At 72.0% G+C, this 55,618-nt stretch carries 54 protein-coding genes, 2 tRNA genes and 1 riboswitch (1 of these 57 running past the window's edge); of the genes, 28 read left to right on the top strand and 28 right to left on the bottom strand.

Features of this window, described 5'->3' with window-relative positions:
- The 9 genes from ACIGXO_RS16935 to ACIGXO_RS16895 all read right to left on the bottom strand — a co-directional run.
- Window positions 1-415, bottom strand: the 5' portion of a protein-coding gene (locus ACIGXO_RS16935; RefSeq protein WP_399787120.1) for an ABC transporter permease subunit. The gene continues 389 nt to the left of window position 1, outside the view; the window shows 415 of its 804 coding nt (coding positions 1-415); it begins with the start codon at window positions 413-415; the stop codon falls past the left edge of the window.
- A gap of 104 nt (window positions 416-519) precedes the next feature.
- Entirely contained in the window at window positions 520-1,497 is a 978-nt protein-coding gene (locus ACIGXO_RS16930; RefSeq protein WP_399786623.1) for an ABC transporter permease, read from the bottom strand.
- Window positions 1,494-3,086: an ABC transporter substrate-binding protein gene (locus ACIGXO_RS16925; protein WP_399786620.1), complete on the bottom strand. Its 1,593-nt coding sequence runs from the start codon at window positions 3,084-3,086 to the stop codon at window positions 1,494-1,496. The genes ACIGXO_RS16930 and ACIGXO_RS16925 overlap by 4 nt, the downstream gene beginning before the upstream one ends.
- Before the next feature lie 48 nt (window positions 3,087-3,134).
- Window positions 3,135-3,926 (bottom strand): class I SAM-dependent DNA methyltransferase, encoded by a 792-nt coding sequence (locus tag ACIGXO_RS16920; protein WP_399786617.1) that lies wholly within the window; start codon window positions 3,924-3,926, stop codon window positions 3,135-3,137.
- Between the two features lie 20 nt (window positions 3,927-3,946).
- Window positions 3,947-5,215, bottom strand: a complete 1,269-nt coding sequence (locus tag ACIGXO_RS16915) for an MFS transporter (protein WP_399786614.1) — start codon at window positions 5,213-5,215, stop codon at window positions 3,947-3,949.
- Window positions 5,212-6,312: a dipeptide epimerase gene (locus ACIGXO_RS16910; protein WP_399786611.1), complete on the bottom strand. Its 1,101-nt coding sequence runs from the start codon at window positions 6,310-6,312 to the stop codon at window positions 5,212-5,214. The genes ACIGXO_RS16915 and ACIGXO_RS16910 overlap by 4 nt, the downstream gene beginning before the upstream one ends.
- Window positions 6,309-7,394 (bottom strand): PLP-dependent cysteine synthase family protein, encoded by a 1,086-nt coding sequence (locus ACIGXO_RS16905; protein ID WP_399786608.1) that lies wholly within the window; start codon window positions 7,392-7,394, stop codon window positions 6,309-6,311. Before ACIGXO_RS16905 ends, ACIGXO_RS16910 begins: the two co-directional genes overlap by 4 nt.
- Window positions 7,391-8,269 carry a Rossmann-like domain-containing protein gene (locus ACIGXO_RS16900; RefSeq protein WP_399786605.1) on the bottom strand — a complete coding sequence of 293 codons (879 nt, stop codon included), beginning with the start codon at window positions 8,267-8,269 and terminating at the stop codon, window positions 7,391-7,393. The genes ACIGXO_RS16905 and ACIGXO_RS16900 overlap by 4 nt, the downstream gene beginning before the upstream one ends.
- Window positions 8,266-9,522 carry an ATP-grasp domain-containing protein gene (locus ACIGXO_RS16895; protein WP_399786602.1) on the bottom strand — a complete coding sequence of 419 codons (1,257 nt, stop codon included), beginning with the start codon at window positions 9,520-9,522 and terminating at the stop codon, window positions 8,266-8,268. The genes ACIGXO_RS16900 and ACIGXO_RS16895 overlap by 4 nt, the downstream gene beginning before the upstream one ends.
- 157 nt (window positions 9,523-9,679) lie before the next feature.
- On the opposite strand from ACIGXO_RS16895, the gene ACIGXO_RS16890 reads away from it, so the two are divergent.
- The 4 genes from ACIGXO_RS16890 to ACIGXO_RS16875 all read left to right on the top strand — a co-directional run bounded on the left by ACIGXO_RS16890 (window position 9,680) and on the right by ACIGXO_RS16875 (window position 14,197).
- Window positions 9,680-11,173: an alpha/beta fold hydrolase gene (locus tag ACIGXO_RS16890; RefSeq protein WP_399786599.1), complete on the top strand. Its 1,494-nt coding sequence runs from the start codon at window positions 9,680-9,682 to the stop codon at window positions 11,171-11,173.
- 115 nt (window positions 11,174-11,288) lie between these two features.
- On the top strand, window positions 11,289-11,771 hold the full coding sequence (locus ACIGXO_RS16885) for a GNAT family N-acetyltransferase (protein ID WP_399787117.1): 483 nt from the start codon (window positions 11,289-11,291) through the stop codon (window positions 11,769-11,771).
- A 161-nt stretch (window positions 11,772-11,932) separates the two neighbouring features.
- A complete protein-coding gene (locus ACIGXO_RS16880) occupies window positions 11,933-12,970 on the top strand; it encodes an ATP-binding protein (RefSeq protein ID WP_399786596.1) in 1,038 nt (345 codons plus the stop codon).
- 120 nt (window positions 12,971-13,090) lie between these two features.
- Window positions 13,091-14,197 (top strand): PP2C family protein-serine/threonine phosphatase, encoded by a 1,107-nt coding sequence (locus ACIGXO_RS16875; protein WP_399786593.1) that lies wholly within the window; start codon window positions 13,091-13,093, stop codon window positions 14,195-14,197.
- Window position 14,198: 1 nt separating this feature from the next.
- Here the strand turns inward: ACIGXO_RS16875 and ACIGXO_RS16870 are convergent, their stop codons facing one another.
- Window positions 14,199-15,761, bottom strand: coding sequence for a PTS ascorbate transporter subunit IIC (locus tag ACIGXO_RS16870; RefSeq protein ID WP_399786590.1), 1,563 nt, complete (start codon window positions 15,759-15,761; stop codon window positions 14,199-14,201).
- Between the two features lie 18 nt (window positions 15,762-15,779).
- Window positions 15,780-16,553 carry a PTS sugar transporter subunit IIA gene (locus tag ACIGXO_RS16865; protein WP_399786587.1) on the bottom strand — a complete coding sequence of 258 codons (774 nt, stop codon included), beginning with the start codon at window positions 16,551-16,553 and terminating at the stop codon, window positions 15,780-15,782.
- Window positions 16,554-16,623: 70 nt separating this feature from the next.
- Here ACIGXO_RS16865 and ACIGXO_RS16860 point away from each other — a divergent pair, with 70 nt between their 5' ends.
- Entirely contained in the window at window positions 16,624-17,211 is a 588-nt protein-coding gene (locus ACIGXO_RS16860; RefSeq protein WP_399786584.1) for an HhH-GPD-type base excision DNA repair protein, read from the top strand.
- Window positions 17,212-17,274: 63 nt separating this feature from the next.
- On the opposite strand, the gene ACIGXO_RS16855 is transcribed toward ACIGXO_RS16860, so the two are convergent.
- A complete protein-coding gene (locus tag ACIGXO_RS16855; protein WP_399787114.1) occupies window positions 17,275-18,390 on the bottom strand; it encodes a HoxN/HupN/NixA family nickel/cobalt transporter in 1,116 nt (371 codons plus the stop codon).
- 31 nt (window positions 18,391-18,421) lie between these two features.
- Window positions 18,422-18,641, bottom strand: a riboswitch (cobalamin riboswitch).
- Window positions 18,638-19,531, bottom strand: a complete 894-nt coding sequence (locus ACIGXO_RS16850; protein ID WP_399786581.1) for a helix-turn-helix domain-containing protein — start codon at window positions 19,529-19,531, stop codon at window positions 18,638-18,640. It overlaps the preceding riboswitch by 4 nt.
- Window positions 19,532-19,660: 129 nt before the next feature.
- On the opposite strand from ACIGXO_RS16850, the gene ACIGXO_RS16845 reads away from it, so the two are divergent.
- From ACIGXO_RS16845 to ACIGXO_RS16830, 4 genes are all read left to right on the top strand, one after another.
- The gene (locus ACIGXO_RS16845) at window positions 19,661-20,710 is read left to right on the top strand and encodes an NAD(P)-dependent alcohol dehydrogenase (protein WP_399786578.1); all 1,050 of its coding nucleotides are present in this window, start codon (window positions 19,661-19,663) and stop codon (window positions 20,708-20,710) included.
- A 198-nt stretch (window positions 20,711-20,908) separates the two neighbouring features.
- The gene (locus ACIGXO_RS16840) at window positions 20,909-21,439 is read left to right on the top strand and encodes a DUF4232 domain-containing protein (RefSeq protein WP_399786575.1); all 531 of its coding nucleotides are present in this window, start codon (window positions 20,909-20,911) and stop codon (window positions 21,437-21,439) included.
- Between the two features lie 194 nt (window positions 21,440-21,633).
- On the top strand, window positions 21,634-21,930 hold the full coding sequence (locus ACIGXO_RS16835; protein WP_004943146.1) for a type II toxin-antitoxin system VapB family antitoxin: 297 nt from the start codon (window positions 21,634-21,636) through the stop codon (window positions 21,928-21,930).
- A gap of 181 nt (window positions 21,931-22,111) precedes the next feature.
- Window positions 22,112-22,756 (top strand): LytR C-terminal domain-containing protein, encoded by a 645-nt coding sequence (locus tag ACIGXO_RS16830; protein ID WP_399786572.1) that lies wholly within the window; start codon window positions 22,112-22,114, stop codon window positions 22,754-22,756.
- A 73-nt stretch (window positions 22,757-22,829) separates the two neighbouring features.
- On the opposite strand, the gene upp is transcribed toward ACIGXO_RS16830, so the two are convergent.
- Entirely contained in the window at window positions 22,830-23,465 is a 636-nt protein-coding gene (gene upp, locus ACIGXO_RS16825; protein ID WP_030259840.1) for a uracil phosphoribosyltransferase, read from the bottom strand.
- A gap of 218 nt (window positions 23,466-23,683) precedes the next feature.
- Between upp and ACIGXO_RS16820 the strand changes: the two genes are divergently transcribed.
- The 13 genes from ACIGXO_RS16820 (at window position 23,684) to ACIGXO_RS16760 (ending at window position 36,617) form a co-directional block, all read left to right on the top strand.
- Complete coding sequence (locus ACIGXO_RS16820; RefSeq protein WP_399787140.1) at window positions 23,684-24,073, top strand: hypothetical protein; 390 nt, start codon at window positions 23,684-23,686, stop codon at window positions 24,071-24,073.
- Between the two features lie 220 nt (window positions 24,074-24,293).
- Window positions 24,294-24,827, top strand: a complete 534-nt coding sequence (locus ACIGXO_RS16815) for a hypothetical protein (protein WP_399786569.1) — start codon at window positions 24,294-24,296, stop codon at window positions 24,825-24,827.
- 82 nt (window positions 24,828-24,909) lie between these two features.
- Window positions 24,910-25,416, top strand: coding sequence for a tRNA adenosine(34) deaminase TadA (gene tadA, locus ACIGXO_RS16810; protein WP_399786566.1), 507 nt, complete (start codon window positions 24,910-24,912; stop codon window positions 25,414-25,416).
- 198 nt (window positions 25,417-25,614) lie between these two features.
- Window positions 25,615-25,701, top strand: a tRNA-Ser gene (locus ACIGXO_RS16805).
- 276 nt (window positions 25,702-25,977) lie between these two features.
- On the top strand, window positions 25,978-26,142 hold the full coding sequence (locus ACIGXO_RS16800) for a hypothetical protein (protein WP_181138704.1): 165 nt from the start codon (window positions 25,978-25,980) through the stop codon (window positions 26,140-26,142).
- A gap of 197 nt (window positions 26,143-26,339) precedes the next feature.
- Window positions 26,340-26,633, top strand: coding sequence for a Dabb family protein (locus ACIGXO_RS16795; RefSeq protein ID WP_399786563.1), 294 nt, complete (start codon window positions 26,340-26,342; stop codon window positions 26,631-26,633).
- A gap of 393 nt (window positions 26,634-27,026) precedes the next feature.
- Window positions 27,027-27,830, top strand: coding sequence for an RNA polymerase sigma factor SigF (locus ACIGXO_RS16790; RefSeq protein WP_363259310.1), 804 nt, complete (start codon window positions 27,027-27,029; stop codon window positions 27,828-27,830).
- A gap of 212 nt (window positions 27,831-28,042) precedes the next feature.
- Window positions 28,043-28,882, top strand: a complete 840-nt coding sequence (locus ACIGXO_RS16785) for an RNA polymerase sigma factor SigF (protein ID WP_399786560.1) — start codon at window positions 28,043-28,045, stop codon at window positions 28,880-28,882.
- Between the two features lie 109 nt (window positions 28,883-28,991).
- Window positions 28,992-29,723, top strand: a complete 732-nt coding sequence (locus tag ACIGXO_RS16780; RefSeq protein ID WP_399786557.1) for a hypothetical protein — start codon at window positions 28,992-28,994, stop codon at window positions 29,721-29,723.
- Window positions 29,724-29,798: 75 nt separating this feature from the next.
- Window positions 29,799-30,446: an SseB family protein gene (locus ACIGXO_RS16775; protein WP_399786554.1), complete on the top strand. Its 648-nt coding sequence runs from the start codon at window positions 29,799-29,801 to the stop codon at window positions 30,444-30,446.
- Complete coding sequence (locus ACIGXO_RS16770; RefSeq protein ID WP_399786551.1) at window positions 30,443-31,159, top strand: hypothetical protein; 717 nt, start codon at window positions 30,443-30,445, stop codon at window positions 31,157-31,159. Before ACIGXO_RS16775 ends, ACIGXO_RS16770 begins: the two co-directional genes overlap by 4 nt.
- A complete protein-coding gene (locus ACIGXO_RS16765; protein WP_399786548.1) occupies window positions 31,159-36,036 on the top strand; it encodes a putative T7SS-secreted protein in 4,878 nt (1,625 codons plus the stop codon). The genes ACIGXO_RS16770 and ACIGXO_RS16765 overlap by 1 nt, the downstream gene beginning before the upstream one ends.
- Before the next feature lie 386 nt (window positions 36,037-36,422).
- Complete coding sequence (locus tag ACIGXO_RS16760) at window positions 36,423-36,617, top strand: DUF6881 domain-containing protein (protein ID WP_399786545.1); 195 nt, start codon at window positions 36,423-36,425, stop codon at window positions 36,615-36,617.
- A gap of 81 nt (window positions 36,618-36,698) precedes the next feature.
- Here the strand turns inward: ACIGXO_RS16760 and ACIGXO_RS16755 are convergent, their stop codons facing one another.
- The 3 genes from ACIGXO_RS16755 to ACIGXO_RS16745 form a co-directional block, all read right to left on the bottom strand.
- Complete coding sequence (locus tag ACIGXO_RS16755) at window positions 36,699-36,965, bottom strand: hypothetical protein (protein ID WP_399786542.1); 267 nt, start codon at window positions 36,963-36,965, stop codon at window positions 36,699-36,701.
- Window positions 36,962-37,309 carry a DUF6247 family protein gene (locus ACIGXO_RS16750; RefSeq protein WP_399786539.1) on the bottom strand — a complete coding sequence of 116 codons (348 nt, stop codon included), beginning with the start codon at window positions 37,307-37,309 and terminating at the stop codon, window positions 36,962-36,964. The genes ACIGXO_RS16755 and ACIGXO_RS16750 overlap by 4 nt, the downstream gene beginning before the upstream one ends.
- Window positions 37,310-37,385: 76 nt before the next feature.
- Complete coding sequence (locus ACIGXO_RS16745) at window positions 37,386-37,652, bottom strand: GntR family transcriptional regulator (protein WP_399786536.1); 267 nt, start codon at window positions 37,650-37,652, stop codon at window positions 37,386-37,388.
- Between the two features lie 296 nt (window positions 37,653-37,948).
- Here ACIGXO_RS16745 and ACIGXO_RS16740 point away from each other — a divergent pair, with 296 nt between their 5' ends.
- Window positions 37,949-38,083 carry a hypothetical protein gene (locus ACIGXO_RS16740; RefSeq protein ID WP_399786533.1) on the top strand — a complete coding sequence of 45 codons (135 nt, stop codon included), beginning with the start codon at window positions 37,949-37,951 and terminating at the stop codon, window positions 38,081-38,083.
- A complete protein-coding gene (locus ACIGXO_RS16735) occupies window positions 38,080-38,382 on the top strand; it encodes a hypothetical protein (RefSeq protein WP_399786530.1) in 303 nt (100 codons plus the stop codon). Before ACIGXO_RS16740 ends, ACIGXO_RS16735 begins: the two co-directional genes overlap by 4 nt.
- Before the next feature lie 108 nt (window positions 38,383-38,490).
- Here ACIGXO_RS16735 and ACIGXO_RS16730 read toward each other — a convergent pair whose 3' ends face one another.
- Complete coding sequence (locus ACIGXO_RS16730; RefSeq protein WP_399786527.1) at window positions 38,491-38,703, bottom strand: hypothetical protein; 213 nt, start codon at window positions 38,701-38,703, stop codon at window positions 38,491-38,493.
- Window positions 38,704-39,028: 325 nt separating this feature from the next.
- Here ACIGXO_RS16730 and ACIGXO_RS16725 point away from each other — a divergent pair, with 325 nt between their 5' ends.
- From ACIGXO_RS16725 to ACIGXO_RS16715, 3 genes are all read left to right on the top strand, one after another.
- Window positions 39,029-39,562, top strand: coding sequence for a MarR family winged helix-turn-helix transcriptional regulator (locus ACIGXO_RS16725; RefSeq protein WP_399786524.1), 534 nt, complete (start codon window positions 39,029-39,031; stop codon window positions 39,560-39,562).
- Between the two features lie 8 nt (window positions 39,563-39,570).
- A complete protein-coding gene (locus ACIGXO_RS16720) occupies window positions 39,571-42,198 on the top strand; it encodes an MFS transporter (protein WP_399786521.1) in 2,628 nt (875 codons plus the stop codon).
- A gap of 194 nt (window positions 42,199-42,392) precedes the next feature.
- Window positions 42,393-43,229: a YceI family protein gene (locus ACIGXO_RS16715; protein ID WP_399786518.1), complete on the top strand. Its 837-nt coding sequence runs from the start codon at window positions 42,393-42,395 to the stop codon at window positions 43,227-43,229.
- A gap of 10 nt (window positions 43,230-43,239) precedes the next feature.
- On the opposite strand, the gene ACIGXO_RS16710 is transcribed toward ACIGXO_RS16715, so the two are convergent.
- The 9 genes from ACIGXO_RS16710 to ACIGXO_RS16670 all read right to left on the bottom strand — a co-directional run bounded on the left by ACIGXO_RS16710 (window position 43,240) and on the right by ACIGXO_RS16670 (window position 54,532).
- The gene (locus ACIGXO_RS16710) at window positions 43,240-44,013 is read right to left on the bottom strand and encodes a TetR/AcrR family transcriptional regulator (RefSeq protein ID WP_399786515.1); all 774 of its coding nucleotides are present in this window, start codon (window positions 44,011-44,013) and stop codon (window positions 43,240-43,242) included.
- A gap of 54 nt (window positions 44,014-44,067) precedes the next feature.
- Window positions 44,068-45,594: an MFS transporter gene (locus ACIGXO_RS16705; protein ID WP_399786512.1), complete on the bottom strand. Its 1,527-nt coding sequence runs from the start codon at window positions 45,592-45,594 to the stop codon at window positions 44,068-44,070.
- Window positions 45,595-45,679: 85 nt separating this feature from the next.
- Complete coding sequence (locus ACIGXO_RS16700) at window positions 45,680-47,770, bottom strand: glycosyltransferase family 39 protein (protein ID WP_399786510.1); 2,091 nt, start codon at window positions 47,768-47,770, stop codon at window positions 45,680-45,682.
- Entirely contained in the window at window positions 47,770-49,053 is a 1,284-nt protein-coding gene (locus ACIGXO_RS16695; protein ID WP_399786508.1) for a glycosyltransferase, read from the bottom strand. The genes ACIGXO_RS16700 and ACIGXO_RS16695 overlap by 1 nt, the downstream gene beginning before the upstream one ends.
- A 26-nt stretch (window positions 49,054-49,079) precedes the next feature.
- Window positions 49,080-50,609, bottom strand: a complete 1,530-nt coding sequence (locus ACIGXO_RS16690; protein ID WP_399786505.1) for a sensor histidine kinase — start codon at window positions 50,607-50,609, stop codon at window positions 49,080-49,082.
- 26 nt (window positions 50,610-50,635) lie between these two features.
- Window positions 50,636-51,388: a response regulator transcription factor gene (locus ACIGXO_RS16685; RefSeq protein ID WP_399786502.1), complete on the bottom strand. Its 753-nt coding sequence runs from the start codon at window positions 51,386-51,388 to the stop codon at window positions 50,636-50,638.
- A 293-nt stretch (window positions 51,389-51,681) separates the two neighbouring features.
- A complete protein-coding gene (locus ACIGXO_RS16680; RefSeq protein ID WP_399786500.1) occupies window positions 51,682-52,680 on the bottom strand; it encodes an amidohydrolase family protein in 999 nt (332 codons plus the stop codon).
- On the bottom strand, window positions 52,584-53,486 hold the full coding sequence (locus tag ACIGXO_RS16675) for a DUF2797 domain-containing protein (protein ID WP_399786497.1): 903 nt from the start codon (window positions 53,484-53,486) through the stop codon (window positions 52,584-52,586). Before ACIGXO_RS16675 ends, ACIGXO_RS16680 begins: the two co-directional genes overlap by 97 nt.
- Before the next feature lie 11 nt (window positions 53,487-53,497).
- Window positions 53,498-54,532 (bottom strand): GlxA family transcriptional regulator, encoded by a 1,035-nt coding sequence (locus ACIGXO_RS16670; RefSeq protein WP_399786494.1) that lies wholly within the window; start codon window positions 54,530-54,532, stop codon window positions 53,498-53,500.
- Window positions 54,533-54,603: 71 nt separating this feature from the next.
- On the opposite strand from ACIGXO_RS16670, the gene ACIGXO_RS16665 reads away from it, so the two are divergent.
- Window positions 54,604-55,374: an NAD(P)H-dependent oxidoreductase gene (locus ACIGXO_RS16665; RefSeq protein ID WP_399786491.1), complete on the top strand. Its 771-nt coding sequence runs from the start codon at window positions 54,604-54,606 to the stop codon at window positions 55,372-55,374.
- 60 nt (window positions 55,375-55,434) lie between these two features.
- Here ACIGXO_RS16665 and ACIGXO_RS16660 read toward each other — a convergent pair.
- A tRNA-Arg gene (locus ACIGXO_RS16660) sits at window positions 55,435-55,507 on the bottom strand.
- Window positions 55,508-55,618 lie beyond the last annotated feature (111 nt).

Here is a 55,618-nt window from a genome sequence, read left to right as displayed (position 1 = left end):
TGATGCGGGCCGCGTCCGGGATGTTGACCAGGGCGACGAGGAGCGCGAGGCCCGCCGTACCCGGCGAGAACACCGCAGCGGCCAGCAGGATCAGCAGCAGGGACGGGATGGCGAGCAGCACGTCCAGCGGCCGCATCAGGAGCTCTTCGAGCCAGCCGCGGTGGGTGAGCGCGCTGATCAGGCCGAGCGGGAGGGAGACCGCGTAGGCCAGTGCGGTGGCGGCGAGCGCGGTCAGGACGACCGTACGGCCGCCGAGCAGCACCTGGCGCCAGACGTCCCGGCCGACGAAGTCGGTACCGGCCCAGTGCCCGCCGCCGAGGGTGAAGGAGGCGCCGCGGGGGCCGGGTTCGCCGGCGAAGAGCGGGCCGAGGAGGGCGAGTACGAGCGGCACGCCGACGATCACGAGGGCGAGCACGAAGCGGCCGGGGCCGCCCGGGCGGCCGGAGCGATCGGAACGGCCGGGGCGGTCGGAGCGGTCGGAGCGGTCGGAGCGATCGGGGCCCGCCTTGAGTCGTACGTTCACGCCGCCACCCCCGCCCGAGGCGTGAACCGGCGCGCCACCAGGTCCGCGCCGAGGTTCAGGACGACGGCGGTGACGCCGAAGACCACCGCGAGGCCCTGGATGACCGGCACGTCGCGCTCGGCGACGGCGTTCATCAGGACCGTGCCGAGGCCGGGGATCACGAACAGCGCCTCGACGACGATGACGCCGCACAGCAGCCAGTCGATCGTGCGCGCCAGCTGCTGCGCCGCGGGGGCGAGGGCGTTGGGGAGGGCGTGCGTGTACCGGACGCGCGCGCCCGCGATGCCGTACCGGCGGGCCTGCGCGGCGTACGGCGACGCCAGCGCGTCGATCATCCCGGCCCGGACCAGCCGGGCCAGCGAGCACACCGGTCGGGCGAGCAGGACGAGGACGGGGAGGACGAGCGCGGCGGGGTGGGCGAGCAGGTCGGTGCCGTATCCCACGGCGGTCGGCGGCAGCCAGCCAAGGTTGAGCGCGAAGACCGTGACGAGGAGGACGCCCAGGGCGAATTCCGGTACTGCGTAGACGCCCAGGGTCGCGGAGCTGATGAGGCGGTCGGCGAACCGGCCCTCGTGGCGCGCGGCGAGCACGCCGAGGCCGACGGAGACCGGAATGAGGAGCGCGACCGTCAGGGCCGCGAGCAGCACGGTCGGGCCGAAGCCGGTCGCGAGGTACGTGGCGACCGGGCGGCCGGAGGTCAGCGAGGTGCCGAGGTCGCCGTGGAGGAGGCCGGCCGCCCACGCGGCGAGCCGTTCGTGGGCCGGCCGGTCCAGGTGCAGGGCCTCGCGGATGGCCGCGACGCGGGCCGGGTCGGGCTGGTCGCCCGCGAGGGCCACGGCGGCGTCCCCGGGCAGCGCCTCGGTGAGGGCGAAGACCAGCAGGACGACGGCCACGGTCTGGCCGGCGCCGAGCAGCAGCCGGCGCACCACCCAGGCCCGCAGGCCGCTGCCGTATCCCGTACCGCGTGCGCTCACGCCAGCCACACCTTGTCGAAGCGGGCCCAGTCCAGGGTGTTGGCGGGCGCGTCGTGCGCGACGCCGCGGACGTTCCTGGCCGTGCCGAGGATCCAGTCGGCGAAGCCCCAGACCAGGAAGCCGCCCTCGGCGTACAGCCGGCGCTGCATCCGCTCGTAGACGGCCGCCCGGTCCTTCTTGTCCTTGGTCGACTGCGCCTGCTGGTAGAGCGCGTCGAAGTCCTTGTGGTGCCAGTGGGTGGCGTTGGTGGTGGAGCCGGTCAGCAGGCGCTGGGAGATGTGGGATTCGATGGGCATGGCGCCGGAGCGGTAGCTGGCGAGCGTCCCGGAGTCCAGGGTGTCGGTCCAGAAGGTGTCCTTGCTGCCCACCTTGACCTTCACGTGCACGCCGGCCTTGGCGGCCTGGTCGCGGAAGACGGACGCGGCCTCGGTGAAGCCGGCGGCGACGGGCGAGGTGTCCAGGGTGACCTTCAGGCCCTCGGCGCCCGCCTTCTTCAGCAGGTGGCGGGCCTTGTCCAGGTCCTGGGTGCGCTGCGGCAGGCCGTCGGCGTAGTACTCGTACCCCTTGCCGAAGAGGTCGTTGCCGATCTCGCCGGCGCCGGACAGCGCGCCCTTGACCAGCTCCTCGCGGTCGGCGATCAGGAAGAACGCCTCGCGTACCCGCTTGTCGTCGAACGGCGCCCGGTCGGTCTTCATCGCGAACGCCTGCATGGCGCTGTTGCGCAGCCGGACGATCTCCACCTGCCCCTTGCCCTCGTGCGCGCGTGCGGTGGTCGGGTTGAGCTCGTGGGCGTACTCGACCTGGCCGCCGAGGAGGGCGTTGACGCGGGCCGACTCCTCGTTGGCGATCACGAACTCCAGCCGCTCCAGGTGCGGCGCGCCGTCCCAGTACTCGTCGTACCGCTCGACGACGGCGGACCGGCCGGGCGTGAAGGAGACGAAGCGGAAGGGGCCGCTGCCGACGGGCCTGTCGTCGAAGTGGCGGGCGCCCTCGGGAACGATGTACGCGCCGAACGCGGCGAGCACATTGGGGAATTCGGCGGTGGGGCGCTTCAGGACGAATTCGACCGTGCGGTCGTCGACGGCCCGGCTCGCCTTGAGGTCGATGGGCTCCAGGGACGCCTTGGCGCGGAACGCCTCCTTCGGGTCGGCGATGCGGCGGTAGCTGTACAGGACGTCGTCGGCGGTCACCGGCCTCCCGTCGTGGAAGGTGGCCTTGCGCAGCTTCACCCGCCAGCGGTCCAGGCCGTCGTTGGGCTCCCAGGAGGCGGCGAGGCGCGGCTGCGCGGAGAGGTCGGCGCCCTGGTCGGCGAGCTTGTCGAAGAGGGCCTTGGCGCGCGCCGCGTCGGCGAAGAGATTCGTGCGGTGCGGGTCGAGGGTCTCGCTCGCGCCGCCGCCGGCGAACGCGGCGCGCAGCGTGCCGCCGCGCCGCGGTCTGCTGCCCCCGCCCGCGGCGTCGTCGGCGGTACCGGGCCCGCCGCAGCCGGCGAGGGCGAGCGCGCCGAGCCCGGCCACGCCGCCGGCGGCTGCGAGGAATCCCCGGCGGCGCAGGCCGGGGAAGCGGGAGTCGTCGAGCGGGGCGTGAGGCATGGCGTGTCCTTCGAGTACGAGGAGGTACGAGAACGGGAAGTGGGGCGGTCAGCCGGTGGGCGTCAGGCGGGCGACGAGATGCAGGCGGTCGGCGTCCAGCCGCGTGCCCGGCGCGTCGCCCTCCTGCCAGGCGGGCTCCGTGCGCGGGCCGGGCCCGTCGTGCAGGGCCAGCACCTCGAAGCCGTGCGCGGCGAGCACGTACCGCAGCTCCTGGGGCAGGAGCAGCCGCCACGCGGAGCGCTGCTCGACCGGCGCGGAGCCGTCGTCGGCGGTCCACACCCGGGTACGGCGCAGCAGCTGTGCCGCGCGGTCGACGTGGAGGGTCGTGGTGGAGGTGTACGCGACGCCCTGCCAGTCGAAGCCGCGCACCACAGGGGCGTCGAGGAGTTCCGTACGGCCGAGGAAGAACGCGCCGCTGCGCATCTCCGCGACGAGCAGCCCGCCGGGTGCCAGGCTGCGCCGGCAGGAGGCCAGGAAGCCGTCGAGGTCGTCGTTGGTGTGGCAGTACAGCAGCGCGCTGTCCAGGCAGACGACGGCGTCGAAGGACCGCGCGGGGAAGCGGAAGCGGCGCAGGTCGGCCCGTACGTAGGAGGGGCCGGGGTGGTGCGTGCGCGCGTACGTCAGCATCGCCTCGGAGAGGTCGGCGCCGACGACGGAGCGGCCGGTGCCGTGCAGGTACGCGGCGTCGCGCCCAGTGCCGCAGCCGATGTCCAGGACGCGCGGTCCGGAGCCGTACCGGCGCAGGCAGTCCGCGGCCCAGCGCCCGGCCAGCCGTTCGGTGTCGGGGAACCGGGCCTCGTACAGCTCCGGGTTGTCGGTGAGCAGGTTTCCGCTGGTCACGGCGGTTCCCTTCGGTATCGTCACGCCGCCACCGCCACCGGCTCGACGGGCGTCCGCTCCGGCAGTGCGCGCAGCCGGTGCAGCCAGCCCACGCCCGCCGCGGACAGCAGTCCGAAGGCCAGGCAGCAGGCCCAGGGCAGCAGGCCCGCGCCGGCCTGACCGCCCGCGTCCATGGCCCAGCCGACGACGGTGTTGCCGACGGCGGCGGCGACGCCGGAGACCACGTAGAAGAGCCCGAAGTAGGTACCGGTCAGCTCGGCGCGGCCGAAGTCGGGGATCAGCTCCATCACGAACGGCTGGGCGATCATCACGCCGAGGTAGAGCAGCAGGGCCCCGGCCAGTACGGGCAGGACGCGCAGCGCGGCGGGCCCCAGGCCGCCGGGCGGTCCGGTCAGTCCGGCCACGGCCATCGGCGGAACGAACGCCAGCCCCATCAGGCCGAGTCCGGCGGTGATCCAGCGGGCCCGGCTGCCGCGGTCCTTCAGGGCGCGGGTCACGCGCAGCTGGAGGGTGAGGTTGGCGACCGTGCCGACGAGGAAGACGATGCCGGCCGCGCCGTCCCAGCCGGTGGCCCTGCGGGCGCCGTCCGGCAGCAGCAGGTACAGCTGGTTCTCCATGGTGAACATGCCGACCATGGCGAGCGAGAAGGCCAGGAAGACGCGGTTGCCGACGACCTCGCGCCAGTCGCCGAGCACGGAGTTCCCGGCGGGGACGGCGGTACGGGCGGGCAGCACGGCGGCCTGGGCCGCGGTCAGTACGGCGAAGATCGCGGCGGCGGTGAGCGCGGAGGCCCGGAAGTCGACCAGCAGCAGCGCGGAGCCGAGCAGCGGGCCGACCAGCGCGCCGGTGGTCGCGAAGACGTTGAACAGCGCGAACGCCTCGGCCTTGCGGTCGCCCGCCTCCTGCGCCAGGTAGGCGCGCACGGCCGGGTTGAACAGCGCGCCGGCCAGTCCGCTGAGGACCGAGGCGGCGAGCAGCACGGCCAGGCCGTCGCCGAGCGCGAAGAGCGCGAAGCCGACGGTGCGCAGCGCGCAGCCCGCGATGATGACGCCGCGCGCGCCGAGCCGGTCGGCGGCCGAGCCGCCGATGAGGAACAGGCCCTGCTGACTGAGGTTGCGGACGCCGAGCACGATGCCGACGACCGCCGCGGACATGCCCAGGTCCTCGCCCAGGTGGACGGCGAGGTACGGGATGAGCAGGTAGAAGCCGGTGTTGACGCCGAGCTGGTTGACCAGCAGCAGGCGGACGGCGAGCGGGAAGCCGCGTATCTCGTGCCAGGTCTTCTTCATCGCGGCACCTCGGCGGCGAGCCCCGCCGGGTCGGCGGCCGCGTTCGGCAGGTCGGCGCCCGGTACCGGACGTACGCCCAGTCCCGGCTGCCGTCCGGCCCGTACGGTGCCGTCCGTGCCGCCGATGCCGGTCCACGGGTCGTGGGCGAGCAGCAGATGGCCGTCGAGGTCGGCCCAGCGGGCCCGGTCGGCGAGGTGGACGGCGGGGGCGAGGCCGAGCGAGCTGGCGGTCAGGCAGCCGAGCATCAGCTCGGTGCCGCTGCCCGCGAGCAGGTCGGCGATGCGCAGCGCGGCGTGCACGCCGCCGCACTTGGCGAGCTTGACGTTGATGCCGTGCACCCGGCCGACGAGCCGCCGGGCGTCCTCGAAGCCGACCGCGTCCTCGTCGGCGATGACGGGTATCGGGGAGCCTTCGGCGAGGCGGGCCAGCGCCTCGGGGCGGCCGGGCGCGATGGGCTGTTCGACGGCTTCGACGCCGAGGTCGGCGTACCGGGGCAGCAGGGCAGCGGCCTGTGCGGGGGTCCAGGCGCCGTTGGGGTCCAGCAGCAGCCGGGCGTACGGCGCCGCTTCGCGCACCGCGAGCACGCGCTCCAGGTCGTCCTCGGGGTCGGGCGAGCCGGCCTTGACCTTGATGACGGAGAAGCCGTGCCGGGCCAGCCGCCCGGCCTCCTCCCCGGCGGCGCGGCGCGAGCCGATGCCGATGGTGCGCGCGGTCGCGGCCCGCGGCGCCTCCTGAGTCCCGAGCAGCCGGTGCACGGGTACGTCGGCGCGCTTGCCGACGAGGTCGAGCAGGGCCGACTCGACGGCGGCGGTCACGGCGGGCGGGGTGGCCGGCCCGGGCAGCGCGCCTTCGCGCAGGGCGTCGAGCGCCGTCTCCGGCCCGCTGAAGCGGGCGAGTTCGAGCGCCGTCTCGTCGAGCAGCCGTCCGATGGTCTCGGCGTCGAGGTGGTAGTACGTACTGGCCACGGCCTCGCCGTAGCCGCGCTGTCCTTGGTGTTCGATGGCGAGCCAGACGGCGTCGCGGGCCGCCATCGTCGAGCGGGAGATGCGCAGCGGCTCGGTGAGACGGAGCCGTACGGTGCGCCGGCTGAGCTTCACGGGGTCCTTTCCGAGGGGGTGGGGGCGAGCGGGTCGGCGACCGTCCGGCAGCGCGTCCAGCCGGTGGCCTCCGCGGCCCGGGGGTGCGGGATCTCGACGGGGCGGGTGGCGGCGGTGGCCAGGTCCAGCCCGTGCGCGGTGGCGAAGTCGTCGTCGTAGACGGTGCCGAGGTAGCGCTGCGGCCCGTCGGGGAAGACGGTGGCGACGACGGCGCCCGGGTGGATGCGGGCGGCCCAGGCGGCGACCAGCGCGACCGCGCCGGTGCTCCAGCCGCCGCTGACGAAGTTGCCCGCGGCGAGCCGGCGGCAGGCGTCGGCGGACTCGGCCGGGCCGACCCAGTGCACCTCGTCGAATGCTTCGTAGGCGACGTTGCGCGGGTGGATGCTGCTGCCGAGGCCGCGCATCAGCCGGGGCCTGGCGGGCTGCCCGAAGATCGTGGAGCCGGTGGCGTCCACGCCGATCAGCCGCAGGCCCGGCCAGTGCCGGCGCAGCGGCCCCACGATGCCCGCGCTGTGCCCGCCGGTGCCGACGCTGCACACGAGGACGTCGAGGTGGTCCAGGTCGGCGGCGATCTCGGCGGCCAGCGAGGCGTAACCGGCGATGTTGTCGGGGTTGTTGTACTGGTCGGGCCAGTACGCGTCGGGGAGTTCGGCGCGCAGGGCGCGCAACCGGGCCAGCCGCGCGGCCTGCCAGCCGCCCTCGGCCGCCGGGCGGTCCACCAGTTCCAGCCGGACGCCGTACGTCCGCAGCAACTGCCGCATGGACGGCTCCAGTTCGGTGTCACCGACCAGCACGACGGGGTGGCCGAGGGCCTGTCCCGCGAAGGCCAGGCCGACGCCGAGAGTGCCGGAGGTGGACTCCACGACCGGTGCACCGGGCCGGAGTTCGCCGCGCTCCTTGGCGCCCAGCAGCATCGACACCGCAGCCCGCGCCTTCATGCCGCCCGCGCCGAGCCCTTCGAGCTTGGCCCAGAAGCCGGGGTGCGGGCAGGGCAGCGCTGTGGTGATCCGGGCGAGCGGGGTGCGGCCGAGCAGGGCGAGCAGCTGCGGATTGGCGGTGGCGGGCAGGACGGCCGTGGTCATGCGGCGGCCCCGGCGGCTCGGCGGTCCACATCCGAAGCCGTCCCGGCGGCGCGGTACCGGTGGAGGAGCCCCGGTCCGCCGTCCAGCCAGAAGAACGGGTACGGCTCGGCGCACACCGCGCTCACCCCGGCCCCGAGGAACCGCGGCAGCACCGCGCTGCCGGTCTGCGCGAACATCACCAGCGGCGTGCCGTGCGCGACGGCGTGCGTGCGCAGCGCCTCGAAGGTGCCGTTGCCCAGCGTCATCCCGGAGGCGAGCACCGCGTCGCAGCGGTCCAGCTCGGCGAGCGCGTCGGTGACGACCGGCTCGCCCCACTCCGTCGTCCCGCCCTTGAGGTCGCACGGCACGTACGTCAGGCCGCGCTCGCGCAGCGCCTCCAGCAGCGAGTTGACGACGCCTACGACGAGCACCCGCGCGCCGGGCGGCGCGTCGATCAGCTCCACGACGGCGCGTGCCCGGGCGCGGGACTTCTCCAGCGAGCCGCCGGCGGGCAGCGGGAACGGCCGGGCGCCGCTCTCCGGCCCGTGCGGCAGGACGTCCATCAGGTACGCATCCAGCGCCGCCACCCGTACGGGCAGCAGCTCGTGCGCCAGCAGCGTGGCGATGTCGGCGCCGACGCACGCCTCGACGGCCGCATCGGTCAGCGCGCCGGGCTCCACCGCGCAGGAGCCGACCGCCGCGCCGAGCCGCAGGCTGAGCACTTCGTTGCGGTAGCCGCCGGCGCGCCCGGCATGGCGTACGGCCTGCCGGGTGCTGAAGGCCGTGGAGATCCGCCGCTCGGCGGGATCGGGCCCGTACGCGCCGGCCAGGACGCCGGCCACCAGATCGTCGTAGCGGGTGACGGCGGTACAGGGACCGCCGGCGGCCGGGCTCATCGGCCCACCACCCGCGGACGCAGTCCGGAGAGCAGCTCCTCGACGCGGGCCCGGGCACCCGGCCCGGCCGCGTCCCCGGCCATGACGTGCCCCAGGTACTCGTTGTTGCTGCCCGCCGCCTTCACCGTCTTCCCCGGCTCGGCGAGCTGGAGTTCCAGTACGCCGTCCGCCTCGCGCACGGCGTCACCGCCGTCGATGTCCGCGAGCACGCCCGCCTCCCGCGGCACGAGGAAGCCGATCGCGGCGCTGGCCAGTCCGGTGTCGCGGACGGTCAGGTCGGGCCGCCGGCCGAGCGCGACGTCGACGCAGGCGGCGGCCACGTCGATGCCGGTGACATGGCGGATCAGCTCGGTGATGCGGTTTCCGGCGGGCCGCGGGTTGACCTCGACGACGCGCGGTCCGTCGGGCGTCAGCTTGATCTCGGTGTGCCCGACGACGCCGTCCAGACCGAGCGCCTTGAGGGCCTGTACGGCGGTGCCGGCGGCGGCCTCCGCGTCGGCGGCGGAGAGCGCGGCGGGGAACATGTGCCCGGTCTCGATGAAGGCCGGCGCCCCGCCCACGCTCTTGTCGGTCACCCCGACGACGTGCGTGGCGCCCCCGTGCGTCACGGTCTCCACGCTGACCTCGGGCCCGTGCAGCAGCTCTTCGAGGAGGACGACGGGGGCGCGGCGCTGGCCACGCGCGTTGACGGGGAAGTCCTCGATCGCGCGGTAGGCACGCTGCAGCTCCGCCTCGTCACCGACCCTACGTACGAACATCCCGGCGCACAGGTCCACCGGCTTGAGCACCAGCGGGTAGCCGATCTCCGCGGCGGCCGCGGCCGCTTCGGACCGGTCGGCGCAGACCGCGAACCGCGGCTGTGGCAGCCCGGCGTCCGCGAGCACCCGGCGGGTGGCGTGCTTGCGGCAGGCGTCCTCGACCGCTTCGGGCGCCGGTCCGGGCAGGCCGAGCCGGCCGGCGATCCGGGCGACGGTCGGCAGGTAGTAGTCGCAGGACGTGATGACGCCGTCGAAGCCGAGCGCGGCGTGCAACCGCTCGGCGTACGGCAGCAGCGTGTCCAGGTCGTTGGTGTCGGCACTGAGCACGTTGCGGGCGCCGAGCAGCGGGTGCGCCGTGCCCTCGGGCGCGCTGCGCAGGTAGTGGTGCAGGTCGCGGGTGAGGAACGTGAACTCGTGTCCGCCCTCGCGGATCGCGCGTGGCAGCAGCCTGCTCATCGCCCCGACCCAGCTCTCGACCATCAGCAGATGAGCCACGATTCCCCTTCGCCAGCGGTGAGTTGCGGTCGTCGGCCCGGCCGGAAACGCGACTTCGGAGAGTCGTCCGGCTTGACCGACCCACACTGTAAACGATAATCATTTTCAAGTCACCTCTTTGCACGGTGTTCCCGCCACTGCCCCGAATGCGAGCTCTGTGATCACCGCCGCCCGTCGCCCCGCCCTGCTCTGCGCCCTCGCGGCCTCCGCCGCCGCGCTGCTCCCCGCGGCGCCCGCGCACGCCGCCGCTCCCCCGGCCCCCGCGCTGCGCTTCGGCGCCTGTCCCGACTCCGTGCCGGACCCGCCGGCGCCCGACCGCGTCGAGTGCGGCGAGCTGAGCGTCCCCCTGGACCGCAGCCACCCGGAGGGCCGCCGCATCGACATCGCCGTCTCCCGGGTGCCGGCCTCCGGCACGCCCGACGAGCGGCGCGGCGTCCTGCTGGTGAACCCGGGCGGCCCCGGCGGCTCCGGGCTCCCGTACGCCGTCACCAAGCGCGCCAGACTCCCCGAGAGCGTGCGGCGGGCGTACGACGTGATCGGATTTGACCCGCGCGGCACGGGACGCAGCGCGCCCGCGGACTGCGGCCCCATGGGCGGCCTCTTCGACGCCCCGGGCCAGGACCCGGTACCGAAGGACCCCGCCGCCGAACGCGGTTACCTGGACTCCCTGCGCCGCACGGCCGACGACTGCGCCACCGGCGTCGGCGCCGCGCTCCCGCACCTCTCGACCACCGAGACGGCCCGCGACATGGACGCGATCCGCGCGGCCCTCGGCGAGCGGAAGATCGGTTACCTGGGCGTGTCCTACGGGACCTACCTGGGGGCCGCCTACGCGGCGCAATTCCCGCACCGGACAGGCCGGATGGTGCTCGACAGCGTCGTCGGTCCCGAGGACTGGTACGACTTCGATCTCCGGCAGAGCCGCGCCCTGCTGCGCCAGCGCGACACGTTCTTCCGCTGGACCGCCGCACACGAGAAGCGCTTCGGGCTGGGCGGCAGCGCCGCGGCCGTCCGCGCCGCCTACCAGCGCACCCGCGACGGCCTCGCGGACCGCCCCGTCGACGGCTTCGGCGCCGCGGAGTTCGACCGCACCGTCTACCGGGCGCTCGGCCGCACCGAGCGCTGGGCCGGCCTGGCCGACGGCATCCGTATGTACCTACGGAACGGGACCGTCGCGCCGCTGCGCCCGGCCGACCCCTTCGGCGGCGCCGCGTCCCGTACCTACGAAGCCGCCAACCGCACCGTCAAGTGCGCGGACGGGCCCGGACCCACGCCCGCGCGGGTGACCGCCGACATCCGGCGCATACGAAGGCTCGACCCGCAGCCGGTGCTCACCGGCATGGAGGCTTCGGTATGCGCGTACTGGCATCACCGGCCCGCCCACCGCACCGCGCTCGGCAGCCCCGCCGCGCCCCCGGTCCTGCTGATCGCCTCCGAGCACGACCCGGTCACACCGATAGCCGGCGCCCGCGGCCTGCAACGGCGGCTGCCGGGCTCCCGACTCGTCACCCTGCACCACGACTACTCCCACGGCGTGTTCGCCAGCCGCGGCAACGGCTGCGTCGACGGCACGGCGGCGGCCTACCTGGTGCACGGGGCCGTACCGGCGGCCGACGTGCACTGCGCCGGCCCCGGCCTGCCGACACCCTGACTCCCGGAAAGCACGGAAGAACACCTTGACTGTCACCGACACCACGCGGCTCACCGCCTCCGCCTACACCGTGCGGCCCGCCACGCCCGCCGACCTCGACGGCGCCCGCCGCGTCATGCTCGACACCCTCTACCGGGAATTCGGCTACGGCTACGTGCCGCACTGGCACCGCGACGTGATCGACCTCCCCGGCACCTACCTCGACGACCCCCGCCATCTGCTGCTGGTGGCCGTGCACGAGGGCGAGGTGGTGGGCACGACCGGCGTGCGCTCCGCGGGCCCCGCCCACCCGCCGCACCCCCGATGGCTCGCCGAGCGCTACCCGTCCGGCTCCACCGCCCAGCTCGTACGCGTCTACGTCGACCCCGCCCACCGGCGGCACGGCCTGGCCCGCACGATGGTCCACCGGGCCTGCGCCTTCGCCGCCGCCACCCCCGGCTACGAGCGGATCTACCTGCACACCAACGTCAAGGTCGAGGGCAGCGGCGCCTTCTGGCGCGGCCTCGCCGAGGAGGTCTTCGACGCCCGCGCGTCGGGCGAGCACGGGCCGGGCGTCGAGACGGTGCACTTCGAGATCCCGATGCCGCCCCGCGTCTGAGGGGCGTTCGCGGCCGGTCGGTGCCAACGACTCGGTGTACGGCCGGAGTTAGGTATACCTATCCCGGCCGATCACCGATGCCGGCACCCCGTCCCACCCGACAGGCTGGCCACCTCTTCCGGAACTGGCCGGTCCGGACGCGCACTTCGGAGGCGGGACACATGCTGGAGTCGGAGAACCGGGACCTGGTCGCCCTGACCGGGCGGGACGGAGCGCTCGCGGAGGTCGGGGACCTGCTGCGGCACCGTCGTCTGGTGACGGTTACGGGCCCCGGCGGCGTCGGCAAGAGCGCGCTCGCCGCGGCGCTGGCGCGCCGGCCGGGGCTCGTCCCGAAGGCGGTCGTGGCCCGTACCGACCTCGCGCCGCTCACCGACCCCCGGCTCGTACCGCACTGGCTGGCCCGCGCGCTGGGCACGGACGGCCCCGCGGGCAAGCCCCAGCTCGCCGCGCTCGCCGAGGCGTTGGGCGACACCCCGGCACTGCTGGTCGTGGACACCTGCGAACACCTGGCCCAGCGGTGCACCGAGGTCCTCACCGCACTGGTCGACGCCTGCCCCGGCCTGCACGTGCTGGCCACCAGCCGCACCCCGCTGTGCACCCCGGGCCTGTATCCGCTCGCCCCTCTGCCGCTCGACGTCGCGGCCGAGCTGTTCACGGAGTACGCCCGGCAGCTCAATGCCGAGGCGGCGGCGCCCGACGTGGTCCGGCGGATCTGCGCGCTGCTGGACGGCCTGCCGCTCGCCGTGCGGATCGCGGTGGGCCGGCTCGCGCACCATTCCGCCGCCGACCTGCTCTCCTCCCTCGGCAGGGCCGAGGCCGCGCTCGACCTGCCCGCCACCGCGCCCGGTCTGCCCGCCCGCCAGCGTTCGCTGCGCGACTCCCTCGGCTGGAGCATGCGGCTGTGCACGGCCGAGGAACGGCTGCTGTGGGCACGGCTCAGCGTCTTCCCCGGCAGCTTCGAACTGGCAGAGGTACTGGAGATCTGCGGCGACGCGCAGCTGCCGCCCGGCCCGCTCATCGCGGCGTTCACCGGGCTCGCCTGGCAGTCGCTGATCGAGCCGCAGCCGCACGAGGACGAGTGCACGGCCTTCCGGATGCCGCGTGCCACCCGCGCGTACGGGCGGGAACGGCTGGGTCTGTCGGGAGAGGAGCGGGAGCTGGTGAATCGCTTCCTGGGCTGGACGCTGCGCGAATCCTGACAACCGGCGCACGTGTTTGGCCAGCTTCTTTTCGAGGGAATCCGCCATATGCACACCTCGTGCATCGAACGCTCACTAGGCTGTTCCGTTCCAGCCGCCGCTCAGCGGGCAGGTTCCGCCATGCCGAAGCTTCCTCCGGCCGGACGCGTCAGTACCGTCCCGGCCGCACCGCCGCCCGGCAATCCCGCGAGACTGATCCGAGGAACGTTTCCGCTGGCGGTGGCCGCGGTCTGCGCCCTCCTCGGCAGGGCCCTCGATCTCCCGCAGCTCTTCCTTCCCCTGATGCCCGCCGTCGCCGCGCTGCCCGCGATGGGGCGGTCGCGCGGGCGCGACGTGCTGGGCGCGGGCGCCGCGGCGCTCGGCGGCGTGGCGGTACTGGGCTGGGGCGCCCGCCCGGGGGCCGTGCTCGCGACGCTGGCGGGCGTGCTGACGGTGACCGCGCTGGTCCGCGCCGCCGCCCGGCGCAGCCGCCGCCAGGAGACCAAGCTCGCCCGTCTCGGCCGGCTGGCCCAGGTGACCCAGGCGGCGGTGCTGCCCCGGCCGCCCGAGTCGGTGGGCGGCGTACGGCTGGACGCGCGGTATCTCGCGGCCACCCCCGGCGCCACGGTCGGCGGCGACATCTGCGGTGCCGAACGCACCCGCTTCGGCGTGCGGCTGCTCATCGGCGACGTGTCGGGCAAGGGCCTGGACGTGGTCGGCACGGCCGCCGAGACGCTGCACATCTGGCGGGAGCTCGCGCACCACGAGAGCAGCCTGGCGGGCATCGCGCTGCGCATGGACACCGCCGTCACCCGCATCCACCACCACGACGGCTTCGTCACCGCGCTGCTGATCAATGTGTACGACGACGGCCGGGTGGAGCTGCTGAGCTGCGGCCATCCGCCGCCGCTGCTGGTGCGCGGCGGCCGCGCCACCTGGCTCGCCGGGCTGGACGCGACGGCCCCGCTCGGGCTGATGCGGATGGTGCAGGACCGGTGCCCGACCGCCGTGGTGCGGCCGGCGCCGGACGACTGGCTGCTGCTGTGCACGGACGGGGTGGCCGAATGCCGCAACGGCGCGGGCGAGTTCTATCCCCTCGCCGAGCGCCTCACGGCCTTCTGCGGCCACGAGCCGACCGCCGTCCTGGACGCGCTCGAAGTCGATCTGGTCCGGTACCGCGACGGCGGCTGCCGGGACGACGCGATGATGCTCCTCATCCGCCCGCCGTCCCGGCAGCACTCGGGGTGACTCAGCCGTCCTCCGGCGGCGGGGGCGGCACGGGCGCGCCGGCCGGCGGAGCGATCTTCGCGTGAGCGGTCGTGGCGGTGGCGGTGGTCGCGGCCACCGGGGCTTCCGTACGCGGCAGTACGGCGTCCCGGCGCGCACCCGGATCCCAGCCCGTCTCCACCACCCGCTTCTGCACGAGCACGGCGCCGCCCAGTACGACCGCGCCGATGGCCAGCATCAGGACGACGGCACCCGCGCCGCCCGGCTTCGCCGCGTTGCCGATCAGCGCGCCGAACCAGCCGAAGTCCGCGTCCCCGAAGGTGGTGTTCTCCTCGCCGAACGCGCCGAGCACCTTCAGGAGCAGCGCGGGCAGGAAGGTGATGAGGACGCCGTTGACGAAGGCGCCGAGGGCCGCGCCGCGCCGGCCGCCCGTCGCGTTCCCGTACACGCCGGCCGCTCCGCCGGTGAAGAAGTGCGGGACCAGACCCGGCAGGACCAGCGCGAGGCCGAACCACGGGTGGAAGAGCGCGGAGAGCAGCCCGAGGCTGACCAGGCCGCCGAGGAAGCTGCAGAGGAAGCCGATGAGGACGGCGTTCTGCGCGTACGGGAAGACGATCGGCGCGTCCAGCGAGGGCACCGCGCCGGGCACCACCTTCTTGGCGATGCCCTGGAAGGCCGGCACCAGCTCGCCCAGGATCGTCCGCACGCCGAACAGGATGATCGCGACGGCGATGCCGAACTGCAGGCCCTGCATGACGGACTGCATGAGGTAGTTGCCGAAGCCGGTGGCGGCCGCGCCGCCGTCCGGTGCGAACGCCTTGAACGCGGTGGCCCGGCCCGCCTTGGCCAGGAACAGCATCGCCATGATCACGTAGATCAGGACCATGGACAGCGCGGTGGCCACCATCGAGTCCCGCAGGAAGCGCAGCCCCTCGGGCAGCTTCATGTCCTCCGTACTGCGGCTGCGCTTGCCGACCAGCTGCCCGGTCGCGCCCGCGGCGACGTATCCGGCGGTGCCGAAGTGGCCGATGGCGAGGGTGTTGTCACCGGTGATCCGCTTGGTCCACGGGTGCGCGAAGGCCGGCATGGAGACCAGCAGGATGCCCAGCAGCACGCCGCCGACCAGCACCACGACGGCCGAGGACTGACCCGCGGTGGCCAGCACCACGGTCAGCAGCGTGGCCATGAACAGCATGTGGTGGCCGGTCAGGAAGACGTAGCGCAGCGGCGTGAAGCGGGCCAGCAGCAGGCTGACCCCGAATCCGACGATCATCAGCCAGGCGACCCGGGCGCCGAACTGCGCCTGCGCGATGCCGACGATCGCCTCGTTGGTCGGGATGACGCCGTGCGCGCCGGTCGCGCCCTGGATCATCTCGCCCAGCGGCGCGAGGGCCGCGACGACCAGATCGGCGCCCGCCCCGATCAGCAGGAAGCCCAGCGTCGCCTTGATGGCGCCGCCGATGATCTGTCCGGCGGATCTCCGCAGGGCGATCAGTCCGGTGGCCGTGATCAGGCCGACCAGGTACGCCGGCTGGCTGAGGACCTCGTTGACCAGGAATTCGGCGATCGATACGAGCCAGTGCATGGAAAACTGCGCCCTTCGTTACTGGACGTCGTAGGTGTCGCGGAGGATGCGGTCGACCTCACCCGTACTGGTGAAGTTCTCGACGACCTTCACCGGGACGCCGACGTCGCCGAGCGTCCTGGCGATCTCGCCCGAGGTGAGGATGGCGACGGCCTCGCCGGCCTTGCCCTTGGCCGAGATGGTGTCGGTCGCCTCGACGGTGACGTGCTTACTCCAGCCCCAGCGGTCGAGCACCTGCTCCAGGGTGTTCTTCAGGAAGAGGCTGGTGCCCAGGCCGTTGCCGCAGACGGTGAGGATCTTGTGCACGGACGTGCCGCCGTCGGCCGATTGCCGCTCCGGCGTTTCCCGGCCCGCCAGTACCGCCTGCACCGCCTCCGGCGTCCGGGCCTCGCGCAGCGCGCGCTCGGTCTCCGGGTCACCGAGCAGCCGCGCGAGCGCCGCCATCGCCTCCGTGTGCGCCCCGGAGTCGCGCGCCGCGAGCGCGACGACCAGGCTCACCGGGTCGTTCGACTCGTGCCCGAACTCCACCGGCTCGGCCAGCCGCACCCAGGACATGCCGGTCCTCAGGACCGCGGGCGAGGGGCGGGCGTGCGCGAAGGCGAAGCCGGGCGCGATGACGATGTACGGCCCGTTCTCCTCGACGTTCTCGATCATTTCCGTGGTGTACTCGCCGGTACAGGTACCGGTCGCGACCATGAGGTCGCCGGCGGCCCGTACCGCCTCCCGCCAGTCCGCCGCCGCCACGTCCAGCCGCACGGCCTCGGCGGGAATCAGTTCGCTCAGTGTCGGCATGGACGGGATCGTCGCACGAAAACGCTTGCCTGGGTATGCGCGGTGCGGCGCCGGAAGGGATCATCGGAACATGAACGTGAGGATGCGGGTCGCCCAGCAGGAGGAAGCCGACGAACTGCTCGGCCGCAGTCCGCTCGCCGCGCTGGTGGGCATGCTGCTGGACCAGCAGGTGCCGATGGAGTGGGCGTTCACCGGTCCGTACACCATCGCCCGGCGGATGAACGGCGACGACCTGGACGCGCACGCCATCGCCGCCCAGGACCCGGAGGCATTCGAGGAGCTGCTGGCCCGCAAGCCGGCCGTGCACCGCTACCCCCGGTCGATGGCCAAGCGGGTGCAGCAGCTGTGCCAGTACCTCGTCACGCACTACGACGGGGACGCGGAGGCCGTGTGGCGGGACGCGGGGACCGGCGCCGAGCTGCTGAAACGCCTCAACGACCTGCCCGGCTTCGGCAAGCAGAAGGCACAGATCTTCCTGGCCCTGCTCGGCAAGCAGTTCGGGGTGCGCCCCGAGGGCTGGCGCGAGGCCGCAGGCCCGTACGGCGAGGAGGGCTCCCACCGCTCGGTCGCCGACATCACGGGCCCCGAGTCGCTGGCCGAGGTCCGGGCGTACAAGCAGCAGATGAAGCGGGCGGCGAAGAAGGCGGCGGGGAAGTAGGGGCGGGGCCGACCAGGGCCCTCACCCTCGGTCGGCCGCCGCCCCTCTCCTCGTACCGGGTGCTCAGCCCTCCGGCGAGGCGGCCACCCGGGCCGCCCACCGCTTTTCGACGCCCGACAGCCGCCAGTAGGCGATCGCCGCCGCCCAGACGACGACGAAGAGGCCGACGATGAGGTAGCCGACGTTGTCCAGCTCCAGGCCGGAGATCCAGCCGGTGACCGCGTCCGTCAGGCCGAGCTTGTCGTGCAGGACGCTGACCAGCTCGATGGTCCCGATGAAGAGCGCCACGGCGATGGAGAGCCCGGTGATCGTGAGGTTGTAGTAGACCTTGCGCACCGGGTTGGAGAACGCCCACTGGTACGCGAAGTTCATGAACGTGCCGTCGAGCGTGTCGAAGAGGCTCATCCCGGCCGCGAACAGCAGCGGCAGGCACAGCACCGCGTACCAGGGCAGCCCGGACGCGGCGCCGCTGCCCGCCATCACCATCAGCGTCACCTCGGTCGCGGTGTCGAAGCCGAGGCCGAGGAGCAGCCCGATCGGGAACATCTGGCCCGGCCGCGTGATGGCCTTGGTGAACCGGCCGAGCACCCGGTTCATGAAGCCGCGCGAGTCCAGCTGCCGCTCCAGCTCCGACTCGTCGTACTCCCCGGCCCGCATGGCACGGAAGACGCGCCAGATGCCGGCCAGCGCGACCAGGTTGAGGGCGGCGATCAGGTAGAGGAACGCCCCGGAGACGGTGGTCCCGACCGTGCCGAGCACCTGATGCGTACGGGACTCCTCGTCCATCAGGATCCCCGCGAGCGCCGCGCCGCCCGAGACCAGCGCGGCCATGATCACGACCATGCTGGAGTGGCCGAGCGCGAACCAGAAGCCCACCGAGACCGGGCGCTTCCCGTCGGCCATGAGCTTGCGGGTGGTGTTGTCGATGGCGGCGATGTGGTCCGCGTCGAACGCGTGCCGCATGCCGAGGGTGTACGCGGTGACGCCCAGGCCGACGCCGAACACCTGGGTGCCGACGGTGTAGTGGCCGGGCACGACGAGCAGGAACAGCACACCGAACGCGACGATGTGCAGCGCGGCTATGACCGCCAGCAGACCGGCGGTCCGTACGGTGTCGCGGCGCTGCCAGCGGAAATCGGGCAGCACGGAAGAAGCAGGGGCATCGGTGGGCAGGGCCATCCGGCGATCACGCTCCAGCACCTCGTGGAATCAGTTCGTGAGATGCCGTGGCCGGTCTCCTGGCTTACGGGTTCACACTCCCGTCCCGGCCTTCCCGCCCGCACTCCGCGGACAGTGGCCCCTCGTACGCACGCGGTGCGCGTACGAGGCAGGGGTCGGTAGCTCCCCGATCACAGTGGCGAGGGCCGCTCCGGAATCGGACCCGAAGGTCTCCACCGGTCTTCCCGAGCACCACGGCCCGGCCACTCTAACCTCCCGCCTCCCGATGCCGGACGGCGTCCTCCGTCGCCGGATCGACGGCCACCGGGTCCGCCGCCCAGCTCCCCAGCAGCCGCAGGGATTCCGCCGAGGCCGAGCCCGGCTCCGCGTGGTAGACGATCAGCTGCTGGTCCGGGTCGGCGGGCAGCCGCAGCGTCTCGTACGACAGGGTCAGCGGCCCGACGACGGGGTGGTGCAGCCGCTTCACGCCGAAGCCCTTGTCCTGCACGTCGTGGGCGGCCCACAGCTGCCGGAACTCCTCGCTCTTGACCGACAGCTCCCCGATCAGCGAGGCGAGCAGCGGGTCGTCGGGATGGCAGCCCGCGTCCATCCGCAGGAAGGCGACGATGTCCGCGGCCTTGCTCTCCCAGTCGACGTAGAGCTCGCGGGAGGCCGGGTCCAGGAAGACCTGCCGGGCGATGTTCCGCTCCTCGGGCGCGAGCGCGGCGTAGTCGCCGAGCAGCGCGCACGCCATGCGGTTCCACCCGATGACGTCCAGGCGGCGGCCCGCCACATACGCCGGTATCCCCTCCATCGAGTCCAGCAGCTGCTGCAGCGCGGGCCGCACCCGCTGCGGGCGCCCCGCGCCGCGCGAGCGCTTGGCCTTGGGTTTGACCAGGTGAGTGAGGTGGGCGCGCTCGGCGGCGGTGAGCCGCAGGGCGTTGGCGATCGCGTCCAGGACGGCGGTGGAGACGTTCTGGCCGTGGCCCTGTTCGAGCCGTACGTAGTACGCGACGCTCACCCCGGCCAGCTGTGCCAGCTCCTCGCGCCGCAGCCCCGGCACCCTGCGCCGCCCGCCGTGGTGGGTCAGCCCGACGTCCTCGGGCTGCAGGCGGGCACGGCGGGTGCGCAGAAACTCGCTCAATTCTGTGCGCTGGTCCATAAGGCCAGTATCCGGGTGGCCGGGTACGGACGCCGGGCCGCGAGGGTGTCACTGCCAGTGGTAGGAACCGCGTTCGTACCAAAACGGGGGGCCTGGCTCCGCTTCTCGTCCCGAGGCACGCTCGATGACATGACACACACCTCTGTCGCCGCGTATGCAGCACCCGCGCCCAAGGCACCCCTGGAGCGCACCACCATTCCGCGCCGTGAGCTCGGCGCGCACGACATCGAAATCGAGATCAAGTACGCGGGGATCTGCCACTCCGACATCCACCAGGTCGACAACGGCTGGGGCGAGGGCATCTTCCCGATGGTCCCGGGCCACGAGATCGCCGGTGTGGTCTCCGCGGTGGGCTCCGAGGTCACCCGCCACAAGGTCGGCGACCGGGTCGGCGTCGGCTGCATGGTCGACTCCTGCCGGGAGTGCGACAACTGCAAGGCCGGCCTGGAGCAGCACTGCACCGGCACCGGCAACGTACAGACGTACAACGCCATCGGCCGGGACGGCGAGCCGACCTACGGCGGCTACTCCACCCACGTCGTGGTCACCGAGGACTTCGCCCTCCGCATCCCCGAGGGCATCGCCCTGGATGAGGCCGCGCCGCTGCTCTGCGCCGGCATCACCGTCTACTCGCCGCTCTCGCGCTGGGGCGCGGGCCCCGGCAAGAAGGTCGCGGTCGTCGGCCTGGGCGGCCTCGGCCACATGGCCGTGAAGATCGCGCACGCGATGGGCGCCGAGGTCACCGTCCTCAGCCAGTCGCTGCGCAAGAAGGAGGACGGCCTGAAGCTGGGCGCCTCCGACTACCGCGCCACCTCCGACCCGGCCACCTTCGAGGAGCTGGCGGGCCGCTTCGACCTGATCATCAACACCGTCTCCGCCAACCTGGACGTGGACGCCTACCTGTCCCTGCTGCGTGCGCACGGCACGCTGGTGCAGGTCGGCGCGCCGGAGGACCGGCTCAGCGTCTCGCCGTTCTCGGTGATCGGCGGCAGCCGGGCGATCGCCGGTTCGATGATCGGCGGCATCCCCGAGACCCAGGAGATGCTCGACTTCTGCGCGCAGCACGGCCTCGGCGCGGAGATCGAGGTGATCCCGGCCGAGCAGATCAACGACGCGTACCGGCGGGTGCAGGCGAGCGACGTCCGCTACCGCTTCGTGATCGACGCCTCGACGATCTGATGCGTACGGAGCCGGGTGGCCGCTCGACGGCGGCCGCCCGGCTTCGTCGCATTTGGGGGCGGAAAGACTTCGTAAGGCGGTATTAGCCGGACGTTAGCGGACCAGTAGCGCCCCCGGACAGAGTGGATGTCGTGCCGGACGGACCAGCCGGCCGCAAGCGCCACCCATATCCGACTCACCAGTCACGGGGGAACCACCATGTCGAAGAAGTCCGTCAAGGCCGCCGTCGCCTCGCTCATCGCCGTCGGCGCCCTGGCAGCGGCCGCCGGCCCGGCCCTGGCCCAGACCGCCCGCCCGGCGGCCGCCGCCAAGGTGGCGCCCTGCACGGCGTCGGCGCTGACGTTCGAGGCCGGCACCGTCAGCCGGCCGATCAACCACGTCCTGCTCAAGGCGACCAACACCTCGAAGAAGAGCTGCGACTTCTCGGCCGAGACCTACCCGCTCCTGCGGCTCCACAAGGACCAGCAGGCGGTCACGCCGGTCATCGACGGCTCGGAGCCGCAGGCCGTGGTCACCCTCGCGCCCGGCGGGACGGCCTACGCGGGCATCGTGCTCTCCGCCGCCGACTCCTCGGAGAAGGGCTTCAAGACCAGCAAGTTCGGCGTGGCCGTGTCCAGGGGCACCGCCCTGAAGAACGTCACCGTCAAGGGTGGCCCGGTGTACGTCCAGCCCGGCGCCGCCCAGGTGACGTACTGGCAGGACAACCCCGCCGACGCCCTCGTCTGGTGATGCGCTCCGGCCGGGGACGCCCCCCGATCCCCGGCCGGGCCCCGTTCCCCGCACGCGCGGGCCGGTCCGCTCCGGAGACCGGCCCGCCGTACTCGGGCAGCGGCGAGGCATTGCTCCCTGTACGCCGTATACACCCCGTTCGTACCCGTGCGACATGGCTGCGCCCGAGGCCGGGTGACCGGTAGGCTTTCCGTGTGATCTTCAAGCGCATCGGAAATGGGCGGCCGTACCCCGATCACGGCCGGGAGAGCACCCGCCAGTGGGCGGATGTGGCCCCGCGCCCGGTACGCCTTGACCAGTTGGTGACCACCAAGCAGCAGCTCGATCTGGAGACGCTGCTCGCGGAGGACTCGACCTTCTACGGCGACCTGTTCGCGCACGTCGTGAAGTGGCAGGGCGACCTGTACCTGGAGGACGGGCTGCACCGCGCGGTGCGGGCCGCGCTCCAGCAGCGCCAGGTACTGCACGCCCGCGTCCTCGAACTGGACTGAGGCCCGCCGGCAACGGCCGACAGCAAGGCTGATCAATCACGCTGGTCAGTGGCGCCGATCGAGGGCCCGAGCTTCACTGAGCGTGGTGGCGGCGCCCGGTATTGGCCCTTTCGGGTCACCTCTCGCGCCACGAACAGATCATTTAATAGGCAGAGCGCCGCAGCCGCACTACGCTGCGGACATGAGCATGCTGACGCCCCCCGGCATGGGCGGTAAGAAGTACCGCATCACGGGCGACAGGTATCCGCGGATGCGCCGTCCCCGTCGTGAGCGCAGGATCGTTGCGGCCGTCGTGGCCTCGGCCTGCGTACTGGGTGTGGGCGCCTGGGGCGCCGTACAGCTCATCGATGTCTTCACCGGCAACGGCGGCACCGCGCAGGCCGCGCAGGAGAAGCCGAAGTGCCCCTCCCGCGAGGACGGCGGCAAGCCGCGGCACACGGCGAAGCCGCTGCCCGAGCCGAAGACGATCAAGGTCAACGTGTTCAACGCGACCACCCGCAGCGGGCTCGCCAAGGACACCGCCGACGCGCTCAAGAAGCGCGGCTTCACGATCGGCGAGGTGGGCAACGCGCCCGCCGCCTACGACAAGAAGGTCAAGGGCACCGGCGTACTGCTCGGCGCGCCGGCCGCGGTGGACGGCTCCTTCAAGGTGCTGGGCACGCAGGTGGCCGGGGTCCAGCAGAAGGCCGACGGCCGCAAGGGCGGCGACGTCGACCTGATCATCGGCGACAAGTTCAAGGACCTGGCGAAGGAGAAGGACGCCAAGGCCGCGCTCGCCGCGCTGACCGCCCCGCCGAAGGAGAAGCCGGACACGCCGGGGTGCTGAGCACCACCGACGCGCCGCCTGCCCCGTAGGGGCCGCCGGTCACCCTGTCGGGATCAGCGGCCCCTGCGTACGCTCAGCCCGCCGTCCCGTACATGCGGTCGCCCGCGTCGCCCAGGCCCGGAACGATGTAGCGGTCCGCGTTCAGCCGCTCGTCGACCGCCGCGGTGACCAGCGTCACCGGCGTCCCCGCCAGCTCCCGCTCCATGACCTCCACGCCCTCGGGCGCGGCCAGCAGGCACAGCGCGGTCACGTCGTCGGCACCGCGCTTGATCAGTTCCTTGATCGCCGCGACCAGCGTGCCGCCCGTGGCGAGCATCGGGTCCACGACGTAGACCTGGCGCCCGGAGAGATCCTCCGGCATCCGCGTGGCGTACGTCTGCGCCTCGTACGTCTCCTCGTTGCGGACCATGCCCATGAAGCCGACCTCGGCCGTGGGCAGCAGCCGCACCATGCCGTCCAGCATGCCCAGCCCGGCCCGCAGGATCGGCACGACCATCGGGCGGGGGTGGGAGAGCCGGACGCCGGTGGTCGCCGTCACCGGGGTCTCGATGTCGACCTGCTCGGTGCGCACATCGCGGGTCGCCTCGTACGCGAGCAGGGTGACCAGCTCGTCGGCGAGACGCCGGAAAGTGGGGGAATCGGTGCGCTTGTCGCGCAGCGTGGTGAGTTTGTGCGCCACCAGCGGGTGGTCGACGACGTGGATCCGCATGACATCGACAGTAACCGAGGCGCGGACCCCGGGCGTCCGCCGGTGGGCGCCCGGGGCGCCGCGCGGAGCACGGTACGAAGATCGGCCATCTACGTGCGGCCCCTCGGCCAACGTCAACCGACTCGCATCAACCCCACACTTCGGGGGAAAGTGGGCACAGACGCCCGGACCGCCGGCCGGCCTCCGGGCGAGGACCTCGGCCCGAGGCGGTGTCGCTCATGCCCGACCAGAAGAACCGTCAGGACGCACGACAGAACCGTCAGAACCGACCGGACACCCGGCAGAACCGGCAGGACGCACGGCAGAACCGGCAGGACCCACGGCAGAGCCGTCCGGACGCCCGCAGACCCGGCGCCGCGCACGGCGCGGCCAGAGGCGACGGCGGCGGCCCGAGACCCGACCGCCCGGCGGACCGGGAAACGGAACGGGAAGCGGAGCAGCCGGCAGCCGGCGCGGCCGGCGAACCGGACGCGGCGCGCCGACGGCGGCGGGCGCAGTTCCTCCGTGAGCTGAACGAGGCCAAGGAACTGCGCGACCGCGTGCAGCCACGCCGCGCCCGCGCCGCCCGGATGCGGCAGCAGATGCGCATGCGGACGTTCCGCTGGTGACACGTCCGCCCCGCCGGCGAAGCGGACGAATCGGGCCCCGCCCCACCCCCGTCCGGCCCCCACATGGACCGGTTCTCGCAGAACCCGCGCACGACGCAGCGCCGAAGACCCCGCGCGAACGCGTTGTTTCTGCCACGATTCCGATGGGGCGGGGACTCCGGGCGCACGTGCGTCCGCCTCGCCCGGCCCGGATACGCCTCTGACCAGTGGGAGAGTCACGGTGTACTTCGCCGCACTGCTCGCGCGCACCTCAGACGGGTGGGAAGCGAGCGATACAGAGCTCGACGATGTGGAGACGCTTGCCGACCTGGCCGACCTGGCCCGGCAGGCCGCGGTCGACGACGACACGGTGGTGGCGTTCATCGAGCAGGAGGACGCGTGGTTCGGCGTCGTCCGGGTGGACGGCGAGGAAGACCCGCGCGTCTTCATCTCGAACGCCGCCGTCGCGTCCCGCAGCTCGTACGGCGCCATGCTGACCGACGAGCTGCTCGGCCGCGACGACGAGGAGCAGGAGGATCTCGACGGTCTGACCAACCTGGACGGTACGGAGGACGGTGAGCCCGAGGGCGCTGAGGACGAGCCGGAGGCCGCCGGTGACGACCCGGTGCCGGCCGGCCCGCTCGGCGACGTCGAGCTGCTCGAGGATCTCGGAGTCACCGGCAAGGAGCTGCTGTCCTTCGACAGCCACGGTGACGCGCTGAGCGAGATCGCCGACGCGCTCGGCTGCACGGAGGTCCTGGAGGCGGTGCGGTGACGGCCGGGGAGCGGCGCGTCGCGGGCCGCTCCCCCGTCCGCCCGCCGCGGACCGGCGGCCGCCGGTCCCGGACACTGTTCCCATGACCGACGCACAGCCCGCCGCCGGGGCCCCGGCGGACCCCGCACCCGATCCACTGCGTGACCCCTGGGCCGCGCCCATGCGGCAGGCCCTGGCCGAGGCCGCGCTCGCCCCCGGGACCGGTGACGTCCCGGTGGGCGCCGTCGTGCTGTCCACTGACGGCCGGGTGATCGGTACCGGCCACAACGCACGCGAGGCCACCGGCGACCCGACGGCGCACGCCGAGGTGCTGGCACTCCGGGAAGCCGCCAAGGAGGTCGGCGAATGGCGGCTGAATGGGTGCACCCTCGTCGTCACGCTCGAACCCTGCACGATGTGCGCGGGCGCGATCGTGCTCTCCCGGGTGGACCGGGTGGTGTACGGCGCCCGGGACGAGAAGGCGGGCGCGGCCGGCTCCCTCTGGGACGTCGTCCGTGACCGACGCCTCAATCACCGCCCCGAGGTCATCACCGACGTCCTGGCCGACGACTGCGCGGCCCTCCTCACGGACTTCTTCCGCGCCCGCTGAGGGCGCCCGGCGACGCGGCACGGGCACGCCGAGGGCGCCCGGCGACGCGGCACGGGCATGCCGAGGGCGCCCGACGGCGCGGTCCGGGCCTGCTGAGGGCGCTCGGCGGCGCGGTCCGGGCCCGTGACGGGCGGTCTTCGCCCCCGCCTCCCGGCACCGATTTCGGCACACGGCCCCTCATGGGCTAGGCTCTGCCTCGGTAGCGTGTCCGAGCGGCCGAAGGAGCGCGCCTCGAAAGCGCGTGAGGGGGCAACTCCTCCGTGGGTTCAAATCCCACCGCTACCGCTCACACGAAGGGCCCGACTCAGCAGAGTCGGGCCCTTCGTCCGTTCCGGGTCTGATGGCCGTACCCCCGGTTCAACGGGGCGCCGAACGACCCGGATTGGCGGGACTTTCGTCCATAAGGGCGGCGCGCGGCCGGTACGGCGGGGACGCGCGGGTGCCGGAACGGAGCGGTACCGACCCGGCCGCGGCTGCTGCCATGGGGCCGGTGTGGTTAAACTCGCCCGACTGCAACCGGGCAGGAGCCGCCGGATAGGGCCGTAGGGGAGACGGGGACGCATGGTGGAAACGAAGAAGATCGCGCTTTACGTGGTCGTCGTCTTCGTCCTGTACACGATCGTCACGTCCCCGACGCGGGCCGCCGACCTCGTGCAAATAGGGTTCGAGGGCATTTCGGACGCCGCACAGGGCGTGGGCCAGTTCATGACCTCACTGATCCAGTAACCGGCACCGCACGCACAACCGTTTCACCGCAGGACCGTTTCACCGCAGGACCGTTTCCCTGCACAACCGTTTCACCGCACGACCCCGGCACCACCGGCCCAGCGCTCCGCCACCGCCCCGATCGCCCCTCCAAGGCTCGCGCGTGGCCCCGCCAGCAGAAACGATTTACCCGTATCCCGCGTCTTGGAGGCCGCCCCGTGATCCGCCACCTGGTCCTTTTCAAGCTCAACGACGGCGTCGAGCGCGACGAGCCGCGCGTCGCGGCCGGCGTGAAGGCGTTCCAGGAGCTCGGCGACCTCATCCCCGAGCTGCAGTTCTGGGAGTGCGGCTGGAACGTCACCGACCGCCCGATCGCCTACGACTTCGCGATCAACTCGGCCGTCGCCGACAAGGAAGCCCTCACCCGCTACCTGGAGCACCCCGCCCACCAGGCGGGCGTCAAGCAGTGGGCGGAGTTCGCCACCTGGGTGATCGCCGACTACGAGATCTGAGCGCGGTCCGGCCCGGCCGGACCGCGATACGACGGCTGCCACGGGCCCGAGCACCCGGCGGCACCGCCCTCGGCCTCTCCGGGCCGAACAGCCCCTCGCCCCTGCGGGCGGGGGGTTTCTTGCGTGCACGCCCCCTCGCGGGCGGCCCGCGACGGCCCCTCCCGGCAGCCCCGTACCGCCCACCCACCACCGCCAACTGCCCTTCAACACGGCAATATGCGGTGCTTGCACACAGTGCACATGTCTTGTGATGCTATGACCGCTTTTGCCCGATCTATCCAGTTACCGCCCACCACTGGGACGCCGAAGCGCCGCGCCGCCGAAGCGCCGACCGAAGACCTGACTGACTCACTTACTGACGCACTGGAGCGCTGTGAAGGGGAGGCGTGAACCGTGACGGCCCGTACTGCGCCGAAGGCGCCATCCCGCCAGAGCAGAAGTGCGGACACCCGGGCGCTCACCCAAGTCCTCTTCGCCGAGCTGGCCGGCCTGGAGCCGGGCACCCCGCAGCACGCCCGCGTGCGGGACGCGCTGATCGAGGCGAACCTTCCCCTGGTCCGGTACGCGGCGGCACGTTTCCGCAGCCGTAACGAGCCCATGGAGGACGTCATCCAGGTCGGCACGATCGGGCTGATCAACGCGATCGACCGATTCGACCCCGACCGCGGCGTGCAGTTCCCCACCTTCGCGATGCCGACCGTCGTCGGCGAGATCAAGCGGTACTTCCGCGACAACGTGCGGACGGTCCACGTCCCCCGCCGCCTCCACGAGCTCTGGGTACAGGTCAACGGCGCCACCGAGGACCTGACCGTGCTGCACGGCCGGTCCCCCACCACCGCGGAGATCGCGGAGCGCCTGAAGATCGGCGAGGAGGAGGTGCTCGCCTGCCTGGAGGCCGGCCGCTCGTACCACGCGACGTCCCTCGAAGCCGCCCAGGAGGGCGACGGCCTGCCGGGCCTCCTGGACCGCCTGGGGTACGAGGACCCGGAGCTGGCCGGTGTCGAACACCGCGACCTGGTCCGCCACCTCCTCGTACAGCTGCCCGAACGCGAGCAGCGCATCCTGCTGCTCCGTTACTACAGCAACCTCACGCAGTCCCAGATCAGTGCGGAACTGGGCGTGTCCCAGATGCACGTCTCCCGGCTGCTCTCGCGGAGTTTCGCCCGGCTCCGATCCGCAAACAGGATCGACGCCTAACCAGGACGAGGTACGCCCGCCAAGGGACCAGCACTCCTTCCTGCAGGGATATGTCGACATGGCGCTACAGCGTGTTGCCGACATGTGACATTCTGCAGGAACCGCGTTTGCCGCGGCGCTGCCTCCGGTATTCAGGTGGAGGCTGAACTCTTCGCTCCGTATGGGGCAGAGGAGGCGCAACGGCGACCCGACCGCGACCTCAAGGGGGTGGCATGTCCGTAGAACTGGGCAGCTCCAAGGTGCTCCCCGCACCAGCACCGCACGTGCACGAGGACCACGTGCACGACGACGCCCTCAACACCCGTACGCTCTCCCGCTCCCTGTTCCTGCGGCTGGCCACGCTCGACAAGGACAGCGTGGAGCGTACGTACGTCCGCGACACGCTGATCGAACTGAACCTCCCGCTCGTGCGCTACGCAGCTGCCCGCTTCCGCAGCCGGAACGAGCCGATGGAGGACATCGTCCAGGTCGGCACGATCGGCCTGATCAAGGCGATCGACCGGTTCGACTGCGAACGGGGCGTCGAATTCCCGACGTTCGCCATGCCCACCGTCGTCGGCGAGATCAAGCGCTTCTTCCGCGACACCTCCTGGTCCGTACGGGTCCCGCGCCGCCTCCAGGAGCTGCGGCTGGCCCTCACGAAGGCCAGCGACGACCTGTCGCAGAAGCTCGACCGCTCCCCCACCGTCGCCGAACTCGCCGCGTGCCTCGGCGTATCGGAGGAGGACGTCGTCGACGGCCTCGCCGTCGGCAACGCCTACACCGCTTCCTCCCTCGACTCTCCCTCCCCCGAGGACGACGGCGGCGAGGGCTCCCTCGCGGACCGCCTCGGCTACGAGGACACCGCCCTGGAGGGCGTGGAGTACCGCGAGTCCCTCAAGCCGCTGCTCGCCAAACTCCCGCCGCGCGAGCGCCAGATCATCATGCTCCGCTTCTTCGCGAACATGACCCAGTCCCAGATCGGCGAGGAGGTCGGCATCTCCCAGATGCACGTCTCCCGCCTCCTCACCCGCACCCTCGCCCAACTCCGCGACGGGCTGACCACGGACTGACGACGCGACGCACCCCCGGGCAACAGGCGCCACGAGCGATCACCTGGCCCGGGGCTTCGACATGCCCTCACCTCTGTACTCCTGACGCCCCGTCACCCACACTGCCTCCATGCGACGGACGACGGTTGGCGCATCGGTGGGTGTACTGGCGTTACTGGCCACCCTGCTGGCGTCCTGCGGCACCACCGAAGATCCGGGCTACCTCGCATCGGGCCCGGCGAACGACCGCGCCCCGGACAAACTCGTCGCCCCCACGGACGACGTCATGCTGACCCCACTGGACGGCCCCAGCCCCGGCGCCGACGGCAGCACGAGTACCCCCGCCGACGCCGCCGAATCCGCTGATTCCGCCGAATCCGCCGACAAGCCCGGGGGCCGCCCTGGCGACACGGCAGCCGGCTCCGTCCCCCCTGCCGACACGGCGGAACCGCCGACCCCCACTCGGCCACCCTCCAGCACCACCCCGGACACACCGGCCGACAACGCCCCGGCCCCCTCCTCGCCCTCCCCCACGCCCACTCCCGCCGACAACACCCCCGCCCACTTGAAACTCAGCACCCCCCTCCTCACCAACACCGACGTCCGCTGGTGCGAGCGAGTAACCGTGAAGCTCCACAACACCGGCGGCCGACCGGTGACGGACGGCACCATCACCTTCGCCACCCACATCATCGGCGGACTCGGAATCGACTGGGGCACCCGGAAGTCGACCCGCGAACTGCCCGTCCCGATCGCCGGCGGCGAGACGGAGAAGCACACGTGGAAGGTGTGCTTGGACGCGTGGCGAGTCCCCCTCGGCATGCACATCACCACAAAGGACGCCACCGCCACCTGGAAATGACAGCCCAGTAGGCCAAGCACCCTCCGCCCAGGCACTCCTGGCCCGCTGTCAGACGCGAATGCGAACATGTGATGCATGAGTACCAGTGGGGCGGGGGAATCTTCGGGTGCTGCGCGTGCGGACGGCCGTCCGCGCCTGGAGGACTTGCTGCGGCAGGCGGACGCCGAAGCGGCAGCGCGGGAGCGGCGGCCGAGCGAGCCGCGCGCGGACCGTGCCCCGCGCCCGGCACCGGCACCGGACCCGGCCCCCGAGGCCGAGGACGCAACCGCCCGTGAAACGCGGGCATTCGCCGCCCGGCTGGGGGAGTTCCGACGTACGGCCGTGATCGTGCCGACGCTCGACGGCGACCTGATGACCGCGGCCTACGGCGGCATCCGCTGGATCTACGCCTTCAGTGACCGCCCGGCCCTCGCCCGCTTCGCGGTGACCGCCGGCTGGGAGCCGCCGCCCGCGGACGGCCTGGAGTTCCTGACCGTGTACGGCGCCCGGCTGCTGGACGTGGTGATCCCGGCGACCGGCGAGCCGACGGGCGTGGCCCTGGACGTCGCGGACGCGGAGACGGGCGGCTGCGTGATGTTCCCGCCCGTACTCGGCATCGTCCCGGACGAGGCGGCCGTGGACGGGGAGAACGGTGAGGCGCTCGCCGCAGCCGCGGCGGCCAGTGCAGCGGGCCGGGGCCAGGGCCAGGCGGTCCCGGGTACGGACACGGGGGAGACGGCATGAGCGGCGAGCAGCCGGAGATGAGCGACGAGCTGAAGGACCTCCACGTCTCGCCGGCGGCCATCAAGAAGATCACCAGCGGCATCAACGGTGCCATCGACGAGCTGCAGGCCATCGGCCAGGCGGGCGCCGCCGAGGTCGGCCGCGGCTTCTCCGAACTTGCCCTGACCGGCATGGAAACCGGCTACGCCGACCTCACCGCGAAGTTCGGGACGTTCTGCGAGCGCTGGGAGTGGGGCGTCCGCTCCCTCGTGAAGGAAGCCCTCGACTTCGCCGAGAAGGCGGGCCTCTCGGCGGGCCTGATGCACGAGGCGGACGGCTACGTCCAGGGCACGATGAAGGTCGGCTGGACGGCCGCGATGGGCAATCCCCACCTGTCCGAGGAGGACGCCGAGAAGCGCAGCTGGGGACAGACCCTCGAGGACAACCCGGTCCACAACCTCGCCAACCCCGACTACAGCGCCAAGTCCATGCTGCAGGCCGAACAGGACACCGAGGACCTCTGGAAGTCGACGGCGCACGACCTCACCACGGAGGGGATGATCGGCGGCCAGTACAGCTCGTACGCGAAGGCCGTCGGCTACGGGGACGAGTACGACGCCGCGATGGACGACGCGTTCGGCCCGGACAACGACAAGGGCGACGACGGCGGCGCACACGGGGACAGCGGTCAGCGCGAGGGCGGCCGCACCGAGCACGGGGGAAGCAAGGGCTGATGGGCTGGGACGACTGGATACCGGACGGCGTCAAGGACGGTGTCAACGATGTCGCCGACAAGGTCGGTGACGCGTACGAGGGCGGCCAGCAGGCCATCGGCCGGGGCATCGGCCACTACAGCGGCCGGCTGGCGGACGCCATGGACGACGCCGGCTGGGACAGCGGTGCCGACTGGGTCCGCAGCAAGGGCGACTCGGTCGCGAACCAGCTCGGCGCCGAGGTCCAGGAGTGGGAGCTCGGCGAGACCGAGGACCCCAAGAAGCTGGTGCACGGCAGCGCCGACAAGATCCGCGCCACGGCCAAGAACCTCAGCGACTTCCAGAAGGCGTTCGACAAGGTCGCCTCCGGGATGCGGCAGCTGGACTCCGGCGAGTGGCGCGGCCAGGCCGCCGACGCCTTCCGCAAGAAGTTCGCCATGCACCCGGCCAAGTGGGCACACGCCGCCGACGCCTGCGAAAAGGCGTCGAAGGCCCTGTCCGGTTTCGCCGAGACGGTGCACTGGGCGCAGCAGCAGGCCCAGGTGGCGATCAACGAGTACAAGAAGGGCCAGGAGGCGACCGACAAGGCGCGGGCCGCACACGCGAGGGACGTGGCCGCGTACGCGAAGGACCTCCAGACCTACAAGGACGCCCAGGACGCGGGCAAGGACGCGGGCAAGCGCCCCACCGACCCGGGCGACTTCACCCATGACCCGGGCGAGGCGCTGCGCAACGCCGCCAGGGACAAGCTGATCCACGCCCGCAAGCAGCGCAACACGGCGGGCGCCCACGCGGTGACGCACGTGGACGCCGCCCTGGCCCACGCCCCCGCGAAGCCGGAGTTCACCGACCGGCTCGGCATGGAGGCGTACGACAAGATCCAGGGAGCGCCGACGGAGCTCCTGCACACGGCGGGCGGCTTCACGAAGGGCGCTTTCGGGCTGGTGGCCTTCGCCCGCTCGGTCAGCCCCATGGACTCGTACAACGTCTCGCACCCGGCCGAGTACGCGATGACGCTGAACTCCACGGCCGCGGGCCTGATCGGCATGGCGAACCACCCGGAGCGCCTCCCGGCCGCCATCGTCGGCACGGGCTGGAGCCACGACGCCTCGGAGGCCAAGGGCCGCCTGCTCTTCGACGCCGCCCTGGACATCGCCACGGGCGGCGCGGGCGCGGCGGCGAGCGCGAGTTCCCGTACGGCCAGGGCGGCCCGCTTGGCCGACGATCTCGGAGAGGACGCGCTCCGCCGCGGGGGGCGGGATGTGGCGGAGGATGCGGGGGAACGCACGGCGCGCGAGCAGGCGGACGGAGCCGAGAAGGGCGCGGCCGAGCGGGCCGAAGACCAGAGGGTCTGCCGGGAGGACCCGGTCGACATGGCCACCGGCCGGATGGTGCTGCCGCAGACCGACCTGAGTCTGCCGGCCGCCGGCCTTCCGCTGGTATTCCGCCGCACTTTCGAGTCGTCATATCGTGCCGGCCGGTGGTTCGGCCCGTCGTGGACCTCCACCGTGGACGTGCGCCTGGAGATCGACGCCCGGGGTGTCGTCTTCGTACGCGAGGACGGCTCCCTGCTGTCCTACCCGCACCCGGTCCCGGGCGTCCCCACGCGGTCCGAGGAAGGCGACCGCTGGGCGCTGGAGCGGGAGGCCGACGGTGGTTACCTGGTCAGCGACCCGGACACCGGTCGTACCTGGTTCTTCTCCCCGCCCGCCGACGGCGCGGAGGACGGCGTCGCCCTGCTCGAACAGATCTCCCACCGCGGCGGCCACTGGATCACCTTCACGTACGACGCCACGGGCGCGCCCGCGGAGATCGCGCACAGCGGCGGCTACCGGGTGCGCGTCAGCACGGCTGACGGTCGCATCACCGCCTTGCACCTGGCCGGCGCCGAAGACGCGTCCGGCAGTGACGTGGACGTGGAGGTCGTCCGCTACGGCTACACGGACGGCGACCTCACCGAAGTGACCGGCTCCTCCGGGCGCCCGCTCCGCTTCGGGTATGACGACCACCACCGCATCACGTCCTGGACCGACACCAACGACTCCCGTTTCGACTACGAGTACGACGACCGGCACCGCTGTGTCTTCCAGTCCGGCGTGGCGGGCCACATGCGGAACACCTTCCGCTACGACGAGATCGATGAGGCCACCGGGCACCGCATCACCTCGGTCACCGATTCACTCGGCCACACCACCCGCTTCCTGATCAACGACCGCACCCAGGTCGTCGCCGAGATAAGCCCCACCGGCGCGGTCACCCGCACCGAACGCGACCGACGCAACCGAGTGCTGTCGGTCACCGACCCGCTGGGCAACACCACCACGTACGACTACACCGCCGACGGTGAACTGGCCTGCGTCGTACGCCCCGACGGCACCCGGGCAACCGCCACTTACAACGCTCTCGGTCTGCCGGTCGAGGTCACCGACCCGGACGGCGCCGTCTGGCGCCAGACGTACGACGAGGCCGGCCGCCGCACGTCCGCCACCGACCCGACCGGGGCCGTCACGACCTTCACGTACGACGACCGCGGGCACCTCGCCTCGATCACGAACGCCGAAGGCCACACCACCCGCGTACGCTGCGACTCCTACGGCCTTCCCCAGCAGATCACGGACCCGCTCGGCGGCACGACGACCTACGTCCGTGACGCCTTCGGCCGCGTCGTGTCCCACGCCGACCCCCTCGGCGCGACCACCCATTACGAGTGGACCGTCGAAGGCCGCCTGGCCCGCCGCACGGCCCCGGACGGCGCGACCGAATCCTGGACGTACGACGGCGAAGGCAACTGCCTCACCCACACCGACGCCGCGGGTGGGGTGACCCGCTACGAGTACACCCACTTCGACCTGCTCACGGCCCGCACCGAACCGAACGGTGTCCGCTACTCCTTCGCGTACGACGCACAGCTCAGGCTGACCAAGGTCACCAACCCGCAGGGCCTGGAGTGGTCGTACGCATACGATCCGGCCGGGCTGCTGACCGCCGAGACGGACTTCGACGGCCGCCGGGTGTCGTACGAACGTGACCCGGCAGGCCGCCTCGCCGCCCGCACCAGCCCACTGGGCCACACGACCGTCTACCAGTACGACAAGCTCGGTCGTACGACGGCCAAGCGCACCGCCGACGGCGTGACCACCCGCTACACCCACGACCCGAGCGGCCGTCTCCTCCGCGCGACAGCGCCGGACAGCGAGGTGGCGTGGGCCCGCGATCCCCTGGGCCGTATCACCGCCGAGACGGTCAACGGCCGCACGATGTCGTACGCGTACGACGTGCTCGGCCGCCGCATTCACCGCCGCACCCCCACTGGCGCGGTGGCGACATACGTTTACGACGCGGCCGGTCGCCGCATCTCCCTGACGACCTCCGGCCGCACGCTGGACTTCACCCACGACGCCACGGGCCAGGAGATCACCCGCAGCCTCACGGACGGCCTGATCACTCTCCACCAGTCGTACGACCCGGCGGGCCGCCTGTCCTCCCAGTCCCTGTACGGCGCGACGCCGCCGCCGGGTGCCTCCGCGGAAGGCGCGTCGACACCATCAGGTGCCGCTGCGGATCGCGCGACCGCGCACACGAACCCGCTCCAGCACCGGTCGTACACCTACCGCCCCGACGGCTACCTCACCGGCATCGACGACCTCCTGAGCGGCCCCCGCCGCTTCACCCTCGACCCCGTCGGCCGCGTCACCGCGGTCTCCGCCCACAACTGGACCGAGACCTACGCCTACGACGAGGCCGGCAACCAGACGTCCGCCGAATGGCCCGGCGCGCACGCCAACTCGGAAGCCACCGGCGCCCGCTCGTACACCGGCACCCGCCTCACCCAGGCCGGCCGCATCCGCTACGAACACGACGCCGCGGGCCGCCTCATCCTGCGCCAGAAGCGCCACCTCTCCGGCAAGCGCGAATCCTGGCACTACACCTGGGACACCGAGGACCGCCTGACCTCGGTCACCACCCCCGACGGCACGGTCTGGCGCTACCGCTACGACCCCCTGGGCCGCCGCACGTCCAAGCAACGCCTGTCTTCAGACGGCACCACCGTCCTGGAACAGGTGGACTTCACCTGGGACGGCACCACCCTCACCGAACAAACCACCTCAGCCGGGCCGTCGACCCCGCCCATCACCCTCACCTGGGACCACAACGGCCTCGCCCCCATCGCCCAGACCGAACGCATAAGCGCGGCGGACGCCCCACAATCCGAAATCGACTCCCGCTTCTTCGCCATCATCACCGACCTCATCGGCACCCCCACCGAACTGATCTCCCCCGAAGGCGAAATAGCCTGGCACACCCGCACCACCCTCTGGGGCACCACCACCTGGAACGCCGACGCCACCGCCTACACCCCCCTCCGCTTCCCAGGCCAATACTTCGACCCCGAAACCGGGCTGCACTACAACTATTTCCGATATTACGACACCGGCACTGCGCGCTACATATCAACAGACCCCTTGGGTCTCGCACCGGCACCAAACACGTCTACTTACGTCCACAACCCTCATACGTGGACTGACCCCCTCGGCCTCTTTGGCTGCAAAGACGGAGGGTTCAGCAATCCAGTCGAACCGCACGAGATTTCTGAAATTAACTCCAACTACGGCGGCTCAGTCCTCATGCATGGCAGCCCCGAAAATATGCTGATGAACGCCAGTCGCTACGAGAGCTTCTGGGACAAATCCGCGGTAGCCATTCGTGATATCGCCGGATCACACATGTACGATAATGGCAACAAGCGGACCGCCGTAGCCGTAGTCGAGGAACTAATGAGGAGAAATAATGTCATCAGCGGGCCATCACACGACGACTTGTGGAGAGCAGTTTCGGCAGTAGGCAAGGGAGAGACTCACGAAATCAGCGAGATCGCCAAAATGCTCCGAGGTTACTAGTAAAGCACGACTGGAGGAAGTAGATGGACATCGAATCCCTGATGAAAGAACTGGCAAACACAGGAGTTTCAGTTCTCATTAAATGCGATGGCGAGCGAATGACGACAACAGGGGATCCTTGGACTCTTGTAATCACTGGCGGCCCTCTGTCTGAGCAGGGGCCCGTACGGCGAGACGACAGCACCCTCCACACCTGCCTCACTAACGGGCTGACCCTCCTACAGGATCGCGGTGAGGAGTGGCACTGGCTGGGCCGCTACCTGGGCCACTAGCGATGCGATCTGGATGTGTCCGGCCACGCGAGTACTGGAAGGTTCGCTGGGTTCACGAGTTTCTGGATGAGGCGATCGTGTTCTACAGCGAGGTGGGGGGGTGATGGGTATGAAGTGCGGAAGGTGCAGGTTTATCGGGACGGGCGCAGGTTGAAGGCGGATTGTCTGCATGAGTCCGGTGAGATCGGCCTGAGCGAGGCCCCGGTTGGAAGGATCGAGGACGTGGCGGCGCAGAGTGAGTTCGCTGCGGAGATCATCGAGCGCGAGGAGTTCGAGTCCGCGTGGGGGCAATCGGTTTGGCCCGAATGATTGATGGGCGAGTAGGGGCGGCTGGTGCGCGCTCCTCTGGGGCGCTCGTATTCGCTGCGCGTGTGGCAGAGCGGTGGGGCGTCAGCCGTACCAGGTGATGTTGCAGATGTAGATGCACTCGTGGCGGGGTACGGCGAGGAAGCTGATGAAGCCGCGGCCGCCCAGGATGTCGAACTCCCGCAGGCCGCCCTCGCGGTCGATCGGCCGGCCTACCTTGACCGCGTCGCGCCCCAGCGCGGCGAGTTCGGATGCCAGGCGCTCCACCTCCGCTGTCGCCCCGAGCGGCAGTCCTCCGGCGACGTAGTCCTTGCTCGGGTTGTAGTCCCACGTCCAGTCGCCGTGGGTCACAGCCCGGCCTCTTTCTCCGCCGCCTCGCGGATCCGCCGAATCTCGGCGATGGCCTCTGTGGGGTCCTGGTCCCCCGCATCGACGATGCGCTCCAGTTCATGGAGACGGGCGGCGCGTTCGGGGTACCGCTCGATCGCGATGAAGACGGCCCAGGAGTGGACGAAGGCGCGGAGAGGGGCGAGGCTCTGCGTCTGCTGAGCGTTCGTCGTCGCCTCGAAGAGGTGCTGGGTGAGGGCAGATACCCGACTCGGAGCGATGCGGGACACGGCGGCCCGCAGGGCATCGGGCGTGAGGTCGGGCATCGGGATCAGCGGTCCGTGCGGACCGTCGGGCTGCGCGCTCACGGTGTCCTCCGTTGCGGACGGTTCGGTACCCACACGGTAGCGGTCGGATCGCCGGGTGGGTGCCGATCGTGTGCGCTCAGCCGCCCGGCGGCCCGTCCGCGAAGCCGGCCGGGAGTTGCTTCGAGACGAAGGAGCCCATGCCGACCTCGGTGTAGATCAGCCCTTCTGCCCGCAGTCCGCGGTGCACCTTCTGTGCTGTCGCCGTGGCGATCCCGAACTCCTCCTGGAGCTTCAGGACCGAGGGAACCTTGGTTCCGGCTGGATACGTGCCATCAGCAATCCGCTTGCGGATTACGTCGGCGACCTGTCGCCAGCGGGGTCGGTCGGGAGCAAAATCGATCACTCGAACAAGGCTAGGCAAGGCAGTGCATATCAAGCGAGCGATGATAGGGCCTGATACACCCTAGTAAGGTGTGCCACGGATGCACTACCCTCCCACACACGAGGAACCCCGGCGGTCGCGGCAACGACCCCGGGGCGTGGTCAACGCCGTCTTCTTCCAGGAGCGCCGACATGCGTCACCGTATCGTTCGCGTCGTGGCACGGGTGAGGGAACTGTTCTCCTCGTCCGTGCCTACATCGCCTGTTGTTGGTCGTACGCCTCTTGTTTCCCTCCCGAGCATCGCCGCCCCTCCGCGAGTGCTCGATGAGGTGATCGACGGGGACGCGTCCCGGCTCGTACGGCCGTACCTCGTCGTCGCTGAGCGGCGGGCGCGGGAGCAAGCCGCTCGGCTCTTCGCGTACGACGGCGGCTTCTCGGTGTACGCGTCGTGAGCGAGGTGGAGCGGCTGCGGTTGCTGCCCTGGGTCGGGGTCGATGGGCGGCGGTGTTATCTGTCGACGGATGCGGACGGGAGCGGGTACGTCGCGCGGTTGGCCGATGAGGTGGAGGCGGTGCAGCTTGCGCTGGGGGCGCGGCTGGTCGAGCGGGCGAGTGAAGTACTCGGCGTGCAGGGGCGGGGAGTCAGGGCGCGCCCCAATGAGTTGCGTTGCCTCGCGTACGGACTTGTCGAGGCATTGCGGGATGCGCTTCGGATTGCGGAGAGTCGAGCAGCGAGGCGCGGCGACAGCTAGTGGGCGTAGTACACGGCTAGTACGCAGAAGACGGCGGTGCCCCGAGGGGGGCACCGCCGTCCGACGTGGTGACAAGTAACAGACAGGAAGAGGGGGAGAGTCGGGCCGTCAGGCCAGGGCCAGCCAAGCGGCCGCCGCGATGATCACGATGGCTACGACTACGCCGATGATGATGCCCGCGCGGGGGCCCGAAGTGGACGGCGGGGTGGCCGCGGCGGTGCGGGGGGTTTGGGGGGCGCCTTCGTCGACGAAGGCGCGGAACATCTGCGTGCTGCCGGCCGGGTCGTGGTTGCCGTCGGGCGTCTGCGGGTTGTTCGCCATAGGGCGAGACCCTAGCGAACTGGTGGGTAGCCGGACACCCCCAGTCGGTCGAAGTGCGGCCGCGGCCCGGGCGGGCGGGCGACGGTGCCGAGCCGGTCAGAGCGCCGCAAAGCGGCGGAGGGGCACGAGGGGGCTCCGTATGCCCCGGTGAGGGCGTGTGCACACCGCTCTGACCTGCAGTTTTGCGGGCCATCACCATTCCCTTGACTCGTGCACGGTGCATCTTTTTGGGTTCCTTTACCTCATGAAGCGAGCATTCGTTTGCCTTCGGCAACCAAGTGGTTCTATGGTTGCCTCAAGCAACAAAAGACGTGTGGAGGTGCCCATGGCCGCGCAGGGTCAGTACCAGGAGCTGGCCAGGCAACTCAGCGCCATCGGTGCCGTGAAACGCGAGCTCGGGCGCATCCTGCCCCACGACTGCCCGCCCGCCTCGGTAGGCGTGCTCACCATCCTCGACCGGTACGGCGAGATGCGGATGAGCAAGCTGGCCGAGCTGCTGATGATCGACATGTCGGTGACCAGCCGGCACGTCGCCCACATCGCGGAGCGCGGCTGGATCGAGCGGGAGCCCGACCCTCTGGACAAGCGGTCCAGGCTGCTGCGACTGACAAACCGCGGACGCGAACTGCTCGCCGAGCTGTCCGTCCGTTACACAGAATCCCTCGCCCGGTACCTCGACGACTGGTCCGACGACGACGTCGGCCGGCTGAACGAGCTGCTCGCGAAGTTGCACGAGAGCTTCGGCGACTGCCGCACCCGGGCGCACCAGGAACCCACGCGTACCGACGTCACGCGTACGGAGATCACGCGTACGGACGTCACGCGCAGCCAAACCACCCGTACATCAGCAGGACGATAAGGAATTACATGGCTACAACCACACCAGCCGGTGTGCGGGGCGGCCACGCCAAGCGCGGAGACGGCACGGATGCCTCCGCCGGAGCGCCCATGACGCACCGCCAGATCATGGAGGCGCTGTCCGGGCTGCTGCTCGGTATGTTCGTCGCCATTCTTTCTTCGACGATCGTGTCGAATGCGCTGCCGGAGATCATCCACGATTTGGATGGTGGGCAGAGTGCCTACACCTGGGTCGTGACCGCGTCGCTGCTGGCGATGACGGCGACCACTCCGCTGTGGGGCAAGCTCTCCGACCTGTTCAGCAAGAAGCTGCTGGTGCAGCTCTCGCTGATCATCTACGTCGCGGGCTCGGTCGTCGCCGGCCTCTCGCAGAACAGCGGCATGCTGATCGCCTGCCGCGTCGTGCAGGGCATAGGCGTGGGCGGTCTGTCCGCCCTGGCTCAGATCGTGATGGCCGCGATGATCTCCCCGCGGGAGCGGGGACGGTACAGCGGTTACCTGGGCGCCGTGTTCGCCGTGGCGACCGTCGGCGGCCCTCTCCTGGGCGGTGTCATCACCGACACCGACTGGCTCGGCTGGCGCTGGTGCTTCTACGTCGGCGTGCCCTTCGCGGTGATCGCGCTGATCGTGCTGCAGAAGACCCTGAAGCTCCCCGTCGTCAAGCGCGAGGGCGTCAAGGTCGACTGGCTGGGCGCCTTCTTCATCAGCGCGGCGGTCTGCCTGCTGCTGGTGTGGGTCACCCTGGCCGGTGACAAGTACGACTGGATGTCCTGGCAGACCGGTGCCATGGTCGGCGGTGCCGTCGTGCTCGCGCTGATCTTCATCCTGGTCGAGACCAGGGCGGCCGAACCGATCATCCCGCTGCGGCTGTTCCGCAACAAGACGATCACGCTCGCCTCGCTGGCCTCGCTGTTCGTCGGTATCGCGATGTTCTCCGGCACCGTCTTCTTCAGCCAGTACTTCCAGCTGGCGCGCGGCAAGTCGCCGACGATGTCCGGCGTGATGACCATCCCGATGATCGCGGGCCTGTTCCTCTCCTCGACCGTGTCCGGCCAGGTCATCACCAAGACTGGCAAGTGGAAGGCGTGGCTGGTCTCCGGTGGCGTACTCGTGACCGCGGGCCTCGGCCTGCTGGGCACGATCCGGTACGACACCGAGTACTGGCACGTCGCGATCTTCATGGCCCTGATGGGTCTCGGCATCGGCATGATGATGCAGAACCTGGTGCTCTGCACGCAGAACCAGGTCGCCCCGCAGGACCTCGGCTCCGCCTCGTCCGTCGTCACCTTCTTCCGCTCCCTCGGCGGTGCGGTGGGTGTCTCGGCGCTCGGCGCGGTGCTGGCAACCCGAGTCACGCACTACGTCAAGGACGGCCTGGCCGACCTCGGACCGGCGGCCGCCAAGGCGGCGCAGTCCGGTGCCGGCGGCGGGGGCATCCCGGACCTGGACGCCCTGCCGGCGCCCCTCCGGACGGTCATGGAGAGCGCCTACGGGCACGCGGTCGCGGACATCTTCCTGATCGCCGCCCCGTGCGCGCTGCTCGCCTTCCTTCTGACGCTTTTCATCAAGGAGGTCGCCTTGAAGACCAAGGGTGGACTGGCACAGTCCTCCGACGACGGCTCGGACGCCACGGCGTCCGGCGCCGGCACGGACGCGACGGCGGTTCCGGCCGACGCCGCGGCCGCCCCGGCCGCCGCTCCGGCCGCCGCTTCGGCCGCCTCGACCGAGGCGCTGGAGCCGGCCCTGGTCGGCGCCCCGTCCGTCGCCCCGGACGAGCACACCCCGTCGTGGGCCCAGGCCCAGCCGGCCGCGGCCACCCAGGCCCAGCCGCTGGCGGCGTACGCCTCCGCCGGCGACCCCGGCACCCCGGAGGGCCCGGCCATCACCGGCTTCGTCCGCAACGGTGACGGCAGCCCGGTCCCGCGCTCCGCGGTCACGCTGATCTCCCTCAGCGGCCGCCAGCTGGGCCGCTCGGTGGCCCAGGCCAACGGCTCGTACGTACTGAACGCCCCCGGCGCCGGCTCGTACGTGCTGATCGCGGCCGCCGACGGCCACCAGCCGCAGGCGTCCACGGTCGTCGTCGGCGACCAGCCGATCGGCTACGACATCCTGCTCAGCGGCACCAGCGGCCTGCGCGGCCAGGTCCGCAGCGTGGTCACCGGCCAGCCGGTGGACGGCGCGATGGTCGTGGTCACGGACGTCCGCGGTGAGGTGCTGGCGACCGGCAAGACCGGCGTCGAGGGCAACTTCGCCTTCGACGAGCTGGCCGCCGGTACGTACACCGTCGCGGTGAACGCCACCGACTTCCGGCCGACCGCGCAGCCGGTCGAGGTCAGCGGCCAGGGCACCACCCGCATCGAGATCGCGCTGCAGTCCGGCGCCCGCGTCCAGGGCATCGTCCGGGCCGGTGCGGACCGCCGTCCCCTGCCGGACGCGCGGGTCACGCTGGTGGACGCGGCGGGCAACGTCGTGGCGACCTCCACGACCGGTGCCGATGGCGCGTACGCCTTCACCGACCTGGACTCCGGCGACTACACGGTGATCGCCAGCGGGTACCCGCCGGTGGCCAACGCGCTGTCGGTCGATGCGGGCGGGGTCGACGGTTACGACGTCGAGCTGGCCCACCCGGGCGACTGAGACCGGCCGGGTGATCGAACGGGGGCCAGGGCGGAAAGCCCTGAGAGCACAGCCCCGGCCCAGGGGCGCGCGTTGAGCGGAGACGCGCCCCGGGCCGGACCAAGGGCCCCGGCGGCGGCGGGCGCAAAGGCAGGGGACGGCCTGCACGCCGCCGGCCGGGGCCCACATGTACCAAGCACGAATCGGGAGTGGGTATGAGTTCGACTGGCGCGGGCGTTCGGGCACAGGTCCGGACACGCGACGGCTGGGCGGTCAAGCACGCGGTGCTGACCGTCACGGACATGACGGGCACGCAGGTCCTGCGCGCCACGGCCGACGAGGACGGCGTCGTGCGCGACGCGGCCCCGCTGCAGCCCGGACCGTACACGGTGATCGTGACGGCCGTGGGCTACGCGCCGGTCGCCTCGACCTCGATCGTGACGGCGAGCGGCCGGATGGACATCGGCAACGTGACGCTGGCCCGGCAGGGCGGCGCGGAGCTGCCGCCGCCCGGACCGTGGACGATCGACCCGATGCACTCGTCGGTGGCCGCCGCCGCACAGCACCTGGGGATCTCCAGCGTGCGCGGCCGGTTCACGGAGTTCTCCGGCCGGATCGACATCGCGGAGGACGTGGAGAAGTCGCGCGTCGAGGCGGTCATCAAGGCTTCGTCGATCGACACCGGCAACGGGATGCGCGACGGCCACCTGCGCAACGCCGACTTCCTCGACGTGGAGACCTACCCGGAGCTGACCTACCGCTCCACGGGTCTGGAGGCGGCCGGGCCGGACCGCTGGATCGTGCACGGCGACCTCGCGCTGCACGGCGTCGAGCGCCCGGTGGACCTGAACCTGTCGTACCTGGGCACGGGCCCGGACCCGTGGGGCGGCACGCGGGCGGCGTTCAGCGCCACCGCCGAGCTGCACCGCGAGGACTTCAAGATGAACTACAACCAGGTCGTGGCGGCCGGTATCGCCGCCATCGGCACCACCCTGAAGGTGGAGCTGGACATCCAGGCGGTCCAGGGGGACTCGCTGCCGATGGCCGGCTGAGTACCCCTCCCTAAGCTCCGCGGCCCCGGTCGCGGAGCGCCTCGATGCCCGCGATCTGCACGTCCAGCGCGTACGCGAAGTCGCGCTCGCGCATCTCGCGGACGCCGACGCCCTGCTGGATCTCCAGCGCCTTCGCCGACATCTCCATCGTCTCGGCGAACTCCGGGCGGCCCTGGACCGCCCCGATCACCTCCCGGAAGTGCTCGTCCAGGCTCTTGCCGGTCTCCCGGCAGCGCTCCTCGTGCAGTCCCTCGATCGTGCTGAAGCCGTAGACGAACTGGAAGACGGCGCCGAGCGCCCCGGAGATCTCCTCCGGGGAGAGCCCGCTGCCCTGCATGACGCGCAGCGTCGCGTTGGAGAACGCGATCGCGTGCGGGCCCACGTTGAGGTACTCCCCCAGCAGCCGCGGCGCCCAGCGGTGGGTGACCAGCACCTTGCGGTACTCGGCGGCCAGGTGCCGCAGGTGGTCGCGCCAGTCCGCCTCCGGGTCGTTCTCGTCCGGCAGGTCGATCTCGCCGGCCACCGCGTCGATGGCCAGCTCCAGCAGGTCGTCCTTGGTGTCGACGTACCAGTACACGGACATCGCCGTGACGCCGAGCGCGGCGGCCAGCCGGCGCATGGAGAACTTCGCGAGCCCCTCCGCGTCGAGCAGCCGGACCGTGGTCTCGACGATCTTGTCCAGATCCAGTCCGGCCGGCTGGTCCGCCTTCCGCTTCAGCGGCGGACGTTCGGTCAGCCAGACACTCTTCCGTGGTTTCCCGGCGCGGCTGCCCGTCGCTTCCATGGCCGGCCCTCCCTCATCGCTGAACTGGTCGTACGCGGTCCTGCCGCCTCGATGCTATTCCGCTTCGGCGCGGGGGCGCCCCGACCGTTCGGCGCGTTCGGCGCGGCCGAGCAGCACGCCGGCGAGCAGGCCGCCCGCGAACACCGCGGCGGCGCCCACCAGTTGACTGGTCTGGATACCGGTCGCGAACGCGTCCCGCACGGCGGCGCGGTCCGCGTCCGTACGGGCTGCCGCGAGCGCGGCGGGCAGCGAGCCGGCGCCGGCCGCGACCGCCGGGAGCAGCGCCGCGAAGCGGGAGTTGAGCACCGCGCCGAGCACGGCGACGCCCAGGCCCTGGCCGCACTCCATGAGCGTGCCGTTGACGCCGGCGCCGACGCCGGCCTTGGCGGGCGGTATCGCGGACATGATGGCGTTGGCCATGGCCGGCATGGAGAGCGCGACGCCGATGCCCATGACGATCAGTCCGGTGAGCATGCCGCTGTAGGAGCCGGCGCCCGAGAGCGAGACGGCCGCGAGGCCGCCCGCGAGCAGGGTCATGCCGACGGCTATGGTCCGCGGCGTGCCGAGCCTGACCATCAGGCGGCCCGCGAGGCCGGAGAAGTTCAGGACCACCGCGGTCAGGGCGAGCGGCGCGATGCGCAGCCCCGCCTCCAGCGGCTCGTAACCGAGCACCAGTTGCAGATGCTGGGTGAGCAGGAACATCGAGCCGCCCATGCCGAACGCGACGAGGATGCCGCCCGCGACGGCGCCGACGAACTTCCGGTCGCGGAAGAAGTGCATGTCCAGCATCGGGTGCGGGGTGTGCAGCTCCCAGCGGGCGAAGACGGCGAGCGCGAGGATGCCTACGAGGGCGGAGCCGAGCACGCGGGCGGAGAACCAGCCGTGGCCGGGGCCCGAGATGATCGCGAAGACCACGGCGACCATGCCGATCATGGACAGCAGGGCGCCGGGCAGGTCGGGACGGTCCCCGGAGGGATTCTTGGACTCCGGTACCAGCTTCAGCACGGCGATCAGGCCGAGCACCGCGACGGGGATGTTGATCAGGAAGATCGAGCCCCACCAGAAGTGGTCGAGCAGGGTGCCGCCGATCAGCGGCCCGGCGGCGAAGCCGAGGGAGTTGACCGCTCCCCAGATGCCGATCGCCTTGGGTCGCTCCTCGTTGTCGAAGATCTGGACGACGACGGCGAGGGTGGTGGTCATCAGCAGGGCGCCGCCGATGCCCATGCCGGCGCGGGCGGCGATCAGCTGGCCGGCGGACTGCGCGTAACCGGCGCACACCGAGCCGACGCCGAACAGCACCAGGCCGATGGCCAGCATCTTCTTGCGGCCGTAGCGGTCGGCGGCGTTGCCGGCCGTGAGCAGCAGGCCGGACTGGACCAGCGAATAGGCGTTGATCATCCACTGGATGTCGGCGGTGGTCGCGCCCAGCTCCTTGTTGAGGGAGGGGACGGCGACGTTGAGGACGGTGTTGTCGAGGAGGACGGTGAGCTGCGCGAGGCAGATGACGCCGAGGATGATCCAGCGCGTGGGATGGCGCGGCGGGCTCTCGGCGGAGGTCGCGGCGGAGGCCACGGAGGACATACGGGCTCCCTGTACAGTGCGAGCGGATGCTTTACACCGTACAGGGGCGCCCTATACGCCGTACATTCGATTGATGAGCTTCGTTTTACGAGCGGGGAGCGGTCAGGTCGTAGAGCGTGGTGCTGCCGACGGTGACCTTCTTGTAGTGCTGCGACACCCAGGACGTGATCTTGGAGGAGCCGCCCGAATTGCCGCCCGGGCCGCCGCCCATGCCGCCGCCCAGGAAGTAGTGGATCTTCCCCGCCTTCACGTACTCCTTGAACTGCGCGAGCGTCGGGGACGGGTCGCTGCCGTTGAAGCCGCCGATCGCCATGACCGGCTTGCCGGTCGCCAGCTGGTAACTGGCGGCGTTCTGCGAGCCGATGGAGGCGGCGGCCCAGGTGTACGAGTCGGCGTTCGCCAGGAGTTTCGCCTTCACCTCGGCGCTGACCTGGCTGCCGTTGAGGAGGCCGCCCATGCCGCCGCCTCGCATACCGTCGCGTTCGCGCAGGCCGGGCGGCGGGGTGCCCATGCGGGAGCCGCCTCCCTGCGGGCCCTTCTGCCCGTTCTGCTTCGGGTTCTGGCCGCCCGGCATTCCGGGCGGACCGCCGTCGCCGCCGGGCTTCCCGCCCATGCCACCCGGACCGCGCATACCGCCCGGACCGCCCATGCCTCCGGAGACCGAAGGCCCGGCCGTGATGATCGAGCCCGTGTGCGGGGTGGTCACCGTGTTCAGCGTGTACGCGAGGGGGCCGGCCAGCGAGGTCGCGAGGCCCAGCCCGGCGGCGCCGAGGGCCAGCCGGCGCCCGGCGCCCGAGGTGCCCCGCCCGAAGACCGCCAGCGCGACCGCCGCGAACAGCCCGCCCACCAGCACCACCCAGCGCAGCCACGGCAGCCACGTCGGCGACCGGTCCAGCAGGACGTACGACCAGACCGCCGTGCCCGCGACCGTCACGGCGAGCACCGCCGTCGCCGCGACGTGCCGCCGCCGCTGCCACAGCACCGCGGCGCCCATGCCGACCAGCGCCGCGATGTACGGGGACAGGGCGATGTTGTAGTACTGGTGGAAGATCCCGGACATGAAGCTGAAGGTCGCGAAGGTCATCAGCAGCGCGCCGCCCCAGACCCAGAACGCGTCCCGCCGCTGCGCGGCAAGGGCGTCCGTCGCGCGCCGGGCCCGCCACAGTACGCACAGCCCCGCGATCAGCAGCACCAAGGCCGCGGGCAGCAGCCAGGAGATCTGGCCGCCCATGTCGGCGGAGAAGAGCCGGCCGATGCCGGTCTCGCCCCAGCCGCCACCGCCGCCGCCCCGGCCACCGCCGCCCCCGCCGACGCTGCCGGTCTCGTTGCCGTTGATCCGGCCCAGCCCGTTGTAGCCGAAGGTCAGCTCCAGGAAGCTGTTGTGCTGCGAGCCGCCGATGTACGGGCGCGAGGACGCGGGCCACAGCTCCACGAGCGCCACCCACCAGCCGCCGGAGACGAGGAGCGCGAGCCCGGCGAGCAGCAGCTGCCCGATCCGCTTCCGTACGGTGGTGGGCGCGCAGACCGCGTACACCACGGCCAGCGGCGGCAGGATCAGCCACGCCTGGAGCGTCTTGGTGAGGAAGGCGAGGCCGAAGCAGAGCCCGGCCAGGATCAGCCACTTCGTCCGCGCGTCCTCCAGGGCGCGCAGCACACAGCCGATCGCGCAGACCATCAGCAGGCAGAGCAGCGCGTCGGGGTTGTTGAAGCGGAACATCAGCGCGGCGACCGGAGTGATCGCCAGCGCGCCGCCCGCGAGGAGTCCGGCGCCCGCGCCGAAGCGCCGGCGCACGATGGCGTACAGCACGCCGACCGTCGCGACGCCCATCAGCGCCTCGGGCACCAGGATCTGCCAGGAGCCGAGCCCGAAGAGCCGCACCGACAGGGCCATCGGCCACAGCGCGGCCGGCGGCTTGTCCACGGTGATCGAGTTCGCGGCGTCCGAGGAGCCGAAGAAGAACGCCTTCCAGCTCTCGCTGCCGGCCTGCACTGCCGCCGAGTAGAACTGGTTGGCGTACCCGGAAGCGCCCAGGTCCCAGAGGTGGAGCACGGCGGTGACGGCGAGCAGGAGCAGCAGGCCGGGACGGGCCCAGCGGGGGTCGGCGCGCCGCTCCGGTGCCGGCGGCCCGGGCGGCGTCTCCGGCCGCCGGGTCTCGTACGTCGGTGGGGCGGTCATCAGGAGCTCCTGTCGGTGGTGCCGTCCTGCGCGGCGGCGGTGCCCGGGAAGACCCAGGCGCGGAAGAGGAGGAAGCGCAGCACGGTCGCGGCGAGGTTCGCGGCGACCAGTACCGCCAGCTCCGTACCGTGCGAAGGGGTGCCGGCCGCCGCGTTCAGGGCCGCCAGCGAGCCGCTGGTCAGGGCCAGTCCGATGGCGAAGACGACCAGGCCCTGCGCCTGGTGGCGGACCGCGCGGTCGCGGCCCCGTACGCCGAAGGTCAGCCGCCGGTTGGCCGCGGTGTTGCCGAACGCGGAGACCAGCAGCGCCAGCGCGTTGGCGAGCTGCGGCCCGACGCCGAGCCGGAAGAGCGAGTACAGCAGGAGGTACGCGACCGTGCTGAGCACGCCGACCACGCAGAAGCCGACCAACTGGCGGGCCAGGCCGCCCGGTACGCCGGTCAGCTGCCGGTCCCGCGGGTCGTCGCCGAAGGGCCGGGCCAGCCGGTCCAGCGGCAGCGCGCCGGTGGCCAGCGCGCGCCCCACCCGCCACACGCCCTTGAGGTCGTCGGTCGCGGTCTTCACGATGTGCACCGTGCTGTCGGGGTCGTCCACCCAGTCCACCGGTACTTCGTGGATGCGCAGCCCGGCCCGCTCGGCGAGGACCAGCATCTCCGTGTCGAAGAACCAGCCGGTGTCCTCGACCATCGGCAGCAGCCGCTCGGCCACGTCGCCGCGGATCGCCTTGAACCCGCACTGCGCGTCGCTGAACCGGGCGGCCAGCGAGCCGCGCAGGATCAGGTTGTAGCCGCGCGAGATGAACTCCCGCTTGGGGCCGCGCACGACACGCGAACTCCGGGCCAGCCGGGAGCCGATGGCGAGGTCCGAGTGGCCGGAGATCAGCGGCGCGACCAGCGGCAGCAGCGCGTTCAGGTCGGTGGAGAGGTCCACGTCCATGTACGCGAGGACGGGCGCGCCGGACATCGACCAGACGGTGCGCAGCGCCCGGCCGCGGCCCTTCCGCTCCAGCCGTACCGCGGTGACCTCGGGGATCTCGTCGTCGAGCCGGGCCGAGACCTCGGGGGTCAGGTCTGTGCTCGCGTTGTCGGCGATGGTGATCCGGAAGCCGTACGGGAAGGTGCGGGCCAGGTGGTCGTGGAGCCGCCGTACGCACGGTTCGAGGTCGCGCTCCTCGTTGTAGACCGGGATCACGACGTCCAGGACGGTCGTGGTGCGGCCGGGACGCAGGTGTTCGCGCGGCGGCAGGGAGCCCAGCGACGTGGGCGTCGGCTGTGTCGTCGTCATGGGACCGACGTTCGTCGGCCCCGCTGTCACGACCGTGTGGTGAGGCTGTGGCCTGCCTGTGAGTCCACGGCGGGGGCCTGCGGGGCCGGTTCGGCGGGCAGCGTGACCGTGAAGACCGTGCGTCCCGGGGCGCTGTCCACGCCCACCTCGCCGCCGTGCGCGGCCACCACCGCGCGGACGATGGCCAGGCCGAGGCCGGTACTCCCGGCGCCCCGCGACCGCGAGGCGTCGCCGCGCGCGAACCGCTCGAAGACGTGCGGCAGCGTCGCCGCCGGTATGCCCGGGCCGTCGTCCACGACCTCCAGCAGGACGGACGGGCCGCGCCTGGCCACCCGCGCGGTGACCGTCGTGCCCTCCGGCGTGTGCGTGCGCGCGTTGCCGAGGAGGTTGACCAGTACCTGGTGCAGGCGTGCCGCATCCGCCCGTACGAGCGCCGGCGCCTCGGGGAGTTCGAGCCGCCAGTGATGGCCGGGGCCGGCCGCGCGCGCGTCGCTGACCGCGTCCACGACCAGCGGCGAGAGATCGGTGCTCGCATACGAGAGCGGGCGTCCCGCGTCCAGCCGGGCGAGCAACAGCAGGTCTTCCACCAGCCCGGTCATCCGGGCCGCCTCGGACTCGATACGGCCCAGCGCGTGCCGGGTGTCGGGGCCGGGGTCCTCGCGGCCGCGCCGGGTCAGCTCGGCATAGCCGCGGATCGAGGCCAGCGGCGTGCGCAGTTCATGGCTGGCGTCGGCGACGAACTGCCGTACCCGCGTCTCGCTCTCCTGACGCGCGGCCAGCGCCGAACCGACGTGCCCCAGCATCCTGTTGAGCGCCGCGCCCACCTGGCCGACCTCGGTACGCGGGTCCGCCTCGGCCGCCGGCACCCGCTCGTGCAGCGCCACCTCGCCCCGGTGCAGCGGGAGTTCGGAGACCCGGGTGGCGGTGGCCGCGACCCGGCGCAGCGGCCGCAGCGCGAGTCCGACCATGGAGGCGCCCGCGAGGCCCGCCGCGATCAGTCCGGCGGCCGTCACACAGACCTCGACCACGATGAGCGTGCCGACGGTGCCCTGGACCTGGTCCAGCGGCAGTCCGACGACGACCGAGCCGTCCTTGGAGGACGTGACCCGGTAGTCGCCTAGCCCGGGCAGGGCCGCGGTGTGCGGCCGCCCGTCCCTCGGGACCGTCGCCAGTGCCCGGAGCTGCGCGGCGCCGAGGCCGTCCAGGTGCTCGGAGAGCACCCGGCTCCGGGAGTCGTTGCTCTTCGCGCCGCTGTCGATGGTGCCGTCCGCCTGGACGTGGGCACCGACGGTGCCCACGGGCTGGCCGGGGATCGCGACGAAGTCGAGGGAGTCCTGCCGCAGCGGGTCGCGCCCGATCGGGCCGCCCTCCGCACGGTGCACGGACTCCCGCAGCTGGCCGTCCAACTGCCCCTGAAGATAGTCGTGCAGCGCGATGGCGGTGACCGTACCGATGACCGTGCCGACCACGGCGATCAGCGCGACGGCAGCGACCACCAGGCGGGTGCGCAGCGACCACGGGCGGCGTCCGGAACGGCCGCCGGGAGTACGGGACATGACCGCGCCAGTACGGGACATGACCGTTACTCGCCGGGCTTGATCAGATATCCCGCGCCGCGCCGCGTGTGGATCATCGGGCTGCGGCCCGCGTCGATCTTGCGCCGCAGGTAGGAGATGTACAGCTCGACGACGTTGGCCTGGCCGCCGAAGTCGTAGGACCAGACCCGGTCCAGGATCTGGGTCTTGCTGAGCACCCGGCGCGGGTTGCGCATCAGATACCGCAGCAGCTCGAACTCCGTGGCCGTGAGGTGGATGTCCACCCCGCCGCGCGAGACCTCATGACTGTCCTCGTCCAGCACGAGGTCGCCCACCGCGAGCACCGACGAGGGCCGTACGGCGGCGGCACCGGCCCGGCGCAGCAGCCCGCGCAGCCGGGCGACCACCTCCTCCAGGCTGAACGGCTTGGTGACGTAGTCGTCGCCGCCCGCGGTCAGCCCGGCGATGCGGTCCTCCACGGCGTCCTTGGCCGTGAGGAAGAGGACGGGCACATCGGGCAGGTCGCGGCGGAGCCGGCCCAGTACGGTCAGGCCGTCCAGGTCGGGCAGCATGACGTCCAGGAGCACCGCGTCCGGCCGCCACTCGCGCGCGGCCCGCAGCGCGCTCGCGCCGTCCCCGGCGGAGCGGATGTCCCAGCCTTCGTACCGCAGTGCCATCGACAGCAGGTCGGTGAGCGACGCCTCGTCGTCGACGACGAGCACGCGCACCGGGCTCCCGTCGGGGCGCAGCAGTTCCGGTTGCTTCTTCACGGAGGGCGGCGATCCGGCAGTGGCAGTCATGCCCACCAGCCTGGCCGCGGCCTCTGAGAACCCCCTTTCGGCTTTCTGTGAATCTGCTGAGAAACGCAGGCAGCGGGGTGCATGACCGGCTGGGCCGCCCCCCGCGCGGTCCAGCCGGTCTCACTGGTAAAAGCATGGCAGGCACCACTGACAATCGGCCCTGAGCGCGGGGGCGGTGGGCCTGCGGACGGCGCGGACGCCCGCCCCCGGACACCCGGCCTCGGACGCCCGCCCCCGGACACCCGGCCGCGGATACCCGGCCTCGGACCCCGGCCGCGGACGCCCGGGCGGGCTCAGAGCCCCAGCAGCCGGGCCGCGTTGCCGTAACAGACCCCGCGCAGCCAGTCGTCGCCCAGCTCCACCCGCGTCAGCGCCTCCAGCGCGTGCGCGTAGCCGTACGGGATGTTGGGGAAGTCGCTGCCGAAGAGGACCCGGTCGCCGAGGTCCGCCAGCCGCCCGCGTTCCTCCCGCGGGAACGGCGCGGCCCGCTCGGCGAAGTCGGTGAAGGCCATCGTCGTGTCCAGGTGCACGCTCTCGTAGCGCTCGGCCAGGTCGAGGAAGTCGGTGTACTCCGGCATCCCCATGTGCGCGACGACCAGCCGCAGCCGCGGGTGCCGGGCCAGTACCCGGCCGACCGGCTCGGGCCCGGTGTGCTTGCCCGGCGCGGGCCCCGAACCGCAGTGGACGACGACCGGCGCCCCCGCGTCCTCGATCAGCCCCCACACCTCGTCCAGCCGCTCGTCCGCCGGGTCGTACCCGCCGACCTGCACATGTGCCTTGAAGATCCGCGCCCCGCCCGCCAGTTCGCCCCGTACGTACGCGGCCGCGCCGTCCTCGGGGAAGAACGTCGCGGTCCGCAGGCAGTCCGGCGTGCGGGCGGCGAAATCGGCGGCCCAGCCGTTCAGCCACTGGGCCATGCCGGGCTTGTGCGGGTAGATCATCGAGGTGAACGCGCGGACGCCGAAGCCGCGCAGCACGGCGAGACGTTCCTCCTCCTCGTACCGGTACGTGATCGGCCACTCCCGGCCCACCAGCGGCCCGGCCGCGTCGAAGTACGCCCAGACCTTGGCCAGCACCCGTTCCGGCATGAAGTGCGTGTGCACGTCGATCAGCCCGGGGAGCCCCAGCTCCCGCCAGAACTCCCCGACCCGCTCGTCCCCTTCGGCCGCCGCCCCGCCCGGCCTCTCCGACGCGCTCAGAACAACCCCTCCTGCCGTCCCTCGTCCGTACCGCTGCCCGCGCGGACCACGTCCGCCGTGGTCACCTTCCCGGCCGCGGCCCGCAGCACCCATCCGGCCAGCAGCCGGGCGTCCACGACGAGTACGGGCCCCGTACCGGCCCGGTCCAGGTACAGGTCCGATCCGGCCGCCGCCAGCACCGCGCCGACGATCTCGTCCCCCGCCCGCAGCGCACGGACCTCCCCCACGTCCCCCGGCTCCGCCGGAATGCGGTCGAGCCCGAACACCTCGGAATGATCGACATACGCGTACGGCGCCGCCCGGAGCGCCTCCGGCCAGCCCGGCAGCGACCGGGCCTCCTCGTGCAGCGCGGCCAGCGCGGCGGCCCGCTCGGCGGTGGGCGGCAGGGCCCGCCGCGCCGCCCGCTTCTCCGCCTTCCCGAACCGGTCCCGTACCGCCAGCGCGCTCCCCAGCAGCGCCTCGGCCCGCCGCGCCGCCATCAGCGGCCCCTGTCCGAGCCAGGAGTACCCGACCGCGCCCTGCTCCAGGAGGCGCGCCGCGCCCCGCTCGGCCGCGGTGATCCCGACCTTCAGCAGCCCGGGCCCGAAGTACGCCAGGTACACGCCGTACGGGCGCGGATCGTCCGCCATCGTGTCCGCGGCCACCGACCGCGAACGGTCCAGCCGCGCGCAGTCCGCACACTGGTCGCGTGCGCCCGCCCCGTCGAGCACCGCGCCGTACGGACAGACGGTCCACCGGCCGGCCCGCCGCACGCCGAGGCAGCGCCGCTCGCCCTCCAGGGCGAACGCCAGCGGCTTGCCGGCCGGCAGCGCGCTCCGCCGCTCCTCGCCGCGCTCCTGGTGATACCAGCCGAGCCCGAAGGCGCCGTCCGTCCACCGGGGTCCCGTGCACCGCCACATGGTCCCGCCCTTCACACCGCGGACACGGCCCGTTCCCCGCGCTCGGCGTCCGTTCCCGGTCCTGTCCCCGGTCCCCGGAACGTGCTCCGGTACTGGCTCGGCGACACCCCCAGCGCCACCTGCAGGTGCTGCCGCAGCGACGCCGCCGTGCCGAACCCGGCGTCCGCCGCCACCCGGTCCACCGACAGGTCCGTCTCCTCCAGCAGGTGCCGCGCCCGCTCGATGCGCTGCTGGGTGAGCCACTGCAGCGGCGAGACCCCGACCTCCTCCCGGAACCGCCGGGTGAAGGTCCGTACGCTCATCGACTCGCGCGCGGCCAGTTCGCGCAGGCTCAGCGGCCGGTGCAGCTGCTCCAGGGCCCAGGCCCGGGCCCTGGCGGTCGTGGCGAACTGGGGCTCGGGCACCGGGCGCCGGATGAACTGTGCCTGGCCGCCCTCGCGGTGCGGCGGCACGACCGTGCTCCGCGCGACCTCGTTGGCCACCGCGGCGCCGTGGTCGCTGCGCACCATGTGCAGGCAGAGGTCGATACCGGAGGCGACGCCGGCCGAGGTCAGGACGTTGCCGTCCTCGGTGTAGAGCACATCGGGGTCCACCCGCACCGCGGGGAACAGCCGCCGGAAGTCCTCCGTGGACCGCCAGTGGGTGGTGGCCCGCCGGCCGTCCAGCAGGCCCGCGACGGCCAGCACGAAGGCGCCCGTGCAGATCGACGCGACCCGGGTCCCCGGCCTGATCCGGCCCAGCGCCGCGGCGAGCGGCGCGGCCAGCCGCCCGTCCTCCGGGTCGTAGTCCTCGTGCGAGGCCGGCACGACGACCGTGTCCGCCTCGGCCAGCGTCTCGGGCCCGTGCGCCACATTGATCGTGAAGTCGACGTCCGTCCGCACCTCACCGGGCTCGACGGCGCAGGTCACCACCTCGTACAGCGGCTCCCCCGCGGCCGACCTGGCCTGCCCGAAGATCCGGTGGACGATGCCCAGCTCCATCGGCAGCAGACCGTGCCGCACCAGGACCGCGACCCGGTGCCGCCCGCTCTCCGTGAAAGCACCCATGGCCCGATTCTTTCACACCATGGCCATCAGGCCACTCGTTTCGGGTCACCGGGCCGCGGACGATCGAGGACATGAAGATTCTCTGGCTTTTCGCCCACCCCGAGCAGCGCTCCCTGAACGGTGCCCTGAAGGACGACGGCATCGCCGCCCTGCGCGCCGAAGGGCACGAGGTCCGGGTCTCCGACCTGTACGCGATGAAGTGGAACCCGGTCGTGGACGCCGACGACTACGGCCACGACCCGGCCGAGCGCCTGGACGTCGCCAACCACTCCCGCGAGGCGTACGAGAGCGGGCGCCTCGCCCCCGACATCGCCGCCGAGCACGAGAAGCTCGACTGGGCGGACACGGTGATCATCCAGTTCCCGCTGTGGTGGTACGGAATGCCCGCGATCCTCAAGGGCTGGTTCGACCGCGTCTTCGTGAAGGGCTTCGGATACGGCGTCTTCGACGAGGCCACCGGGCGCACGCTGCGCTACGGAGAGGGCCGGCTCGCCGGGAAGCGCGCCATGGTCGTGCTCACCGTCGGCGCCCGCGAGCGCGAGATGGGCCCGCGCGGCATCAACGGCGGCCTGGACGCCATCCTCTTCCCCCTCCAGCACGGCACGCTCTGGTACGCGGGCATGTCCGTGCTGCCCCCGCTCCTCGTCGCCGGCGCCAACCGCTTCTCCCCCGAGCAGTACGCCGAGGCCGCCGGCCGGCTGCGCGAGCGCCTGCGCACCCTGGCCACCACGCCCCCGATCCCGTACCGCACCCAGAACGGCGGCGACTACGACGCGAACCTGACCCTCCACCCCCACCTCGCCCCGGGCCGGGAGGACCTCGGCATCCACGAGGACGCGTGACACGCACGCCCCGGGAACGACGAAGCCCCTCCGGGTCTCCCGGAGGGGCTTCGCACACTGTGCGCTCGGCAGGATTCGAACCTGCAACCTTCTGATCCGTAGTCAGATGCTCTATCCGTTAAGCTACGAGCGCCTGGCTTTCCGGTCATCTGTTCGACCGGGCAGCGATGCGCGGACAACATTACATGACCGGTGACGCACAACGAAAACGCTGCCCCGGACGATGACGGCGGCAACGCGAAAG

The sequence above is a fragment of the Streptomyces sp. NPDC053542 genome, assembly GCF_044544685.1.
Taxonomy (GTDB): domain Bacteria; phylum Actinomycetota; class Actinomycetes; order Streptomycetales; family Streptomycetaceae; genus Streptomyces.
Note: the sequence above shows the minus strand (reverse complement) of the source record. Positions and strands in the feature narration are given on the sequence as shown.

What these genes read in the sequence shown, in the direction of transcription:
- ACIGXO_RS16925 (WP_399786620.1), bottom strand. Translation starts at nt 3,086, where the DNA reads ATGCCTCACGCCCCGCTCGACGACTCCCGCTTCCCCGGCCTGCGCCGC.
- ACIGXO_RS16915 (WP_399786614.1), bottom strand. Translation starts at nt 5,215, where the DNA reads ATGAAGAAGACCTGGCACGAGATACGCGGCTTCCCGCTCGCCGTCCGC.
- ACIGXO_RS16905 (WP_399786608.1), bottom strand. Translation starts at nt 7,394, where the DNA reads ATGACCACGGCCGTCCTGCCCGCCACCGCCAATCCGCAGCTGCTCGCC.
- ACIGXO_RS16900 (WP_399786605.1), bottom strand. Translation starts at nt 8,269, where the DNA reads ATGAGCCCGGCCGCCGGCGGTCCCTGTACCGCCGTCACCCGCTACGAC.
- ACIGXO_RS16885 (WP_399787117.1), top strand. Translation starts at nt 11,289, where the DNA reads ATGCTCGACACCCTCTACCGGGAATTCGGCTACGGCTACGTGCCGCAC.
- ACIGXO_RS16880 (WP_399786596.1), top strand. Translation starts at nt 11,933, where the DNA reads ATGCTGGAGTCGGAGAACCGGGACCTGGTCGCCCTGACCGGGCGGGAC.
- ACIGXO_RS16875 (WP_399786593.1), top strand. Translation starts at nt 13,091, where the DNA reads ATGCCGAAGCTTCCTCCGGCCGGACGCGTCAGTACCGTCCCGGCCGCA.
- ACIGXO_RS16870 (WP_399786590.1), bottom strand. Translation starts at nt 15,761, where the DNA reads ATGCACTGGCTCGTATCGATCGCCGAATTCCTGGTCAACGAGGTCCTC.
- ACIGXO_RS16865 (WP_399786587.1), bottom strand. Translation starts at nt 16,553, where the DNA reads ATGCCGACACTGAGCGAACTGATTCCCGCCGAGGCCGTGCGGCTGGAC.
- ACIGXO_RS16860 (WP_399786584.1), top strand. Translation starts at nt 16,624, where the DNA reads ATGAACGTGAGGATGCGGGTCGCCCAGCAGGAGGAAGCCGACGAACTG.
- ACIGXO_RS16855 (WP_399787114.1), bottom strand. Translation starts at nt 18,390, where the DNA reads ATGGCCCTGCCCACCGATGCCCCTGCTTCTTCCGTGCTGCCCGATTTC.
- ACIGXO_RS16850 (WP_399786581.1), bottom strand. Translation starts at nt 19,531, where the DNA reads ATGGACCAGCGCACAGAATTGAGCGAGTTTCTGCGCACCCGCCGTGCC.
- ACIGXO_RS16845 (WP_399786578.1), top strand. Translation starts at nt 19,661, where the DNA reads ATGACACACACCTCTGTCGCCGCGTATGCAGCACCCGCGCCCAAGGCA.
- ACIGXO_RS16840 (WP_399786575.1), top strand. Translation starts at nt 20,909, where the DNA reads ATGTCGAAGAAGTCCGTCAAGGCCGCCGTCGCCTCGCTCATCGCCGTC.
- ACIGXO_RS16830 (WP_399786572.1), top strand. Translation starts at nt 22,112, where the DNA reads ATGAGCATGCTGACGCCCCCCGGCATGGGCGGTAAGAAGTACCGCATC.
- upp (WP_030259840.1), bottom strand. Translation starts at nt 23,465, where the DNA reads ATGCGGATCCACGTCGTCGACCACCCGCTGGTGGCGCACAAACTCACC.
- ACIGXO_RS16820 (WP_399787140.1), top strand. Translation starts at nt 23,684, where the DNA reads ATGCCCGACCAGAAGAACCGTCAGGACGCACGACAGAACCGTCAGAAC.
- tadA (WP_399786566.1), top strand. Translation starts at nt 24,910, where the DNA reads ATGACCGACGCACAGCCCGCCGCCGGGGCCCCGGCGGACCCCGCACCC.
- ACIGXO_RS16800 (WP_181138704.1), top strand. Translation starts at nt 25,978, where the DNA reads ATGGTGGAAACGAAGAAGATCGCGCTTTACGTGGTCGTCGTCTTCGTC.
- ACIGXO_RS16785 (WP_399786560.1), top strand. Translation starts at nt 28,043, where the DNA reads ATGTCCGTAGAACTGGGCAGCTCCAAGGTGCTCCCCGCACCAGCACCG.
- ACIGXO_RS16780 (WP_399786557.1), top strand. Translation starts at nt 28,992, where the DNA reads ATGCGACGGACGACGGTTGGCGCATCGGTGGGTGTACTGGCGTTACTG.
- ACIGXO_RS16775 (WP_399786554.1), top strand. Translation starts at nt 29,799, where the DNA reads ATGAGTACCAGTGGGGCGGGGGAATCTTCGGGTGCTGCGCGTGCGGAC.
- ACIGXO_RS16770 (WP_399786551.1), top strand. Translation starts at nt 30,443, where the DNA reads ATGAGCGGCGAGCAGCCGGAGATGAGCGACGAGCTGAAGGACCTCCAC.
- ACIGXO_RS16765 (WP_399786548.1), top strand. Translation starts at nt 31,159, where the DNA reads ATGGGCTGGGACGACTGGATACCGGACGGCGTCAAGGACGGTGTCAAC.
- ACIGXO_RS16730 (WP_399786527.1), bottom strand. Translation starts at nt 38,703, where the DNA reads ATGGCGAACAACCCGCAGACGCCCGACGGCAACCACGACCCGGCCGGC.
- ACIGXO_RS16725 (WP_399786524.1), top strand. Translation starts at nt 39,029, where the DNA reads ATGGCCGCGCAGGGTCAGTACCAGGAGCTGGCCAGGCAACTCAGCGCC.
- ACIGXO_RS16720 (WP_399786521.1), top strand. Translation starts at nt 39,571, where the DNA reads ATGGCTACAACCACACCAGCCGGTGTGCGGGGCGGCCACGCCAAGCGC.
- ACIGXO_RS16715 (WP_399786518.1), top strand. Translation starts at nt 42,393, where the DNA reads ATGAGTTCGACTGGCGCGGGCGTTCGGGCACAGGTCCGGACACGCGAC.
- ACIGXO_RS16710 (WP_399786515.1), bottom strand. Translation starts at nt 44,013, where the DNA reads ATGGAAGCGACGGGCAGCCGCGCCGGGAAACCACGGAAGAGTGTCTGG.
- ACIGXO_RS16705 (WP_399786512.1), bottom strand. Translation starts at nt 45,594, where the DNA reads ATGTCCTCCGTGGCCTCCGCCGCGACCTCCGCCGAGAGCCCGCCGCGC.
- ACIGXO_RS16700 (WP_399786510.1), bottom strand. Translation starts at nt 47,770, where the DNA reads ATGACCGCCCCACCGACGTACGAGACCCGGCGGCCGGAGACGCCGCCC.
- ACIGXO_RS16695 (WP_399786508.1), bottom strand. Translation starts at nt 49,053, where the DNA reads ATGACGACGACACAGCCGACGCCCACGTCGCTGGGCTCCCTGCCGCCG.
- ACIGXO_RS16690 (WP_399786505.1), bottom strand. Translation starts at nt 50,609, where the DNA reads ATGTCCCGTACTCCCGGCGGCCGTTCCGGACGCCGCCCGTGGTCGCTG.
- ACIGXO_RS16685 (WP_399786502.1), bottom strand. Translation starts at nt 51,388, where the DNA reads ATGACTGCCACTGCCGGATCGCCGCCCTCCGTGAAGAAGCAACCGGAA.
- ACIGXO_RS16680 (WP_399786500.1), bottom strand. Translation starts at nt 52,680, where the DNA reads ATGGGTGCTGCGGGCCGCGGCCGGGAAGGTGACCACGGCGGACGTGGT.
- ACIGXO_RS16675 (WP_399786497.1), bottom strand. Translation starts at nt 53,486, where the DNA reads ATGTGGCGGTGCACGGGACCCCGGTGGACGGACGGCGCCTTCGGGCTC.
- ACIGXO_RS16670 (WP_399786494.1), bottom strand. Translation starts at nt 54,532, where the DNA reads ATGGGTGCTTTCACGGAGAGCGGGCGGCACCGGGTCGCGGTCCTGGTG.
- ACIGXO_RS16665 (WP_399786491.1), top strand. Translation starts at nt 54,604, where the DNA reads ATGAAGATTCTCTGGCTTTTCGCCCACCCCGAGCAGCGCTCCCTGAAC.